Below are 57,152 nucleotides of genomic sequence, written 5' to 3' on the forward strand. Positions count from 1 at the left end.
CCGGGACATCCGGTTGATTTGCATCCGGTAACGGATACACAACTTGTAACAGCCGTCCTGCTCCCGGTTCCCGCAATACTATAGGAGTGCTGAGTGATGTTAGCGTTAGCGGGGCGTTTAGCCCGTGCTGAGTGCTGAGTGATGGAGATGAGGGAGAAATAACTCCTGCCTCCTGCCTCGTGCCCCCTGCTCCCTGCCCCCTGCCCCCTGCCTCCTGCCTGGGTAATTTGCCAAATACTTCTTTAATTGTTTCGAGAGTATTTGCTGTTTGAAAATCTCCAACAATCACTAAGACAGCATTATCGGGACTGTAAAAATTGCGGTAATATTTTTCTACCTGCTCAACTTCAAATTTCTCGACATCAGCTTTGGTGCCACCTACAGGCAACCCATAAGCATGATTGGGAAACACCGCTTGCATGACGGCGCGGTTGAGGCGATATTCTGGACTATTTTCGTAACCCTGCAACTCGGAAATTACTACCCGCTTTTCACTCGCTAATTGCTCTGGTTCAATCTGGGAATTTCGCATTCTGTCTGCTTCCAGCACCAAGAGCGCTTTCAGCTTGTTTCGTTCCACAGTACCGTAATATGCAGTTTGGTCATAGCTGGTGAAAGCATTAGAATCACTACCTAAAGCACTAAACAAACGTCCAAATTGAATCGGACGATTTCGAGTGCCTTTAAACATCATGTGTTCCAATTGGTGAGCAATGCCATTCACGCCCGGTTCTTCGTTGCGTGAGCCAACCTTGTACCACACCTGCACCGTCACCACTGGCGCAGTATGCACTTCCTTTGTCAGGACAGTTAGACCATTCTCCAGCACTGTCTTGCGGACATTTTCTGTCAGTGTTGAGGGCATTATTCTTTTTGCTAGCAAGGTTGACTGATATTTTTCTTTGTTAGATATAACTGGATGTTGGCTATGAGCGGGTCGATCGCTCAACAAAAAAACGGCTACTAGCCATAAACTTAAAAGTAATAAGGGCAAGGGATATTTATAAAATTTGGAAAATCCATACATGTATTTAGTAGATATATCTGTAAATTAAGTTACATAGTTATTTGGGTGAGTGACTACAGTTTAATTTGGCAAAAAAATCTGTTACTTCGGTAACAATGCAGAAAAACAATATATTAGCAACAAAGGTAATAAAAAAGCTAAATTACGGGAGTTTTGCTAAAACCCGAATGAATTCCAGAGGTAAGCCATCGGTATCGGCGATGAAAGCTACTTCGTAAATGCGATCGCCTATTTGCTGTTGTGTCGGTTCTAAAAGCACTTTCAACGGTTGTAATCCTTCAGGTTGACTCTCAGCAGTCAGTAATACACGTTCTTGTAAACTTGTCAACCAGATAGGTAAATCTGGTGTAATCTCAGTTAAATCGAAGGAGAGATGATAATACCCTACATAATGCTCATCAGCAAACGCATCTGGGGCTGGTTTTGGTTCGGGAATTTGGATCAGTTCAATTCTGCCGCCCAATCCTTCCATCCAGCAAGCTAAGGTGTAGCCTGTGGTAAAGCGTTCCGAAATTGTAAACCCTAAAAGTTCGTAGAAAGCGATCGCTCGATGAATATTCGCAGTCCGAATAGAGGCGTGGTGCATAATTTGTCCTTTGTCAGTTGTCATTAGTCATTTGTCAAATGACCAATGACCAATGACCAATGACCATTACTCAAACAACCTGAAATAAGGGTAGCGTACAGGGACACCAGGCTCTTTTTCCAAGTCAAAATTAATCACTTCCCAACAGGCATCATCTGAAGTATCGGGGCTAAACTCCACGGGTAAGCCGTACAAACGCGCAGCAGTAGCTTCTGGTTGTCCAGAACGCCAAGGCGTGCTGCGTTCTAAATAGCCACTCATCAATTCCTGATAGCGTCGAGCAATAATCACTCGTGTTGCTCGAAAGCCTTGGGTATAGAGCTTATCTAATGCTTCGTGAATTTCAAAGCGAATACCATCAGGATGAGTATGTTGTCTATACCATTCATTATTCCATCTCCGCCAATGACGCCCCGATTGCAAATGGATTAACTCTCCATTTTTAGGATTAGCTTCAAACGCGCCATGACGAGAACACAAATAGGTATCTGTTAGTGTCAACGCCGGAATAGTCTGGCGACAATGGGGACACTGTATTTCCGGCCCAAACATCGGGTACTGCAAACCTGGATTCATCATGAAGTGCGTACAAACATAATTTTGTCTTCACCAGCACTAGTGGGTTGGATTATACACTTCGGCTCAACCACTTTGGGTTACTTGCTCACTGCTGCATAGACACGGTGTTGCAGCAGGAACATTGTTCACTAGTGTTTTCCTCAGCGTAGAGGCTTGACGCTGTGATATCCTGGTTGTGCAACCAGCCTCAAAGGTTGGAGTTTCTCCAGTATTCCTGGGTACCATATTAATATTCTATCGTGTCTACCGCTTCTTACTGGACATCTCCTGATTTTTCTCAAGCTGCCTTCATTGCAGCCAATGCTGTTGTTATGGGTTCGGTAAATATAGCAGCAGGAGTGAGCATTTGGTATGGGGCAGTGGTTCGGGGAGATGTAGAACGGATTGAAATTGGCGAATGCACCAATATTCAAGATGGTGCAATTCTACATGGTGATGCTGGTTTTCCAACAATCTTAGAAGATCATGTTACCGTTGGGCATCGCGCTGTAGTACATTCTGCTTACATTGAGCGTGGAAGTTTGATTGGCATTGGCGCAGTGATTTTAGACGGAGTACGAGTAGGCGCTGGTAGCATTATTGGAGCTGGCGCAGTGGTAACTAAAAATGTACCGCCTTTGTCCCTAGTTGTTGGTATTCCTGGTAAAGTGTTACGCCAAGTAACAGACGTTGAAGCCGCAGAACTGATTGAACACGCTAAACGTTACCAAAAATTAGCTTTAGTTCATGCTGGTAAAGGTACTGATATCGGCTTTAAGAAGTCTTAGGCAGTGGGGAGTGGAGAGTGGGGAGTGGGGAGATGAGGGAGAGAAAAGGGACAAGGGAGACAACTAAGCCCAGTGCCCAATGCCCCATAATTTAAACATTCTTTACATATCTAGTTGGAAAAATTGCCCACTTCAGCTAAAAATAAAAATGAGAGCAGTTGACAAAACTTTAATTTCTACATAAGAGAGGGGTTCTAGATATGGATATCGATTTCCGTATAGCGATCGTTTTAGCACCAGTTGCCATTGCTGCCAGCTGGGCAGTGTTTAATATTGGCGCTGCGGCTTTAAGACAAATTCAAGGCTTTTTTGATCGGGAAGCCTAAATTAGGCTTAATATCATCATTCTTTAACCGACTGTTTCTCTTCACAGAGGCAGTCGGTTTTGTTCATATCGATTAATGGGACATGGGGCATTAGGTTTAGTAATCTCCCTTGTCTTCTTGTCTCCCTCATCCCCCTCCCCTTCCTTGGATATCAATTCTGTAATACAACCTCTACAACGCTTTGGTGTCCATCTGGGACTCGATCGCATTGTCAATCTATTGGCAAATCTTGGCAATCCCCATCACCAAGTCCCGGTAATTCATGTTGCTGGCACTAATGGTAAAGGTTCAGTCTGTGCTTATCTTTCCTCAGTACTCACTGAGGCTGGTTATCGTACAGGACGCTACACTTCGCCCCATTTAGTTGATTGGACGGAACGTATTTGTCTGAATGAACAGCCAATTTCCTCTGAGGAATTGAGTCAATTATTAGAAAAAGTCCAAGCGTTGATTTGCCCTGATGACGAATCAGCAACTCAGTTTGAAGTAATTACGGCGGCTGCTTGGTTATATTTTGCCCAGCAACAAGTTGATGTGGCTGTGGTAGAAGTCGGACTAGGAGGACGCTTGGATGCAACCAATGTCTGCTTAGAACCTTTGGTTACGCTCGTTACTTCCATTAGCCGAGAACACTGGCAGCAACTTGGCCCTACCATCGCTGATATTGCTAGAGAAAAAGCAGGTATTCTCAAACCTGGATGTGCTGTTGTGGTTGGGCCATTACCACCAGAGGCAGATAAAGTGGTGCGATCGCGTGCCTTAGAATTACAATGCCCACTTTTTACGCCTCAACCCGCCCGTCAAATCGCTAAAGGATGGGCAGAATATGAAACTATTCAAAATTCAAAATTAATTAAATATCCATTGCCGTTAGCGGGACAAATTCAGTTAACTAATTCAGCTTTGGCTTTAGCCGCTTTAGAAATTCTCCAGCAACAAGGTTGGCAAATTTCTGAAGAAGCCATAATTAATGGCATGGCTAAAACCCAATGGCCAGGGCGAATGCAATGGACTACTTGGAAAAACCATAAATTGTTACTTGATGGCGCTCATAATACCGCCGCCGCCCAAGTTCTCCGCCAGTATATTGATAGCTTAGACACAGTTACTCGTAAGCCAGTCAATTGGGTTATAGGAATGTTTGCCGATAAGGATCATACTGATATTTTTACCGCCTTACTGCGACCAGGCGATCGCCTTTATTTAGTGCCAATACCAGTAGAATCTTGGCTAGGTAGAAGTTCTGCGGATCTAGACTACTTATCAAACCTAGCTTACAGCCTTTGTGCCAAATTAAGCGATCGCCAAATCCATCCAGATTTATTCACAGCACTAGAAGCCGCAACCTCAACCACAGACGATTTAATCGTTGTATGTGGTTCCCTTTATCTAGTAGGCGATTTTTTACAAATGGGGAATAGGGAATAGGGAATCTGATTTTTCACGGTATCTGGAAAACCTCACTTCTAAATCTCTCTCCTAAAAGGAGAGAGACTTTGAATTTTCCCCCTTCCCTTGTAGGGAAGGGGGTTAGGTCAATCGTTAGCTTTTCCACATAACGTGAAAAGTCACATAGGGAATAGGAGGACTACTATAGCGGTTCCCATTCAGATGCGGTAGGCATGCCGTGCCCCTACGGATGTACCCCACGTAAACGAGAACCGCTATAAACCCAATGCCCCATGCCCAATGCCCAATGCCCAAATTTATCTTTGATTCCACTCTTGTGCCGCATCTTCTACAGCTTTATCTACAGTCTTCTCGCCTAACATAGCTGCTTGTAAGTTCTCATAAACTGCCTTTTGCAGTTTGTTGAAATCCTTCAAGGTAGGGGTCAATATTTCTGCCTTTGGCAGTTCTTCAGCACTCATAACTCGCGCTTTTTCTATTGTTGAAGCATTAGCTGGAACATCTTTAAAGTAAGTATCAGACAATGCTTTGATTGTAGAAGGTAGGACATTTGCAGCTTTAGCAAAGGCTAACTGATTTTTGTCATTGGTGACAAATAAAGCAAACTTCACAGCACCATCAGGTTGTTTGCTATCGCGGGGAATAACTATGTTCATCACCGCGACATTTTTCTTGCCTGTGTCACCAGTGAGTTGAGGTGCTATTCCCGAAGCTTGAGCAATTTTTGGAGCATTATTAGCGATCGTTTTCAGGAACTCTGGCCCAGAAGCTAGAAACGCAGTCTCTCCAGATTGGTATAAATCAATCGCGTGGCGATGTCCTTGGGTTAAAGCTTCTTTAGGAAGTAAACCTTTTTTATACAGATCTACCCAATACTGAAACGCTGCCTTCCCTGGTGCTGAATTAAACGCTGCTTTACCATCAGCATCTATTAGGGTTACTCCCATTTGCACGAAAGATTCCAGCACTTCACCGGAATCTTGCGGTACGAAAGTCACAAAAAAGGCATATTTCCCTGTCTTATCTTTAATTTGTTGGGCTGCTTGTGCTAATTCTCCGTATGTTGCAGGTACTTTATTGATACCTGCCTGTTTTAATAAATCAGTGTTATAAATGGTTAACCGTGTGGTGAGATACCAGGGAATCCCAAAACTCTTGCCATTAAGCGTACAAGATTCCCAGATATTCGGCAGATAGGAGGAACGTACATCATTTGGGACTTTCGCATCTAAATCTAACCAGGCATTTCGTCCGGCAAGTTGGGAAGCAAAACCCGGATTGAGGTTAACTACATCAGGTGGCGTTTTTGCGGAGACAGCTGTTAATATTTTGTTCTCCATTGCTGCCCAAGGTATATCAACCCAGTTAACCTTTATACCTGGATTTTGCGATTCAAAATTTGCAATTAAGCTTTTGAAGTAGTCGGTAAATTGAGGTTGGAGTTGCATTGTCCAAAACTCAACAGTTGCCACTCCTGAAGTAGCTTGTTTTGTACTTTTACTAACATTGCCTGTACTGCAACTTACAATCCAAGTGGTTAATAAGCCAAGCAGTACGAAAGCAACAAGTTGTTTAAATTTTCGCAATTGAATCATTTTCCCAGTATTTTTACGCTTGATCAGTGTGAAAAGCTTAGACAGAATTGTCGAGATTATAGGCTAAATAAATTACCTAGCACCAATTCCATTTCTTAGTATCATTTAAATTTTCAATTTAGTAGTCCAGCGGGCACAACTGTGGTAAAAAGTTTCACTAGTCTGTTTGGCAAATCGAAAAAAGGGGTCGGTATTGAACTTGCTCCCGAACGGGTAAATGTAGTTCAACTACGCAAGCAGGGTCAAGGCTTGAAACTAGAAACTTTTATATCGGTAGCAGTTCCAGAAGGCATAGTTACCGATGGTCAAATTACCGACCCTCCAGCAATGGCGCAGTTAATCCAGCAGGCGCTAGCTGAGAGCAAAATCAAAACTTCTCGTGTTGCCACTGGTGTCCCAGGGCGAGATTCCATCGTTCGGATAATACCAGTGCCAACGGAGTTAGATGACAAAGAACTGCGAGAAATGGTGCTAAACCATGAAGCAGGTTTGTATTTACCCTATCCTCGTGAAGAGGCTGATGTAGATTATCAGAAACTTGACTACTTTATAGACGAGGATGGCATTGAAAAAGTACACGTACTCCTAGTTGCCACCCGCAAGGAGATAACGGATACCTATATAAGTACTTTCGAGCAGGCAGGATTACAAATTGATGTTTTAGAAATTAACAGTTTTGCTCTAATTCGGACTATTCGCGAGCAACTGCGACAATTTGGGCCGCAAGAAGCAGCAGTACTAGTTGATATCGAGTTCGACAGTACAGAAATCGCCATCATCGTTAACGGGGTACCGCAATTTTCGCGCACAGTCCCAATCGGGACTTATCAAATGCAAACTGCCTTAGCAAGGGCAATGAGCTTACCCACATCACGAGATATGGAACTGTTACATGGAATGATTATTCCCCAAACTTCCCTAGACGGGGGGAAAACTGGCGTTACTGAACTCGATCCTGGCATGGCTGCCATATTGAGAGTCCTGGGAGAACTAACGGATGAACTGCGCCGTTCCATCGATTTTTACCTCAATCAAAGTGAAAATTTGGAGGTAGCGCAGATTTTATTAGCTGGGCCAGGAGGTGGACTCCAACAGCTAGATGAATTTTTTACCCAACGATTGAGCTTGCCAACGACCCAAATAGATCCAATCGGATCTTTGTCCTTGGAAGTTGACACTGAGAAATATCCACAGGTACAACGCTCTGGCTTGGCGATCGTACTCGGTCTAGGAATGCGGGAGGTGTAACAAAATGTACAGCCTAGATGTTAACTTTCTTAAAGACCGCCCAGCATACCAGAAAAAGCCTGAGAGAAAGGGAGGAATAGGTCTAAATCTGTCTACGGGGAATTTGACACCAGTGTATGTGGGAGTTGCATTAGGTGTCGGTCTGCCAGCTTTATTGGGAGTTGGTTGGTGGTTGTTGCAAGGGAAGATTGTTGAGTTAGAGGGGACGATAGCACAACTAGATCAGGAAAACAAGAGGTTAGATACAGAAATAGGAAATCTTAACAAAATCAAAGCCGAGACGAACGCAGTTAAAGGGGAAACCCAAGCTTTAGTGACTGTATTTGACCAGATTCGTCCTTGGTCAGCAATGCTGCAAGATTTGCGCGATCGCATTCCAGCAGCAGTACAAATTAAGAACATTAGGCAAACCGCACCCATTCCAGCAGCGGAAGGTAAGCCAGCAAGCAATCCCGCTGGGGGACTAGAAATTACTGGATTGGCTCGTTCGTTTAACGATGTCAATGATTTCTTATTGAGTTTACAACAGTCTCGGTTCTTGAAGTCCACAGAAAGCAGAATTGTGACGGCAACGTTGGTAGATGCTCCTTTAACTCCAGGTGTAAGTCAACTTACTAATGGTGTAACAATTAAGCCACCCCAAGTAGTTGAATACACTATTCAATCGAGCATGAGCGATGTTCCAGCTTCGGAATTGATCCGGGAGTTGGAAAAAAAAGGCACAGTGGGGTTAGTGACTCGAATTCGTAGTATGCAACAAACAGGAGTCATTCCAAAATGACGCTGAGTGATGATTTAAATTTTGCCGAACATGGTGGGGAATTCGATCAGGCAACGCCAGCATCCCCCGTACTATTTGGTATTGCCTTCACACCAAAAATTATTGGGATATTGGTGGGGGTAATTGGTTTAGCAGGAGCAGGTTATATCTTGTTAAACCTGCTGATGCCAGCTTGGGAAAGCTATCAGCAGCAGCAAGCCAAAAGCTCCGAGCTACAAGGGCAGATTGAGCAAAAAAAAGCCAATATCAAACAGATTGACAAAGTTAAAGACGAACTAGCACAAGCAAAACAGCAAAAAGTTCAGGTTTTAGGTTTATTTGCTAACGAAAAAACCTTAGATACATTGCTGTTGGATATGAACCGCTTGATTGAGTCTGGCAATACTCCTACTTCTTTTAATGCAGTAAGAGCCAAACTGAAGAAATTTGTCCCTGTTTCTCAAAAACCAGAACCAGTTATTGATGGAACTCTAGGACTACAGGTTAACGGCAAGCTACAACGCAGTAGTATCAATGCCGAAATTACAGGAACTTATGAACAAACACAATCGATAATTCGTAATATTGAGCGGTTACAGCCTTTGTTAATAGTTAAAGATTATCAATCAACTTTGGCTCCAGTCGAATCAAGATCGCCATTAGATAAAACGCCAGTGCAGATAGGCCCAACAGCTATTAATACATCATTCCAGTTACAGGTATTGATGCCACTTAGTCCAGAAGAAGTAGCAGCAGCAGCAGCTAAAACTGCCCCGAAAAAGTAATTAGCCAGCTTGGGCGAATGGAATTTGCCCGCTACTTGCTTCCCTGGAGGGATACAAGTTGGGGAACCCGCAAGGGTGCAGTGGCTTGGCTACACAAACCAAGTCCGCGGAGGCGGACTAAGAAAAAATTGAGGGTTTCAAACCTACAAAAGTGGGTAAAGTCTCGTGTAGACGCGGTTTATAAAGGCCCTTTTAACTGAATAAGGGTGTAACTACCCAAAAATTGTTTGTAAACAAGGTTTTATAAGGTGAGGAATGAACTGTGAAACAGCTTCACGGTAATAGTTTTATATTGGGTACTGCCGCTTTTCTATTTTTGGCAGCTCAACCAGTTTGGGCACAAATTAGTCAAGTTACTAATGTCCAGTTAAATCCAGTTGATGGCGGAATTAGCGTCGCTTTGAAAACTTCTTCTGGGTCGCGCCCCCAAGTTTTCACTACAAAAAGAGGCAAGGCTTTAGTCGCAGATATTATCAATACTCAATTACGATTACCACAAGGTAATAATTTTCGTCAAGATAGCCCAGCACCAGGAATTGCGTCTGTTGAGGTGAATCAGCTTGATGCCAATAGTATTAGGGTGACGGTAACTGGCAGTAATAACGTACCTAGCAGTCAACCCGTGGTGCGATCGCAAAATGGAATTACACTCAGCTTTAGCCCGTCCGCAGGCACTATAGCATCAGCACCAACGCCAACAGCGTCAACATCCACAGCACCACCTGCTACGACTCCAGTCCAATCTGGTCAAAAGCCAGATGTTCTTGTTCCCAACCCGCAAGTTACTATTGACGGACAACCTGCACAAGCTGCTGGGCCAGGTCAACCTCTGAGTCAGGCTCCACCTTTCTTACCCAGAGCCGTCGCCCCACCAGTGGGAGATATTGCTATTTCTGCTACCGATGCTTCTCCTAGCACTATTGACTTAGGAACTCAGGAACGTGTACCCCGTTTAGTATTGCGAGATGCACCGGTGCGTGAGGTTTTGTCATTGCTTGCCCGTGCTGCTAGTTTAAACCTGGCTTACGTGGGAGGTGAGCAAGCTGCTGGAGGTCAACAAGGTGGTGCTGCACCAGCAACCTCTCAAACAATCTCCTTAGATATAGAAAATGAGCCAGTGCAAGATGTGTTTAATTACGTTTTGCGCTTGAGTGGTTTAGAAGCTAACCGCAGTGGTCGCACAGTTTTTGTAGGGACTAAACTACCTAATGCGACCCGTGACATGGTTATGCGTAACCTGCGACTCAATCAGGTAACAGTGGGAGTCGCCCTGAATTTTCTGGTCGGCTTGGGGGCAGAAAGTGCCGTCAGCCGTGAACGACAAGTTACCAGTGTTAATGCCGTGGCTGTGGGTACTGCGGCTGCTCCCATCACTCAAACTCAGACGACGACAGAAACCAAAGTTGAAACTCAACGCGTTGATTTCAAAGACTCTAGCCCATTACTTAGAGGTTTACAGGCATTAGGAGATGAGCGCACTAATTCTCTAACCTTGATTGGCCCTCCCAGGCTGGTTGAGATGGCGATGGCTCAATTAACTCAGCTTGATATCCGTCGTCGTCAAGTGGTAGTTAACGTCAAGATTATCGATGTTAACCTCTTGAATACCCAGGACTACAACACTAGCTTTTCTTTTGGACTCGGCAACAACTACTTCACCAGTGATGGTGGTGCAGCGTCTTTTAATTTCGGTGGTTCCAGACCAGCTACCAGTTCTGAAGTAGCAAACAGTGTGACTCAGACGCCCACTATTACGAATCCAATTACAGGCTCGCCTTTACTTAACCAAAATGGTACGTTCACGGTGCCAAATGGAGGTTCTGGCTTGAGAATTATACAAGATGGTCAAGTTGTACAGGAAATTCCAGGTAATGCGACATTCCTCCAACCTATTTCTCCAGCAAATAGCAATCCAACTACCCCTGGTCTCTCAAATTTCACTCCAGGAACACCAGACACGGTAACGATTACTACTGACCCAGTAACTGGAAGACAAACTAGTACGTATGCACCAGGATCTCGTGCAACATCTACATTTAGTTTGCCGTCTTTGTATCAGTTCCCCAAACGTCTTCTTGCTAGCTTGCAAGCTCAAGTGACAAACGGTAATGCCAAGATTTTGACTGACCCAACCTTAATTGTACAAGAAGGTCAACAAGCTCTTGTCAATCTGACCCAGGAAGTAGTAGGAAACATAACCATCCAAACAACGGATACTTCTGGTGGTTCTAGGACAGAAAGAACAATTGATAAACAAAAAGTTGGCTTAACCTTGAATGTGAAAATTGAGCGGATTGACGATAATGGGTTCGTTTCTCTATCGGTTGCTCCTACTGTCAGCGCTCCTTCAGCTTCACAAGATACAGGAAATGGACAAATTATTCTTGTGTCTGAGCGCTCCCTTACTTCTGGCTTAATTCGCTTACGAGATGGTCAAACGCTCATTCTCTCAGGCATCATTCAAGACCAAGACCGGACAAGTATCTCCAAGATTCCTATTTTGGGTGATCTTCCACTAATTGGTTCACTATTTAGAAAAACAAATAGATCCAACCAGCGCAATGAGGTGATTGTATTGCTCACACCTCAAATCATGGACGACTCTGAGAACTCTTCCTATGGCTATAACTACAATCCCAGCCCAGAAGTGCGGCAAATCCTTGAGCGTCGAGGCTTGAAGCTTCCTAGTAGGTAATAAAGATAATGGGTAAATGAGTCACTTTTGTCAATGGCTCAGATCCCCGACTTCTTTAAGAAGTCGGGGATCTTCTTGTTCCTTGTTCACGAGTAGGATTAAGGTTAGGGAGACCTCCACAAATCCTTTGGATAACTTGTGGCAATGTCACAAATCGTAACCTCCGGCAGATTCTTACAGCTACATTTCCAGATTCTTTAGAATACCTGCGACAAGGTGAAGCAATCGGAGAAATTAGCCCATACGGCCGACTGTCGGGGTGATTCATGAATTGCCCCTACCTGAAAATTAGGGTTGCGGCTATTCTTTGCCTAAGTCTTGTATTTATAGCGCGTGTTTCTTGAACCATAAGATCCCCGACTTCTTTGAGAAGTCGGGGATCTTAGCCTTCGACTTTCATAAAAATTGTTTAATCTCAGCAATAACTCTTCAACATCGGTAATTAATCCCAACAAATGCGAACCATCTCCCACCTCCCCACTCCCATGTTTTCTTGGCGATTGCGGGATTTACTAGGTATTTTTTCCTACTTTTGGGGTGGTTTTTAAGGAAACAAGTACCCTAAAATAACAAAAAATCCTGAAATCTATATAAATTAATGGTTTCATCTATCCACATCAGGCTACAACACCTTAGAATGATTCATTGAAAAGTCGAGCCGATGGGATGTACAGCCGTTTTGAATAAAAATACTCCCAAAGGATGATTTTTGTATTTCCGCGAACAGAGATTTCAGTACAGATGTGTCAAGGTACATCCGTAAAAAATCTCAAGTAAACCTTCAGGAGTTTGACATGAACAAAGGTGAATTAGTTGATGCCGTAGCTGAAAAAGCTAGTGTTACCAAGAAACAAGCTGATGCAGTCTTAACTGCCGCTTTGGAAACGATTATTGAAGCCGTTTCCTCTGGTGATAAGGTAACATTGGTGGGATTTGGCTCATTTGAATCACGGGAACGTAAAGCCCGCGAAGGTCGCAACCCGAAAACAAATGAAAAGATGGAAATTCCAGCAACGAGGGTTCCTGCTTTCTCGGCAGGAAAACTGTTTAGAGAAAAGGTAGCACCCCCAAAAGCATAGGTTCTGTCTTCGGGAACCCTTTTTTAATGCGGCAACCTGCACACGGGGGAAATTTAGCCTGGGCAGCAGCACTGGCTGGTTGTCCCCCTGATGCTATTCTGGATTTTTCTGCTAGCATCAGCCCGTTAGGGCCTCCAAATAGCGCGATCGCTGCTATTAAGTCCCAAATTGGTAATCTTAAGCACTATCCAGACCCAAATTATAGTGAACTGAGACTAGCTCTCAGTCACTTCCATCAAGTGCCGTCTGAGTGGATTCTGCCGGGTAACGGCTCCGCAGAATTACTCACTTTAGTCGGTAGGGAATTAGCTCAATTAGCCGCGACAATTTTAATAACTCCAGCCTTTGGCGATTACTACCGAACCTTGGCAGCGTACAACACTAAAGTGCTGGAGTGTCCTTTGTCATTAGTCACTGGTCATACCCTGCCAGAAGGCGAAGCGCTTAGGTCATTGGTTATTGACAAAGGACAAAGGACAAAGGACAAAGGACTATTGCTGAATAACCCCCACAACCCAACCGGAAAGCTATTTTCGCGGGACTCTATTTTGCCCTACCTGGAGCAATTTGCTTTGGTGGTGGTGGATGAAGCATTTATGGATTTCGTGCCGCCCAATGAGGAACAAAGCCTGATTCCGGTGGTACAGGAATATCCGAATTTAGTAATATTGCGATCGCTGACCAAATTTTACAGTCTCCCAGGACTGCGATTAGGATATGCGATCGCACACCCCGACTGCCTAGCCAAATGGCAGCTATGGCGCGACCCCTGGCCCGTAAACACGCTAGCGGTGGCGGCGGCAATTGCGGCACTCCAAGATACGGAGTTTCAGCAGCAAACCTGGGCATGGCTACCACCTGCACGAAACCAACTGTTTCAGGGTTTGGCTAAAATTCCAGGATTGCAACCCCAAGCAAGTGCTGCTAACTTTTTACTGATTGAGTCGCAAGAATCTACTTCGCACTTACAGCAACAATTACTCAAGTATCACCAGATTTTAATCCGTGATTGCCTTAGCTTTAAAGAACTAGGCGATCGCTTTTTCCGGGTTGCTGTACGTTCTCAGTCCGATAACCAACGCTTACTAACAGCGCTAAAAGAGAGTTAGGAGTTATAAGTTAGGAGTTATAAGTTGAAGAAGGGTTTTAATTCTTAACTTTTAATTCCTAATTTCTAACTCCTAATTCCTAATTCCTAACTCTTAACTCTAAATTCACGTGACCGTTGACTACGATGTTGTAATTATTGGCGGCAGTCTTGCTGGATACTACGCTGCCCTTGCTGCAACCCAACTACGTGCTAAAGTTGCCCTGGTGGAACCCAAAGTAGACTACGGGTTTACTTATCACCATGCTCTTACCGAAATTGCTAAACTGGCGCAGAAGTTAAATGATGCCGCTGGTTTTGGTATTCATGCCACACACACTGATACCTCAGAAGAATGTCACATATCTATGGCATGGCAAGAAGCGATGCTATATGCTCAATGCGTCGCCTCAAATCTCAAAGAACAGCATTCTCCAGCCATCCTAGCCGCGCAGGGAGTCGATGTCATCATTGGCAGTGGTCAATTTGAATCTTCACCGCAACTGGCTTTTGCTATTAACAACCGCCTACTACGCGCCCGTACCTATTTGCTGGCCAGTAGTTCGCGTCCAGAAATGCCAGAAATTGAAGGATTGCAAGCCACTGGCTATCTAACCCTTTCCAATATTTGGCAATCCTTACAGGGAGGGATATTACCCAAAAATTGGGTAATTATTGGCGGAATTCCCCAAAGCATTGAAATCGCTCAAACTTTAGCGCGGTTTGGTTGCAGTGTGACGCTGGTAGTCAAGCATCCCTATGTTCTACCCCATCTTGACCCTGAGATAGCCATCCTGCTTCAGGCGCAGTTGGAAGTCGAGGGTGTGCGCGTCCTCACCGAAAAATCAGTAACTCAGGTGAAGCTAATTGAGAACAAAAAGTGGATTCAAGCAGGAGATAAGGCTATTGAAACCGATGAAATTTTAGTGGCGACTGGACAACAGCCGAATCTTGAATCTCTAAATTTGGCAACAGTAGGTGTGAAATGGCATCGGCGTAGCTTAGTGGTGAATGATAAACTGCAAACCACTAACCACCGCATTTATGCTTGTGGTGATGTAATTGGTGGTTACGACTTTGCCAATATTGCTAATTATGAAGCAAAAATTGCCCTGAAAAATGCACTCTTTTTCTCCAGCTTACGAGTAAATTATCGCTCCATTCCTTGGGCGATATTTTCTGTGCCGATGCTGGCGCAAGTGGGTTTGACAGAGGCACAGGCAAAACACGAATTTCGTCGAGATGAAGTTTTAGTTTTGCGACAGTATTTTAAAACAGTGGCAGCAGCTCAACTTCGGGGCGAAACCACTGGTATGTGTAAATTAATTGTGCTACGCAACGGTGAAATTTTGGGAGCTTCGATATTGGGGGCAAAAGCTGGAGAATTAATTAATTTGATTGCCTTGGCAATGTCAGAAAAAATTAAAGTCAAAGATTTAGCAAATTTATCTCCCGTCTATCCCAGTTTTTCAGTAATTCTGGAACAGACTGCAAGAGAGTGGAATAAGCAAAAGTTAAATAGCAATATTGCTTTGCAAGAGTTTTTAGAAGGCTTCTTCCATTTCCGCCGCAATTGGAATTTATGAGCTATTGGGCATTGGGCATAACACTATATCGACTTTAAAATCTCGTTTTCCAGGTTCTACCTGGAAAAGCCTTTCATTGTGGCTCTACCGCCAATCAGGGAGGCGGAGCCTCGTGATAGCATTCCCAGTTGGAGACTGGGAACGAGGCGAATTACAAATTATTTAAAAATGCCTGCATTACCCACACTACCCCAGCCGCTACTAGAGGTACGCTGAGGTTATCTGTGCCGTGGGGTGAGACTGCCTCTGCTAGGGTGGCGAAAGTAGCAGTTACCACCGCAGTCAACAAAGCCCATCCGAAACCTAGAGGCGTTGCTAGGGGACTCAGCGACGAACCAGGTAGCAGCAACAGCACCAAGAAAATCACTACTGTACTCGCTACAAACATTGCTGCTGAACCTTCCCAGGAACGCACAGAATTTCCCACTTGGTATTTATGCTGGCCGAAGCGTCTACCGATTAATGCTGCTAGTGCATCTCCCCAGGTCATCGCCATTATCCCAGCAACTGCGATCGGGATGCTATCTACTGGCCCGTCTGGTCGCCACAGTAGCCCGAAAAGCAGCGTCACTGAGATAGCGAAATAAACTGTACCAGGTGAGCTATCCTGGGTATCCATTGCGCCAATGATTCGATAGCGGTAAAACAAGTAGTTGAGTCCGATAAAGGTAGCAAAAGGGATAATTCCGATTTCCCAGCGGCTAAACAGTAGCAGGACGCCGAAAGCCCACATCCCTGCACCAATATGGATCACTTTACGGGTCAAATCTGGCTTTACACCAAACAGCCTACGCAGTCCCTCGCCAATGATAAGCAAACCAGTAGCGTAAGTATAAGAAGCTGCCAACCCGATAAAATCATTGTTTGTCATTAGTTATTTTTTCTCCCCCTGCTCCCCTGCTTCTTCACTTAGGTCGGTCGCTATTTCGTTTTAGGTTCTTTTCTACTAACGAAACGCTACCAATACCTTGAAGAATACCACGACCGATTAAACCTAAACCCCGACCAACTATTTGGGTGAGAATGAAGACTATACCGCTACCTACTAAAGCTAATAGTGATTTTAAACGTGGTGCGATCGCATCACTAAATTCTAGTAGTAATGTCACTACTAAAGGAATATTAGAAAGTTTTACTAATTCCTGATTTCGAGGAGCATAAACTGAAGTATTGGCAATACCACGAGGTACAATTACAAATAGCTCATACCGACTTTCAAAAACTGCTTTTGGCTCATTTATATAACTCCTTAACCGATATTTCCACGACAAATCATTTCTAAACCGTTCAATTTCTCTTGTGGAAATCAATTGCCGTCCATAAAAATTTTGCTTAATCTCTTCTACATCTGCTAAAGAATTTAGCAGTGGTTGCACTACCCCATTTGCTACCTGAATCAACAAGTTCTCTAAAATCATTAATGCTTGGGACTTGGCTTCAGCGCTCACTACTGGATAGGAAGCATTATCAATGTTTAATTCTGTTTGAAATAGGAGATACGAATACAACTCGCAAACTAGCGGAATTTTATTGAGAATATCTGTTTGCACAATCTCTGCATTTTGCAGCAATAGATTAACAATTTTTATATTTTGATTATTTATTTGTATTCGAGAAAACTTCCCAAAAAAATCTGTAATTGCTGCTTGCCACAAGTCGTATATTAAGGGATTTTTTACCTCAAATAATTGATTTATCTCTATTTGAGAAGTACGTAGTTCATCCAACTGTTGAGCTAATTTTTGCAGGATTAGATAAAGTAATTCCCGTTTTTTATCTTCACGAAAGATGTCAATTTCTAAAGGTACATCTGTGACATTCCGTAAAGGAAATTGAAGTTTGTTAACACAAGATGCAAACAAGTCCAATTGTAGTGTTCCTGGACTAAGTAAAGGTGACACAGTTTGCCTTTGTTGAATGGCACTATTTAATGAAGGGGTCAAAGGTGGCTGATCGGCAATCGGAATATTTTCCTCTTGCCTTTCTTGTGATGAAACCAACAACCGATTTAACAACCAACGAGCTGCTAGCAGTTCTCGCCGCTGTCCAGCTAGAATTGCTCGATCTAGTACTGGTAGTCCGGGAACTTGTAATTGTGCTGTTACTGTGGCTAGGGTCGCGTCAATGTGAGCAATTCCTGACAAACGGAAATTATTTCGCAGTTTAGAAAAAGGGAGTAGGGAAGGTGGGGCCCCCTCTGAGGATAACGGGTAATGGGGAGTGGAGAGTGGGGAATTAGGAGTTATTATTGCTTCCGCATCCTGAAACCAGTAGGAACCACCATCTGCAACTTCTTGCATGGCCACAACTAACTCAGGAAGTGGTGTGCCTTTAGGGCAGTAGCCATTAATACCAACAGACTTCGCAGCCAATAAAAGTCCTTGTTCTTGAACAGAACTGAGGAGCAAAATTGGTAAGTTGGGATATAAGGCTTTGAGTTGCCTACAGAATTGTAAACCTAGCTGTTGACTGGTGGTAGAGCGGCCATTACCGAATTCCAAAACCACCAAATTTAGCTGATTAGGGTCTGCTTGGGCAATTTCTGCTAAAATTTGCAATGCAGCGGTATCAGTTTCTACCGATGCGATCGATTCCAAGTTAGGAATCGCTTCCAGAGCTACCCTTAATCCCAGACGAAAAATTGGGTCTTGGTCGATTAACAATAATTTTAGAGGGCGATCGCTCATAGTCCACTCAATTACACAAGTATTGTTTTCTACCAATCAGAAAACAGCTTTGATACAAAACTTTGTCTTCCCCATTGTTACCTGTTTTCGCAAACTGATAAATCGATCATAATTGCCTTATGCAGCCTTCACTGTGTAATTAAATGAACCTGAGTATTCGGCACTGGTTGGCAGAACGCCATATCGCAATCAATCAAATCAGAGGGTTTTCAGCGGGGCAATTGGCAGGTATTGCCTACCGTATTGTTCAGGATATGGAAGTCAAAAGCCTTATGCCTTTTGATATCTGTACCTTAGTAGAGGTTTTAGAACTGCCCTTAGGTATTGTTTGGGAAGAAATCAGTGTCATTTCCCAGTTGACAGAAAACCTGTTGCGTAGCCTCAGCCAAAAAAAGCCGTTAAAACGTAATGAAGGCACATGGCTAGCGTTTCAAATAGCCTATCTCCAGGCTTTGCAAGCAATTCTAGAGCAGGAAGCAAACCTGCAAAGACCGTGGCTAGACCGGGCGGGTATACCCATCCAACCACACATCCTGAAAGAGGAGGTGGATAAACTCATCCTCCAAGATTCGCAACTGCAAGGATTGCTGAAAACTCTCAGCCCAGGTAAATTGACTGATACGCAAGCTGAACAAGCACTAGCTTTGGTTGCAGATTCATTACTGGTACAACAAATAAATAGCACTGCTATAGCTTGGTTAGTTGCCAATGGTGCAGAGGAAACTGAAGCGAAACTCTTAATACAGCGTTTGATCAACTCACTCCCTGGTCACTTACTGGTAGTCGTTACCGAAAATGCTGCACCTTTAGCCCAACTACAAAAATTTTTCCATTTGGGGATTTCATTATCTCCCAGTTTGATCGCCCCAGAAGTTGGTTCTCCAGTCGGTGAGAAAATTGATTTGCACCGAGAACATTATCGTGCAAGTTTGATTAAAAATCTAAGTATGCCTTTGCTCATGGAATCCTTTGCTCTTAAGGATATCTATGTGCCACAAAAAGGCTTACCAATAGAGGAAAATATTTCTGAGCAAGATAAAAAAACTGTTAAACCAGTTGATTTAAAGATATGGGCGCAGCAACAGTTAACTGATTTAGAAACGATCGCTGTCATTGAATCGGAACCTGGTTATGGAAAAACTAGTTTTTGCCAACTTTGGGCAGCACAGTTAGCACAGGAATTATACCCTACTTGGATGCCTATAGTAATTAGGCTACGGGATGTAACATCCGGGAAAACTTTAATCGAAACCTTGAATTCTGCCTTTTTTGTTAATCTTTCAACTTGGTTAGAGCAAGAAAATCTCCCTTGTCTGTTGCTGCTAGATGGTCTGGATGAACTACCCCCTTCTGCTCAGGGTATCAGGGCACAAACAATTTTTATTCAGCAATTACTGAACTTTCAATCTCAGCACCGACACAAAATTGTGTTAACGAGTCGGTCAACTACATTACGAGAAATCGTCTCAGAACTACCGCTATTGTTGAGGCGAATTATTATTCAGCCATTGGATGTGGATGAACTCAAACAATGGTTTCAACAGTGGGCAAAAGTTCTATCTTTGCCCATTGCTCAAAATTTCTTTACATTGTTAAAACAGGCAGGGTTATTTACCAGCCAATCAAAGTTAAGAGAATTATCTGTCCTGATCCGTCAACCCCTAATGCTACATTTGTTAGGCATTTTGCACCGCGATGGATTGCTAGATGATGAACTATTGCATAATACCCAAAAGTCTTCTTTATTATGGGAAATTCATCATCGCCTAAGTCGATGGTTGTTAGGCTATCCGCTAATTGGTGGGAGCAAGACGATGCTACTGCGTTCAGGATCGGCTCATATCCATCGGACTCCAGAAGCGATCGCTAATTTACTCGCTAATCGTCATCCCCAAGATTTACTTGAGCAGATGCAAGCGATCGCTCTCCAAATTTTACACTCGCAACGTCATCAAATTAATTTGGCTGGTGAATTTAATCATCTACCAGAGTTTTATTTTAAAATTCGGGATTTAGAAAGTTCTGGCAAAAGTAGTTTAATTGAGTTTTCGCATCTCAAGTTGGGAGAATCTCTTTGTGCAGATGCTATTGCTGCCCAACTTAAATTGCTGACTCAGTGTGAAGATGAGGCTTATGGTACGCTCACTTTTGTGCTTGATTCTCCCAGTAGCGTAGCCCAGCATATTTACAATTTACTAGGTTACGGGATACTTAGCCAAGAAATTGAAGAACTAGCGATGTCTCCGACGGGCTTCGCCTACGCAGGATTGCGTCCGCAGCAAAAGCACAATTTTTCCTTTGAAGTTTTATTTCAACGTCTTTTGTCTTTCTGGCGTCCATACTGTCAAGGACGTTGGTTAGATGAAGGAATAGCCCACAAAGCTGTGACTCATTTTCAAGCACTGCAAAACCCTGTGAATGTTGAACAGGTGAATGCTGCGGTGGGACTGAATGTTTTTTTATTGCTTTGTGCTTGCTACCGAGAAACAAAAGTTCCTTTTTGGCCTTGTGGCAATCCAGCGAATTTGGCAGAATTCCATCCAGAGGCGCTGAGTGTCCTAATTTCTAGGACAATGGTTTTGCATAAAAATGCCTTCGCAACGCGAATCAAGTCTCTGGCTGGACTCAACTTATCGGGAGCCTCTTTGTTGCAAGTGATGTTAACTGGGGTAAATCTTGAGCAAACAAACTTATCTAATGCGGACTTAATGGGGGCGAACCTCGTAGATGCGAACTTGCAACAGGCCAACCTCACAGGTGCGAACTTGCAACAAGCAAACCTCACAGGCGCAAACCTCACAGGTGCAAACCTTACAGGCGCAAATCTTCAACAGGCTAACCTGATGCGGATAAATCTGAATTCAGTTAATCTCACCAACGCCTGTTTATTTGATGCCATCTTCGCTGAGACTGACAAAAAATTGATCGCCGATAATGGTGCTTTGTTCTCCAAAGAGTCGTTTCAAAGACTAAAACATTTGCGATCGCACCAGCCTTTCTTAAACACCGTAAAAATCATGCCAAACACAGATTTTAACTGGAACAAGACCCCTGCGATCGGACTAATTGAAAGCTGCGAAGGCACAATTTTACCAGTAGATTTAGATGATGATGAGTCTGACGATGAGACAGTTTTTGGCAATAATTCTATTGGGGAATAGGGAATAGGGAATAGGGCATTGATTATTTGCTTTCATCCTCCCCTGCCTCCCCTGCCTCCCCTGCCCCCTGCTCCCTGCTCCCTATCCCTCTTGCTGGTTGCGGTAGCCAAAAAAGTTAATACTGTATTCAGTAATCCGCACTCCTGTTTCTTCTTCAATTTTGCGGATAAAATCTTCTGGTAGTTCCACATGAACATCAAGAATTTGATTTGTATCCACACAGTTTATATGACTGTGAGAGTCACTGATATTGCCATACAACCGCCCATCACAGCGTTCAATACACTCAATGATGCCTTGACTTGATAATGCTTCTAAATTTTGATAGACAGAAGTATGACCGATCTCTTTACCTTGTTGGTTCAAGCGATCATAAATCTCTCTTGCCGCAAGGTGTTCATTTGCTTGCCAAAGTAGTTCCAGAATAAAGCGACGCTGACGACTGACGCGCATACCCAGGATTTGACAGCGCTCAAGCGCATCTTCTAGGGAACGAATTGGTCTTGTAGTAATTGTTTGTTTTTGCATATTACAGCTTGTTAACTGTTGGGGGAATGTTCCCCTCTAAATGTTTATTGGTTATTTAATATATGCAATCATATTGCACACCGCTGTTTTACCTGTACTTATGTTTTGGCTTTTGATGCTGCGGAAGTAACAGGTGGCGATAATGATTTTTTTGCTTGTTGACGGCTATTTTTTCAGACCTTAATCTAAAACAAACTCATTACAACTTTAACTTAAAATTGCTGTAAATGTCCACCTTGGGGCAGGCGTTGCCTTACCTAAGTAAGCTAATCCTAATGGCACACCATGTTAATAATGTAGTAATTTTTTAATTAAATGTGAGTAATTATAACAATGATAAAAGTAACATTTAAATTTAATCAAAGTCGGTGAAGTGAGTGGCGTAGGCGTAACCCGCCGCAGGCATCGCTAGCAGTTCATCTCAAGGCTAGTAATTGGATGTATATTTGTTATAACCAGCGAGAATAAAGCAAAAGTATCAAATAAATTTGAGAAGGTCAGACTTGTATATATATCTTGTCTGGGTTGACCAAATTATCAGCAAAAAAGTATCAGTAAATACTAATTAATTTGTGAATAAGACTTAGTGCTGTTAAAGGTCAATGTAGCGTCAATCCCTGAAAGCTGCTACTGTAGATTCTCGATCCTACAGTTGAGTATCAAGAAAGTGGCTGCTGAATCAATGACAATTGCGATCGCACTCAATAATGACTTCATTAACAATCTGGATCTGTCGCCTGCGTCAACGGTGATTGAAAAACTGCTGCAAGATGGGGTCGCATCCCATGAACAGCAGCTACGCTTTGATATCAATTACAATCTTGAACCTGGCGATCCCCGGGAACTCTCAGAAATTCCAGAGGTACGGCTGTGGTTTGTGCGTCTAGATGCCAAATACCCTTGGTTGCCATTTGTACTAGATTGGAAAGCTGGAGAGTTTGCTCGTTATGCCGCCATGCTTGTACCACATCAGTTTAGTTCCCAAGAAGGCATTCAGTACAATCCTGAAGCCTTAGAAATATTTTTGATGCACAAAATCTTTATTTTAGGTGATTGGCTCAAACAGCAAAACATCCCCAGCCTCTCGCGGCTGAAGTCCATGGCCCAAATGCTGGGTTATGAATTAGATGATGCTTTTTTTGAGATATTTTAATCCTGAATAACCGCAAAATCTAGCTGTCACGTCCAGGTTTTGCGGTCATTCAACAAACGCATCACTCGATTGGATATCCAATAGACTGATTGTAGAAATTGGGACAAACTGCTGGTTTAGCCACCCCAAATTTTCTCTAAAACTGCATTTGGTGAAATATCCGCCGTTTTTCCCGTGGGAGACGCGATGGCCAGAAATTTATCGTTTTTCGGCAACAACTGAGCTGGATCGGTGGGCCCAAATAAGGCGATGGTATAAGTTTGGACTGCAACACTTAGTTGTAGTGCCGCATTATCAGTAGACAACATCAAATTTGCCCCGGCTATTATAGCAGTTAACTTGCCAATATCATCTGGGGCAGTCACCTTGATATCTGGAGAAGACCCCAGAAGCGATCGCACAAACTGCTCATCGTCAGTTCCCTTAATCACCACCACAGGCAGATCCGGCTGCTTGTCTTGGAAGCCTTGAATAATTTGATGCCAACTTTCAACAGGGTAGATTTTATCCGGTTCTTTAGCCTGGGATAACTGGCCAGAACCGGCATGAATCAAGATATAGCCTGTTTCATGAACCCCTAAACGTTTTTGTTCCTTTTGTGCCCACTCAATATCTGGTTTTGGCACATTTACTGCCAACTCTGGGACAGGGCTATTTATTTCCAATGGTTGCAGCAAATCGTGATATAATGCCGCCGCATACTGGGATGCTTTAAATGGCACAGCGTGGGTCAGAAAACCCGATCCTTTGCCTTGGTAGCCAATGCGTATAGGAATTCCCGTCAACCAGAGTAAAAGACCCACCAACCAATTTTGCTTAACAGCAATGGCAACATCGTATTCGCGATCGCGAATTGTGCCCACTAAATTACCCCAATCTGCCAGACTGTTACGGTCTTTAAAATCAAAGTTCAGTACCTCGTGAACCGACTTGCTCACTCGGTAGGCAGCCTTTGACCGGGGTTCAACAACGACATCTATCTGAGCGTTAGGGTAATGGCGCTTCAGGTCATCTAGAGTCGGAAAGAAGAGAATTTGGTCGCCAATTCCGCCAGGTACAAGGGCTACTACTCGCATAATATTTATTGACGCTTACTCGCTCCCTATTTTAGGGGAAAATATATAGCTTAAAGATTGAGGAATTCTGTGTATTTACTAATTCCAGCTGCGGGAATCGGAAAAAGAATGGGGAGTAACCGTAATAAACTCCTGCTACTCGTGCGATCGCAACCAATTATTGCTTGGACTTTATTAGCCGCAGAAGCCGCCAGTACAATCAGTTGGATCGGGATTATTTCTCAGTCTACCGATTGGCCGGAGTTCAAAGCAATTATCGCCGATCTGAAGCTGACTAAACCAGTAGAATTCATTCAAGGTGGCTCCACCCGCCAAGAATCTGTTTACAATGGCTTACAATCTCTGCCAGTAGCCGCAGAACAAGTGTTGATTCACGATGGCGCCAGATGCCTCGCCACACCAGATTTATTTAACTCTTGTGCCGAGGCCATTCGCCACTGTCCTGGTTTAATTGCTGGTGTACCCGTTAAAGACACGATCAAAGTTGTCGATGAACAAGGCATAATTCAAGAAACACCCGACAGACGACAACTATGGGCGGCACAAACTCCCCAAGGATTTGATGTCAAGTTGTTGAAACAGTGCCATGCTGAAGGAGTCCGTCAAGGTTGGGAAGTAACAGACGATGCTGCTTTATTTGAAAAGTGCGGCATCGAAGTCAGAATTGTTGAGGGAGAGGAGACAAATTTAAAAGTCACCACTCCACAAGATTTAGCGATCGCAGAATTTATTCTCACAACTAGAGGCTTTTGAGGGAAAGATCAGGAGGAGAGGAAACAACTCTCCGTATAATTTTGATATATTTTGCGTATTAGTATATAATGCCACACACCTATTAATTATCAGGTGTACATTGTTCAATTCTCAATGCCCAATGCCCAATGACTAAATGATTACAGCCACAGCGACGAAGATAGAAGCAATTCTCTATTTAAAGGGTAAACCCTTGTCGCTCGGCGAAATCGCCGAGTATGCCGCGTGCGATCGCGCCACTGTCAAAGAAGGCATAATTGAACTCATGGACAACTATGCCCACCGAGATAGCGCCCTAGAGGTAATAGAAACCCCAGATGGGTACAGTTTGCAACTCCGGTCTGATTTTCATGACTTGGTGCAAACTATGATACCAGTAGAATTGGGTGTAGGTGCATTGCGGACTTTGGCCGCGATCGCTCTCAATAGTCCCATACTCCAGAGCGACTTGATTAACCTGCGCGGTTCAGGGGTATATCAACATGTTCCAGAACTTGTCGAACTTGGTTTCATCCGCAAGCGCCGAGACAGCGATTCTCGCTCCTACTCGCTCCAAGTAACGCCAAAATTTCATCAGTATTTCCAAATCGAACAACTCCCGCAAATACTTTCCAACAGCCAGAAGGAAGAACAACTAGAATTAGAACTAGAACTAGAACTAGAACTAAAGGGAGTAGGGGGATGAGGGAGATGAGAGGGACAAAGGGGAATTATTGAACAAGTCTCTTCCTTGTCTACCCCCCTGTTCCTTATCTCCCTACTCCCTACTCCATGCCCAATGCTCTCTTAACGATCTTAATACCCGTGGTGAATGCGCTACCCTTATACTATGGTTTAGAGTAGAGTTAGCAATTAAGCTAAATAAAACTGCCAATGGTGTTTAATCCTGACTTTTTGAATGACAACTCTGAGGAACACCCTAATCAACTTCTTTCCGACCACTCTGAGGAATACCCTAATCAGTTACTCAAATATCTACAGCATCAGTCTCCTGATGTTTTAGCAAGGATTGCTCAGTCTGCTAGCCCCGAAATTAAACAAATCATCTCGCAAAATGTCCAAGGGCTAGTAGGAATGCTCCCGGCAGAAAATTTCAACGTGCAAATCACAACAGATCGGGAGAACTTAGCTGGGCTTTTAGCGTCGGCCATGATGACGGGGTATTTTCTGCGCCAGATGGAACAAAGAATGCAGTTAGAGCATTTGTCTAATGGTCAATAATCAATAGTCAGTAGTCAAACATTCTGGGACTATTGACTATTGACTATTGACTACTTCCTTTCAGGATAAGCTCCTGATTTTACTTTGAAGGTTTGAATTTTACCGCTGCGGTTGACTTCGAGCGTTAAAATGTCTCCAACTTTGCTAGACTCTACCAGCCTTTGAACTTGGGCTGAGATTTTGACTGGTTTACCGTTAACTTTTTGAATCACGTCTCCAGGAAGCAGTCCTCCACGCTTGGCTGGGGAATCATCTGTGACTCCTTTAATCACAATTCCAGCATCCTGCTGAATGTTCAGTTGATTTTCTTGATTAATCTGCTGTTTTCTGATGGGAGAAAGGTCTGCCATTTCAATACCCAAGAAGGGATGTTCTACATGCCCTTTGGTAAAAAGTTCATTGGCGATGCGGGCGGCGGTTTCAATGGGGATGGCGAAGCCGAGTCCTTGAGCATCAGCGCGAATGGCAGTGTTAATACCAATCACTTCGCCTTGGGCATTTAACAAAGGCCCACCAGAATTACCAGGGTTAATTGCGGCATCAGTTTGGATAAAGCTAACTCGCTTATCTGGGACACCAACTTGAGTGCTGGTGCGATCGGTAGCGCTAATGATGCCGATAGTGACAGTATTATCTAAACCCAGAGGATTGCCAATCGCGATCGCCCATTGTCCCGGCACTAGGTTTTGCGAATTGCCCAGTTTCACTGTCGGCAAATCATTGGCTTTTATTTTCACTACTGCCACATCTGTCACAGAATCAACTCCTACCACCTTCCCCTCTAGACTTCGACCATCCTTGAGGGTAACTTGTACTGTATCTGTATCTGCCACTACATGAGCGTTAGTGAGTAATTCTCCATCTTCGCTCAAAATAAATCCCGATCCTGTACCGCGCTCAATGCGTTCTTGAGGAATTGGTTGCTCATCCTCTCCAAAGAATCGCCGCAAGAGGGGATTTTTTAATGCATCAGAGATAGGATTGGCTACTTTGCGAGTGGCATTTATTCTTACCACAGCCGGGCCAACTTTTTGCACTGCCGTCGCAATAAAATTTACATTATCGCCCCCAGTAGCCCCAATCGCTCCATTCGGTGAATTAGGAACTACGGATTCTGGAGGTGAAGCCATTGTGACATTTTTTAACTGTTGGAACGAGCGATTTTGTGGCAGGAGATAGCGACTGCCAAACAAACCTGCACCACCGCCAATCACCAGTAAAAACACATAAACCGCCAGTTGCTTTAAGGATAACTTCATAATCTTTATGCTCAAGGACAGCAATGCAGTTGCTAATTTCTAAGTGTAGTCAAGCTAACGGCAAGTGGACAGATCAATTTACGAGAAATTGGGGATTGGGGATTGGGCATGATTATTCTCCCTTGTCTTCTTAGTTCCTAGTTCTAGTCCCCAATCCCCTCTGTTCCCATCTAAAATCTAAAGTTAATGCGCTCTTGACGTGTATACATGACTTTACTCTTTCGTCAACTGTTTCTCTGTAGCTTAGTTAGCGCCTTGGGCCTAGTAAGCGTACTGCCATACTCGAACAGTGTTAACGCTGCTGTAGGTGGTTGCCCAACTCCAGCCTTATCTCGCTTCCAACGCCATAAGGTTGTTCGTGGCGAAACTTTGGAGAGCATAGCGCAGCGCTACAATCTCATTCCGACAACTATTATTGGCATGAATCCAGCTTTGCAGAACGGTGCAGCTGCCGCCGTTGGTAGTGTACTTCAAATTCCTCCCTACAATGGGATTGTAGTCGAAGTGCCTCGCGGTGAAACTTGGCGACAAGTGGCGGCACAATACAAAGTTCGTGCTGATAACCTTTTTGAGGTGAATGGCTGCCAACAAAACCCCAGAATCGTGTTTGTTCCGGGGGTAAATTGGTCGCCCAATGGCGTTGTAACTAAGTCTCCTTTACCAAGTGATGCAGGTACACCAAACCGTGCATCGCTGTCTGGATATCCTTTAGCACAAGTGGCAACTGTGGGATTAGCTTACGGCTGGCAAATTAATCCTACGACAGGTGAAGTTTTCTTCCACAGTGGTGTTGACTTATTATCACCAGTTGGTAGTAATGTGCTAGCGATCGCACCTGGAACTGTAGCCTTTGCCAGCGATCAAGGTTCTTATGGCAAATTGGTGATTATTAACCACAGTGGCGGATTTCAAAGCCGCTACGCCCAGCTTGACAGTATCAAAGTTACTGTTGGTCAACAAGTGAAAAAAGGAGACTTACTAGGAACAGTAGGCACTAGTGGAAAACCAACATCCACTCAACCGCATCTCCATTTTGAAGTGCGTTCTAGCTCATCTCTGGGTTGGGTAGCACAAGATCCCAAAGCTTATTTGAAGAAATGAGGGAATGGGAGTAGGGAATAGCGAATAAGGAATGAGGAAGCAGAAGGAAACTACTAAACCCAATGCCCCATGTCCTATGCCCAATTCCCAAATTCGCTAGATTTTACGATATGCATTCCTGCCTCTGCAAACCTTGTAAATGCTACATCTGCCTGTTCTGTGTAGTCCACAACACCAGGGACAACAACGGGGGAAGTGCAATCTTCTAATAAATAGATTTTTTTCGCCAGGGTAACATCTACCTGTTTAATTTCTGTTAATAAATCGTCAATTGTCCAAGCGACACAGTGACTTTTAGCTTGACCACCAATAATTACTGCATCATATTCTAAAAGTTGTTTAATCAGGCGCGTGTTCTTTTGAGCGAGTGGACGTTGTTCAAAATCTTCCAACACTTCTGGACGTAAGATGGAATAATTTTCTGTTAAAGGATTTTCACCTTTAATTTCAAATTGCGTTTGACTCTGACGCGCAATGCCGTGGAAAAATATCGCTTCTTCTACCGATGAAACTAGAGCATGACCGATACCGCCCAACATAGAATGATAAGGCCAAACAGTGAGGGGATATTTCCCATCTTGACTGAGTTTCTTAAGGTAATGGTAAGCGTGTTTTTCTAATAATTCATAATCCCCATTAGTAACACTGTTAGCAACTGCTGGGTTAACTTTCCAGATACCTTGTTCAACATCTGCTGGTGTGATGCTAGTCGCTGCTGGAGTGGGATGTTCTCCAGCAACGTTCACCCAAAAGATCGGATGGAATATTTGCGTTGCTGTGTGAGTATCTAGAGTTGGTACAATTTTCGTGATTATTCCCAAGTTTCGATAGATAAACTCAGATAATCTGACGTTATCATCCACCGCTGCATTCCCGGATTTTCCACCTACAAATAATTCAAAGCCGGGAATGCAGAAGGTATTTTGGACATCAATTAACAGTAAGCAAATGCTGGTTTTATCTAAAGATGCAGGTTTGATATCGTGTTGTTTTGCCCAGATTTCAGCTTCCACAGCACGTTCTTGGTAAGGTACCCGCCAGACTTCGCCGACTTTTTCAGGGTTAAAGTACGGGGGAATTGGTAGTTGGGGTGTTATTTGGGTGTTCATAATTACAGCCGCTTTTATTCTGTAATAACATCTATGATTTCAATCCCCAAATTTTCTCAAGTCTAGTGTTGCCTTAGTAAACATCATCATGAGAACCCAAGGTCAACAAAGAAATTACTAATTCCCCTGAATCGGGATGAGGAACAAACTCAACTCGAATAAATCTTGCACTCCATAGCAGCTGCATCAATCATCTAACTCCGCCATTAAATCAGCAACAGTTCCACTACGTACTTCCCCTTTAGCATAAGCTTCACGAGCTTCTGCAACAGCCTTTAATAAGTCATCCCGTCGCTGTTGCTTGAGGCGCTTTTGGATAATATCTACAAGAATAGCCTGAGCTTCTGGATCTAATGCTTCTACTGCTTCTATGGCTTTCTGGAATATAGATGTTTTTTCTAGCATGGGAGTTAAAGCATTTAGTGATAAGTCTAATTTAGCTGGTGGTAGGGGCGATCGCTTTACTTAATAGTATATTTGTATTATGAAAACATAAATTTAGCGATCGCACTCAAGCTACTCACTTAAAAATCTTTTTAAGTAATATATCTTTACAAATGAGCAAAATTCTTCAAATGCTCTTAATTTCTTTGCCTGTATTATTTTCCATTTTTTTCTATACTAATCGTCCAAAAAAGCGCTAGCTGTGGCAATCTGGGAAACAGAGATTTATTAAATCTGATATTTGAGCAACAGCAAATTTACCTAATCAGGTTATGCAAACTCTGCCCACAGTAAACACTTCAAGCATCACATCACCTCAAGCCACCTTTGATACAACTATCAAGCGGCGTAAAACCCGCCCTGTAAAGGTGGGAAATGTCACCATTGGCGGCGGCTACCCCGTTGTAGTGCAGTCAATGATTAACGAAGACACCCTTGATATTGATGGTTCCGTGGCTGGTATTCGTCGTCTGCATGAAATTGGCTGCGAAATTGTCCGCGTCACCGTGCCAAGCATGGCTCATGCTAAAGCTTTAGGGGAAATTAAACAAAAATTAATTAAAACTTACCAAGACGTGCCAGTAGTGGCTGATGTCCATCACAATGGGCTGAAAATCGCCGTAGAAGTTGCCAAGCACATAGAGAAAGTACGGATTAATCCGGGTTTGTATGTGTTTGAAAAGCCAAACATCAATCGAACTGAATATACCAAAAGCGAATTTGACGAAATTGGCGATAAAATTCGCGAAACCTTAGAACCTCTGGTAGTTTCTTTGCGCGATCAAGGTAAATCGATGCGAATTGGGGTAAATCACGGTTCTCTTGCTGAGAGGATGCTATTTACTTACGGTGACACCCCCGAAGGAATGGTGGAATCTGCTATAGAATTCATCCGCATCTGTGAATCTTTGGATTTCCGCAACTTGGTAGTTTCCATGAAAGCCTCACGAGTCCCGGTGATGATAGCCGCCTATCGCCTCATCGCCAAACGCATGGATGAACTGGGTATGGACTACCCGCTACATTTAGGCGTTACGGAAGCCGGTGATGGCGAATACGGGCGAATTAAATCCACAGCAGGTATTGCCACGTTACTTGCTGATGGCATTGGCGATACAATCCGCGTCTCACTTACAGAAGCACCAGAAAAAGAAATTCCCGTCTGCTATAGCATTCTCCAAGCTTTGGGATTGCGAAAAACGATGGTGGAATACGTCGCTTGTCCTTCCTGTGGACGCACTTTGTTTAATCTAGAGGAAGTGCTGCACAAAGTCCGGGAAGCCACAAAACACTTAACTGGGCTAGACATTGCAGTTATGGGTTGTATTGTCAATGGCCCAGGAGAAATGGCAGATGCTGACTATGGTTATGTTGGCAAAACACCTGGTTATATTTCTTTGTATCGTGGTCGAGAAGAAATTAAAAAAGTCCCAGAAGATAAAGGTGTAGAGGAATTAATTAACCTCATTAAGGCAGATGAACGCTGGATAGAACCTTAAAGTGGCTATGGGGAAGGGGCAGGGGAAGCAGGGGGAGATAAGGAGAATAACCAATCCCCAATGCCCCATACCCAAAAACTTTGTATCTTTTAACCACCAAGGTCGCCTGATTGTCAAGTATTTTGTTTAAATTAAGAATACATACTCGGTCTGTACAGTGGTAGCCTGTGTTAGATTGAGCATACTGACTATAAATTTTCCCTCTGACGCAGCTGTCATTATGGTGATTACAAAAAGTAGGCTTGTTTTGGGTGCTACGGCAGTGACACTCTCCACGATCGCTGTTACTAGCCTTGGCATTCACTCGCGAGGTCAGGCTTTATTTAAAGCAAGTCCTAAAGAATTAGTAGATGAAGTTTGGCAAATTGTTCAGCGCCAATATGTAGACGGTACTTTTAATCAGGTAGATTGGCAGGCTGTTCGTAAGGAATACTTGAGCAAGTCCTACAGTAATCCGCAGGATGCGTATAAATCCATTCGGGAAATGCTGAAAAAGCTAGAAGACCCCTACACCCGGTTTATGGACCCAGAAGAATTCAAGAATATGCAAGTTGATACCTCTGGAGAATTGACAGGAATTGGGATCACGATTAGTCAGGATGAAAAAACCAAGCAATTGGTTGTAATTGCGCCAATCGAAGATACACCAGCCTTTAAAGCTGGTGTTTTAGCAAAAGATATCATTCTCAAAATTGACGGCAAAGATACTAAGGGGATGGATACTAATCAAGCAGTATCCTTGATTAGAGGTGAAGCGGGATCGCAAGTCAGCTTGACCATTCAGCGCGACGGTCAGACAAAACAGTTTGACATCAAACGGGCGCGAATTGAAATCCATCCAGTTAAGTTTTCTGAAAAGAAAACCCCAGCCGGAAATCTTGGTTACATCCGCTTGAACCAGTTCAGCGCCAATGCTGGTAAAGAAATGCAAACCGCTATCAAAGATTTAGAAAGCAAAAAGGTAGCTGGATATATTCTCGATCTGCGTGGTAATCCAGGCGGCTTACTCTTTTCCAGCGTGGATATTGCCCAGATGTGGATAGATAAAGGTAAGATTGTGTCTACCGTTGAACGCCAAGGAGAGGCAGAAAAGGAAGAGGCAAACGGACGAGCCTTGACCACTAAACCATTGGTGGTGCTGGTAGATAAAGGTTCAGCTAGTGCCAGTGAGATCCTTTCAGGGGCTTTGCAGGATAATAAGCGTGCTACTTTGGTCGGGACTCAAACCTTTGGTAAGGGACTAGTGCAATCGGTGCGTCCCCTAGAAGATGGTTCAGGATTAGCGGTGACAATTGCTCATTACTATACCCCCAATGGTACAGATATCAATCACAAAGGCATTTCGCCAGATGTGAAGGTGGATTTGACCAAAAAGCAGATGGAGGAATTGTGGCTCCATGAACGTGACAAACTTGCTACTCTAGCAGATCCCCAATTCGCTAAAGCGGTGGAAGTGATAGGTAAAAAAATTGCTGCTAAGGGTACACCGACAGCAGAAAAATGAAGAGTTAGGAATAAAGTTAGGAGTGAATAGTGAGGGATTAGGAATAAAGACCGTCACTGTCAACTTTTAACTCCTAACTTAAACTGGTTGGCACTTTCCAGCCCTAATAAGTCCAACCCGGCGAGCGATCGCTTCTTCTTGCGAACTAAAAGGCCCCCACTGTTCTATAATTTCTAGATTATCGTCGCCAATTTGGTCGCTGGGGATAATTTCACAGTTTCCAGCAGAGCGCTTGACAATATACCAAGTTGGTGATTCGTTCATAATTTTAAATAAAATCTTGTTTTTATAGTCAGAATTTTACGGTATACAGAAAATATCTTCGCAATTACTATTATTAATCGAGGTGGACAAAATTTTTGTAATCACCTCGATTTCTCGCATAAATTTACTTTGAACTAATACTTCCGCTCTTTTGGCTCAAACATAGTAATCGCCACAGGTCGATATTGAATCTCAATTCCTGCTGGTGAATAGTAAGCCATTGTGTGTTTGAGAAAGTTAGCATCATCTCGCTGGGAATAATCTTCGCGGAAATGAGCGCCACGACTTTCTTGGCGATTCAGCGCTGATGCCAAAATAGTCTGTCCTACTACCATCAAACTTCGCAATTCTAAAGCTTCTACGAGTTCCGTATTCCAGCAACTACCTTTGTCATCTAAATAAATTTGAGGGTATTTTTGTTGTATTTCTTCTAATTTCTGCAAACCTTCAGTCATTAATGCCTCAGTGCGGAAAACACCGCAGTACTCAGTCATACAATCCTGAAAAGCTTCACGGACTTGGTTAATCCGGTACTGTCCTGGTTGTTCTAGCAAAGCTTGAATTTGTTGCTGGGCTTCTGTTACATACCGTTGCTCATCTACAGAGGGTAACTTACGTTTTTGCACAAATTTGGCGATCGCAGCTCCAGTTCTCTTACCATAAACTACACATTCTAGTAGTGAATTACTCCCCAAGCGATTGGCACCATGTACGGAAACACAAGATGTTTCACCCGCAGCAAAGAAAGCATCAACAAAACCATCGCCACTACTACGAACTTGACCATCGGTATTAACTGGTATACCACCCATACAATAGTGAATTGTTGGGCGGACTGGCATCGGTTGAGTTACCGCGTCAACACCTACTAGGCGATGGGCTTCTTCCCAACAGAAGGGAACGCGACTCATAATTTTTTCTTTGCCCAGATGGCGTAGATCCAGATAGACAAAGGGGCCACCAGCACTGCCATCGAGATGAATACCACGTCCAGCGCGAATTTCGTAAGCGATCGCTCGTGAGGTAATATCGCGAGGAGCTAGTTCCATGCGACTGGGTGCATAGTTAGCCATAAAGCGATCGCCTTCAGAGTTTATGAGATACGCCCCTTCACCCCGTACCGCTTCTGAAATCAGTACCCCTACCGGATATAAACCAGTGGGATGAAATTGGACAAATTCCATATCTTCCAGGGGCAAACCTGCGATCGCAGTCATTGCCAAACCATCACCCGAAGAAGCGTAATCATTAGAGGTGGTATTATAAACGCGACCATAACCCCCTGTGGCAAACATCACTGCCTTGGCTCGCACCACCTCGATATGTCCATCCAAAAGATGAAACATTACCACACCCTTCGCCTCATTTTCTTCTAAAATGAGACGCATCACGTACCACTCTTCATAAACTTGCACCCCATAACGCCGCAAATTGTTAACCAATTCGTGCAAAATCGCATGGCCGGTTTTGTCAGCCGCGTAACAAGTGCGGTTGTGGGAATGTCCACCAAAAGCTCGTTGGGCAATGCGCCCATCAGGTAAGCGAGAGAACAAGACGCCCATGTGTTCCAAGTCAATCACCACACCTGGTGCTTCTTGGGTGAGAATTGCTACAGCATCTTGGTCTGCCAAGTAATCAGAACCCTTGACAGTATCAAAAGCATGTGCTTCCCAACTATCTTCGGAATCAACATTTTTCAGCGATGCAGCCATACCACCTTGAGCCGCAACCGAATGAGAACGAATTGGATGGGTTTTGGCAACCACAGCAATATTTAAACTAGGGTCAGTGCGGGCAATTTCTACAGCAGCGCGACATCCCGCCAATCCACCTCCGACAATAATCACATCGTGTTCCAGCATAATTAGCCCTCTGATTGCAAACCACTGCTGTTCTATTGTAGAGACGTGATTAATCAGCTAGTGGGTTGTAACAGTAGCATCTCTACAAAAAAATTCCCTGCCTCTAGACAGGGACTTATAATAAATTTTGAAATTAGGAGTGAAAAGTTAAAAACAAAGAGTTATGGCACTGATGGAGTGACTCATAACCCATAACTCATAACTCCTAACTCTTTAGCTAGTTGCTTGTACAGGTTGTTGCTGAGACACATTACCTGGTATGGGTTCCATTTTGGTTCCTGGCCCTACAGGACTGACTTCAATATGATTTAACAAGGTAGTGACAAACGCAAACAACAAGAAAGGTAGCGATAGCAGAACAACGAGACCCGCTGTTGCTAAAGCGTACACAGGTCGCTTGGCACCCATCAACGCCAAGGCTGATGCCAAACTTAGGGTAATTGTAATTAACCAAACAATTATCTGACCGTAGATATCACCGAAAGTTAGGGTACAGACAAACCGATACTTTTGAATATTATTTCCGCTCATCACATTTGCCTCAAGTCTCTCCTAATAGGTTCTACGTTAGAACCATGTTTGCCTTGTAGACAATTTCTAAATATTTTTGCAAGCTTTGTAATATCACTTCATAATTAAGACACTTTTGAGGGCAAGGCAGCTATCCTGGAGCAAAACCTCTTCCCTTCATGAGAGAGGTCATAATCCCGATTGCCTCCTGAGGTCATAATCCCGATTGCCTCCTCAACAAATAGTCTCTTTACATAAAGCCAAGATAATTTTTGTCATCTGTCAAATTCAGGATATTCACAATATATAAGAATCCTATTTTATTTGTGAAAATTGCAACCCACATAATCCCCAACTTCTTAAAGAAGTTGAGGATCTTGCTTCTCACAAATGATTCAAAATTACTATAGTATTTAATTTTTTGCTAGTAAATATTAACTAGAGAAATCAAGTCAAGTCAAAATGTAAAAACCGATTTTTTGGTGTTAAATTTTGAGTATTGCCCGAATTTGTTGACTTAAATCAACAAAAACCTTTATTTTTCGTGGCAACATTGTTTTAGGAGTGAATGTGAATACTATTTTTCTTCGTAAAAGTGTTTTTTGGTTGCCAAGTATAGCTGCTCTTGCAGTTCTGAGTAGTGGCTTGTCTGCAAGTGCCCAGACAGTAGACAAGGTGAGCAGTCAGCCATTAACCGACCCTTCCGCAACCGTAGCGTCTGCCAACGAGTTTAGTCCAGAACTAGACACTGCAAGCCAAAATTTCTCTACAGAAACAACTGAAACATTTACAGTAACAAATTTAACTAAGGTACAGCAGTTACCCAACACTGCAATACAGGAAAATGCCAGTGTAACACCCATACCCATTCCAGGTACAGTGGCAACCTCATCTGCGACGCTCACTTCGGAGTTTGTACAACCAACTTCTCAAACTACTTCACAACCTACTTCTCAACCATCTGCTCCCAGAGTGGCGCAATCAGATATTGATTTAGGTAGAACTACCCGTGGCGGTAGCAGCTATGTTGGCGTCGCTGCTAACATTGGTTTGAGTGGTGGAGACTCATCCTTGGGTGACGGTAACTTCGCAGTAGTCAGCAAAATCGGACTGACAAATTCTATATCAGTGCGACCATCAGCCGTATTTGGGGACAACACCACAGTTTTAGTTCCTATCACCTACGATTTTACTTTCAAGTCAGCAGATGCTTTTAGTGAGCCTTTGCCCATCGCACCTTACGTCGGAGTCGGTGCAGCTTACAAAACTGGTGATGATTCTAAATTTGCCTTTTTGGCATCTGCTGGCGTTGATGTGCCTTTAACTCCTCAATTTACGGCAACAGCTGCTATAAATGCGGGATTTTTCGATCAAACTGATATCGGCTTGTTGTTAGGAGTTGGTTACAACTTCAGTGGGCTTTAAAAGTTAGAAGTTAGGGAGTTATTAATTTAATCTTAATAACTCCTAATTCTTAACTTTCTATTTGGGAGTAACTTTGTCAATTACCTTGATTTGCCCATCGTCTCCTACCGTCCAGACATCGTAAACACCAACGACATCGCCGTTAGCATCAACATCTACGTTGCCACTGGCTCCTTGGTAGTTAATCTTCTTACCATCTTTAAGTAACTTCAGCCCCTCGCAGACATCAGTAACTTCTGTCCCAGGCCCATCAGCAACTTCACGGATTTTGCTGGCTATGCCAACGCCTGTGTTTTCTTTAGCAGCTTGCGCCGCCAATGTCAATAAAGCAGCGGCATCCCAAGCTTGAGGAGCGTATTCCCCTGGTGCACCACCCTTTTTATCCTTCCACAGCTTGTTGAAAGCTTCTAGTGCTTTACCATCGGAACCAGGTACTGTACCGATCGCTCCACTTAAAATATATTTACCATCACTACCTTTGCCAACTTGTTCTGGAAAAGTAGGTGATTTCACCCCATCTGTAAGCAAAATCTGTACTCCCTTGGCTACACCTTGCTGATAGGCGGCTTTCAGGAAAAGACTGCCAGTTTCCGCGTAGAGTACAGCCAGAACTGCATCTGGCTTACCAGCAAAAGCAGCAGCCGCTTCTGTATCAAATGTCTGAGCTTTCGGGTCATAGCGGACAGGCTTATCTTTATTAACGATGGTTCCACCCAATTTTTCAAAGGTTTGCACAAATGCTTTTTCAAAGCCAACGCCATAATCGTTATTAATTACGACTGTTGAAACTCGCTTGAAACCTTTTTTTCTGGCAAGTTGGGCTAAGGCTAATGCTTGATAAGTATCTGGGGGAGCTGTACGCGCCCAAAAGCCTTTGAAATCGCCTTTTTGAGCCTTTTCAGTAAAGACTGGACTGGTACTACCAGGGGAAACCAGCATAACTTTATTCGGCGTAGCAATGGAGACTGCTGCACTAGAAACACTACTGGCAAAGGAACCAACTACACCTGCGACTTTATCTAAAGTTGCTAGTTTGGTCATACCGGCAGCACCCGCTTTGGGGTCGGTTTGGTCGTCTACTTGCACCAAGGTCACTGGTTCGCCATTTACCCCATCGCAAGCGTTGACCGTATCAACTAGTAAAGGGACGGAACCTAGCATCTGCTGTCCTACAGAAGCCAAGTCGCCTGTTGTGGGTAGCAGGGAACCAATTTTTAGCCCTTTAGCAGTGCTTGTCGTAGTTGAGTTTGCTGCTGGGGTAGCGGTACTTCCGTTGGTAGCTGTCCCATTGGGGGTACTAGTATCAGCACAAGCCCCAACTAGGAACCCAGTTGCTATGGTGGCTATACTGAAAGCTAAGGCGGCGCTAATTTTTCTCATAAATTACTTTCACTCCTCAGATATTTAGGAGCCTAAAAATAAGATTTAAACTAGATTTGTCAGTTCGCTAAATCTTAATCAAGACTCCAAAGGATAAATCATATCATCCATCTTTGGGAGTAGAAGTATTTTCGCCGACATTAGTATTTATTTTTGTACACAGAATATACTCCGTGTATCAAAGACTGGAAAACGGAGAGGGAGGGATTCGAACCCTCGGTACGGAGTTGCCTGCCGTACAACAGATTAGCAATCTGCCGCTTTCGACCACTCAGCCACCTCTCCTGACTCACGAATATTAATGTTAGCAGATTTGTTAGGGATAGTCAATAGTCATTTGTAATTGGGCATTAGTCATTAGTCATTAGTCATTGGTTATTTACAAAACACTAAAGACTAATGACTAATTTTTTAAAGAACTTGCGATCGCATCCAAGCCACGGGTAAAGAGCGTAACTTTTGCCACTGGGGCACATAGGCGCGTCGAGTGAAGGCATTATAATCGTTACGTTCAATTACGCTTAAAATTCCACTGTAATGCATCAGAGCCGCCCACACAGGCCAACGACCATCAGAAGATAAGTAGGAAATTCCTTTTTCTGCTTTCCGATAAAATTGTCGGGCTCGATCAATTTGAAAGCGCATCAAAGAACGCCAGCGTTCATCTACTACACCCTCGAACAATTCTTGTTCGGTGTAGTTGAATCTTGCCAAATCTTCTAGAGGAATATAGATCCTTCCTCTTCGGGCATCCTCGCCCACATCACGCAAGATGTTGGTGAGTTGCTTGGCAATTCCTAAGGCAATTTCCTCTTCGATGGGAATATATAACTGTTGTTCACAGTTCCACGGAGCTATATTTCTGGTAGTATCCAATCCCATGACTGCTGTTGACATCAAGCCGACAGTGCCAGCAACACGGTAACAGTAGAGGTATAACTCCTCGAAGGTTTCATAACGACTGCGATATAAGTCCATGCGCTGACCGGCAATCATGTCCCGAAAGGGCTGAATGTCCATCGGGAAACGTTGAATGGTATCTACCAAAGCTACATCGAAGTTATCCAATGGGTGTCCAGCAAACATCGATTCGAGCTGCTGCTCCCATAGGTCTAGGGTTTCTGGCGTGGTGATAGCAGATGCGGGCCCATCCACCAGTTCATCTAAACGGCGACACCAAGCATAAATTGCCCAAATAGCAGGACGTTTTTCTTTGCTCAGGAGCAAAGTACTGAGGTAAAAAGTCGTGGAATACTTGGCTATGAGGTGACGACAAAGTTCGTAGGACTCGTCCAGAGAGACCAGCGTTTTCATGCGCGGTGGGGATTCAGGCAGTTGCAGCATTCGTTGCGGGCGGTCGGGTGAGCGTTTGCAGGTTTGAGGAATTTGCTACCGGGAGGGCCTCAGAAATCGCCTGCGCTGTCAGCTTACCAGAAAGTACGGCACCTTCCATACTGGCTAAGTAGCGTTGCATGGTGTAATCCCCGCTGAGATAGAAGTTAGCAATGGGGGTTGTTTGCGAAGGACGGTACTGTTGACGACCAGGGGTCGCTTTGTAAACTGAACGGGGCGTTTTCACCACATGAGATTTCAGCAATGTTGCTGGATTGTCTCCCCCAAAGTGGTTGGGGAAGAGTTTTTCTAACTCGGCGATAGTTGCAGCCACAATCTCCTCATCGGATTTGGCAATCCAATCTTTTGCCGGGGCTAGAACTAATTCCAGCATCGAGCGATCAGGGTTGGCGTATTCACGGCAGGTATTGCTCATATCAGCATAAACGCTTAGGAGGGGCGATCGCGAGAATAGCAAGTGATCAATTTGCGTAAGTTTACGATCAAACCACAAATGCACGTTAATCACAGGCACGCCTTCCAAGCCTTCTAGCTTTTGGAAAAACTCCATTTCTTTCCAAGATGCTGGCAAAATCACCTTCAGAGGGTCAACCGGCATGGCAGACACATACAAATCCGCTGTGAAAACTTCATCCTCTTCGCCATTCAATCCCCGAATTAAATATCCTTTCACGCTACCATCGGCGTTTAGCAAAATCTCTTTTAAAGGGGCATTCAAGCGGACTTCTCCACCGCGTTCGGTGATGTAATCTACTATCGGCTGACACAATCGTTCTGTAGGCGAACCATCCAGAAAGGCCATTTTCGAGCCATTTTTTTCCTGGAGGAAACGATTGAGGGCAGTTAAAAGAATGGTTGCCGAAATTTCATCTGGGTCGATGAAGTTCAGCGACTTGGCCATGGCAATAAAAACTTCTTTATTGACCCGTTCTGGAATATTGTGTTTACGCAGCCAATCTGTCCAAGAATATTTGTCCATTTCTTCAACGTACTTTTGCCCCTGAATCATGACCGGCAATAATCCGATGCCAAAGCGGATTTTTTCTGGCCATGTCAGCATGTCGTTGTTTCGCAGAATTGCCACTATACCATTAATTGGTGCCGGCAAATCTGGGAAATCAAAGCGGCTGTAAGTACCTGGTGCATTTGGTTGGTTGAAGATCATTGTGTGTTCTTTCCACTGCAACCGATCTTCAATGTCCAGTTCTTTGAATAACTGCAACATATTGGGATATGCGCCAAAAAAGATGTGCAGACCTGTTTCGTACCAGTCTCCATCAGCATCTTTCCATGCAGCCACTTTACCGCCCAGAACGTCTCGACGTTCCAAGACAATGGGTGTGTGACCTGCGTCCGTAAGATATTTCGCGCAGGAAAGTCCTGCTAGTCCCGCTCCCGCGATCGCTACTCGCATGTAACCCTACTGCTCTTCAATATTTCTTAACCGTTTTATCGTTTTCATTATACGTTGCAATCCGTTACATTTGGCATTTATTGTGCGATCGCTTTCCCAAAAAACTTTTGCCCAAGGGAATTTTACCTACGCGCACCTACCTAAGCAAATTGCCAATAAAATTATTGGCAATGGATTTGCGACGAGTATTTAATCTATATTTACATGATTTATATGCAGAATATTTAGGGAAACAAAAGTATTTCCTTTGATTGGAAATAAAGTAATCGTAAATGATATCTTAAAGTAGTTGATTTATTTGTTAATTCGTGTATTTGCTCTCTGGAAATATCTAGGGCATTGCTTAAAAACTGCTAGTTGATTTCCGGTATATAATAGCAATCCTAAACATGTTACGAACAAAATAGAACCCCGACTTCTTCAAAAAATCGGGGTTCTGAGCCTCTTGGTGGAAAGCAAATCAAATAAGATTGCTATAATTCCCTTAAGTAAATACATATAATATAATGTAAAAATCGAGACTAATTATATTTCTATTTAAGTCTTCTAGGTTGAACAACCCAGTTGTTTACCGCACAAATTATAGGTAAAAGATTATGAGTGGATCGCAGGAGCTAAGGCGCTTTGGACATCACCTGATTCTAGGTATTTCTGGCACTACATTAAGCGATGATGATAAACGGGCACTCAATGAATTAAAACCGATTGGGGTAATATTTTTCGCTAAGAACTTTCGGGATGGCACTCCTTATCAAGTTTGGCTGGAAAGCTTCAAGGATTTGAACAACCAGATCCGAGAATATACTGAACGTGATTCCATGTTCATGACTCTGGATCATGAAGGAGGTCGTGTAATTCGTACACCACTACCAATTACCCGCTTTCCTCATGCCTTGTTGCTGCGATCGCACGCTTATGAAGTAGCAAAAGCCACAGCGGTAGAACTAAAATCACTGGGTATTAACTTATCTTGGGCACCTATCGCCGATATTTTTTCCCATCCCGACAACCCGGTGATTGGGCCTCGCGCCTTTGGTAACACTCCCGAAACTGCTACTCAAGGTGCGCGTGATTACTACCTTGGACTTCGAGATTCAGGAATGTTGGGATGCGCCAAACACTTCCCCGGACATGGAGACACCAGTAAGGACTCTCACATTGAACTACCAATACTGAATTTAACTCTAGAAGACCTGCGACTTCGAGAACTTATACCTTTCAAAGCCTTAATCGAAGTCCAGATTCCTTTGATTATGACTGTCCATATCTTATTTCCCAGAATAGATGCTGATGTGCCAGCAACCCTTTCCCAGGCTATCCTCAAAACCATACTTAGAGAGGAACTTGGCTTTGAGGGAGTAGTTGTATCTGACGATTTGGATATGAAAGCGATCTCAGATATGTTTATGAAAGCTGGTACTGTAGCGCGGTCATTTAATGCAGGCTGCGATTTGTTTATTGTGTCGCGTAATATTAATTCATCATCTATTGAAAGAACTTATCGGATTGCTGAAGATTTTGCTGATTCGCTCAGTAACGGTAGCTTAGATGAAGTAGTGGTAGAAGCAGCCAGAGAAAGAATTGAGAAACTACTAGCAGTAACACCGCAATATCCCATACATACTTTGGATAAAGACGTATTATTGCAACATGCTCAACTAGCGATCGCTAGTTCGTATTCATAATAACGTGCATTCCAGTTGCATATTAGCAATTGCCAAAAGGCTAACTAAGATTGCATTTCTTAATTTTGAATTTTAAATTTTAAATTTTTAATTGTTTAGTGGGTGGTATAGAGGTCGAACCTATTTCTGCGGGTTAAAAGCCCGCTGCACAGCCGGTATGCCAACCACCCTAGTTAATTTGAAAAAGAAATGAGTAAGTGCGATCGTATACTTATATCGCAAACGTTTTTAACACCAACACTCGATATCAATCCACCAGGGAGGTACTGCCCCTCCTATTTCTGTGTTATCAGCACAGCGCCTCGCTTTTCGGCTTCAGGTGGAAAAAGAGGAAGATGGAGGAATCGAACCCCTACAGTTGCCCATACCCTGGTTTTCAAGACCAGTTGCCGTCCATTCAGCAGCATCTTCCATTGAGGGGTATCTGACGGGGCTTGAACCCGCTATGACTGGTTCCACAAACCAGCGCCTCGACCACTTTGGCTTCAGATACCAAAAGTGGATACTGGTCGGATTTGAACCGACATCTTTCTGCTTGCAAGGCAGACGCTTTCCCAGTTAAGCTACAGACCCATTAAACAAATTCGCAATAGGAATTGAACCTGCAACCTACTGATTACAAGTCAGTTGCTCTGCCAATTGAGCTACACCAGCACTGTTTTGGTGACGGGGGCAGGAGTTGAACCTACCGATGTTCAGGTTATGAGCCTAACGAGCCACCGTTGCTCTATCCCCGCATATTCACCAATACCCCTGACTGGATTTGAACCTGCAAAAAACTAGATCCTCGGTCTAGTGCGTCTTCCGTTTCGCCACGAGAGCTTAGTACCCCTGACAGGATTTGAACCTGCAAAATCTGGACTCTGATTCCAGCACGTATGCCAGTTCCGTCACAGGGGTATATCGGGATGGCAGGATTTGAACCTGCGACTCCATGCTCCCAAAGCATGGCTTCTGGCCGCTGAATTACATCCCGTTGGTACTCCTGGTGGGAGTCGAACCCACAACCAAACAGATTTTAAGTCTGCCACCTCTTCCAATTGGGCTACAGGAGCAAATTTTGGTACTCTTGGTGGGAATCGAACCCACAACATACCGTTTTTGAGACGGCAGCCTCTTCCAGTTGGGCTACAAGAGCAAGTTTGGCAGCCCCACCAGGACTCGAACCTGGAATCTTCGCCTTCAAAGGGCGCTATGTTGCCAATTACACCACAGGGCTTTATTGCCAGGGCAGGGTTTGAACCTGCAACCTCATCGTTCAGAGCGATGCGACTTACCAATTCGTCCACCCGGCATTAAACAATTCGTAATTCGTAGTTCGTAATTATGTTTTGTGACGAGGATTTAAATCCCGGCTAATATAAAAGCCGTTTATTTTATAAAAACGTGGGTATCAACCCTATTTAATTACGAATTATGAATGGCTGCCTCAGTAGGACTCGAACCTACAACCGCGCGGTTAACAGCCGCTTGCTCTACCATTGAGCTATGAGGCAACGAAGCCCCCCAGGTCGGAATCGAACCGACGACCTCCTGTTCTTGTCTTTCAGACACGCTTCGCGAACAGACAGGCGCTAACTACCAACTGAGCTACCGGGGGATAAGAAGGAGAGATGGGTTTTACCCAGTGGACTGGTTTAATTCAACTCGAATTAGCCACTCCATCATCTCTCCCATGTAACGAGAGTGGAGGGATTTGAACCCTCACGTCTTCAGTTTCGTAGACTGAGATGTTATCCAGTTACACCACACTCTCAAAACGGAGAGAACAGGATTTGAACCTGCGACGGGTATTAGCTACCCGCTTCCTCTTAGCAGGAGGACGCTTTTAGCCACTCAGCCACCTCTCCAAAGTGGGTCGAGCAGGATTTGAACCTGCGCGCAAAAAAGAACAGTTTTACAGACTGTCGCCTTCAACCAGACTCGGCCACCGACCCATAATCATTCCCTCGACGAGAATTGAACTCGCATCTGTGCTTTGAAAGAGCACTGACTTAACCATTCGTCCACGAGGGCATAATTGACCGAATTTTAGATTTTGGATTAAATTTATTAATCTAAAAAATCCAAAATTGTCTGACGCAGGGGCTAGGATTTGAACCTAGAACATCGGATTTGGAGTCACGAGGTGTTACCGTTACACCATCCCTGCATTTGGTGGCAGCAGCGGGATTTGCACCCGCATATACCAGGGTATGAACCTGGGGCTTTGCTAATTAAGCTACGCTGCGATCGCACCAGAGGCTGAGGTGAGATTTGAACTCACGATATCGGTTTTGCAGACCGACGCCTTCGACCACTTGACTACTCAGCCATTTGGGAGTCCCGATGAGATTCGCACTCGCAATCTTCAGCTTGAGGAGGCAGCGCGTTGCGGAGGTTCCCTCCGTTGTAGCGACTGCCGTAGGCTGACGGCTTAAACTATTGGCCTACAGGACTACAACCAGGGTGACGGGACTTGAACCCGCAACATTTCCGCAGACAACGGAACGCTCTAGCCAATTGAGCTACACCCCGATTTTTTGAATCTGTGCTTAAACTTTGAGGTTTTTAGGCACAGATTTTGTTGGTGAACTTGCCCATTTCTTATTTAGTTTTCAAGGTTCAGAAAATTGACTTTTTACTGTTAGGAAAACAACCGAAACTCTAGGTAGCAAGCCTGTTGTGTATTACGGATGTATTCAGTGGTTTTGATGAGTGCAAACTTAGAACTTTTTTCGTTTATTGCCTCTACCGCCGATGGTTTGCAAGTAAAAGCAGCTTTGTTGACTGGGGACTTTGGTTTATTCCAACGCCTGTCCTTTAGTTGTATATAGAACATAAATTTGACTCTTGAGAAGCTTTGTCTTTCGCCTCACTACAAGTATACTACAAAATACTACAAAAGGTGTCAAGGGGTTTTAGAAAGTTTTTTTAAAATTGTCTATAAAAGCTTCTGCGCTTAGATTTGAGCTTGCTAAACCCTCTGAAAAGTCAAACTACAGCTTATGATTGGTTGATCTTTAAAAGCCTGACGTGACAGACAATTACCTCAAGCGACAACAGATAATTAGTATTGTCGCGATCGCCTCTAGTATTACAGCTTGTAGTATTGCTCCAGGCACTTCCCCACAATCGGGGTTGAACCAGCCAGTAAGCAAAATCCGTACTGCACAAGTTCAAGATCCAGCAAAGGGCCAAATTAATGCCCAGCTACCGCCATCAGCCAAAGTAGAAAACCCTACTTTTACAGTCCCAGCTAAATTTCAGGGAAAAACAGTTTATAAGGTGCAACCCAGCAACAACGAAAAGGTTATTGCTTTAAGCATTGATGATGGACCTTGGCCAAAGACAACCCTAGAAATGCTGGACATCCTAAAACAAAATGATGTTAAAGCCACATTCTTTTGGGTAGGACAAGCTTTACAAGCAAATCCCGACCTAGCCAAGCGTGAAGTAGCCGAGGGACACGCCATTGGCAACCATACTTGGCATCATTGGTATCGGCGAATGGATGAAGCCACAGCTAAGAGTGAAATCGATCGCACAGCTGATCTGATATACAAAACTACAGGAGTCAAAACGTCTCTGTTTCGGCCTCCTGGAGGCTTTTTAAATAACGGACTAGCCGCTTACGCCAAAAGCCAGAAAGATGCTGTCATTATGTGGTCGCTAACTTCCGCTGATACCGATCCTCACGCCAAACCCCAGGCATTTGTAAATAATGTCCTGAAAGGCGCAAAACCTGGTTTCATTGTTTTAATGCATGATGGTGGTGGCGATCGCCACAGAACTGTAGAAGCTTTGCCACAAATCATCAGTGGACTCAAACAGCAAGGCTACCGATTTGTGACAATTCCTGAACTACTAGAAATGGCGCAATAAAGGGTGAGAAATTCTCCTCACCCGACTATTTCATTTATTCACTCATCACAGAAGCACAAGATTGAGCTTCCTGCCAAAGTTTGTGCAAAAAGAACTCAGCGCGATCGCTCATAGTAGTGACAAACACACCAATGGCATCCTTAGAACTAGCTGATAGCCAAGAACCCCGCAGGGTGACTTCCATATACTCGGCATCGCAGGCACAGAGGGCAATGATTTCTCTGTCATCTCTTTTTACCTCAGCCCTGAGTACTTCTACTCCTGGCAAATCAACAGGAAGCAAAAAGGAAGCGGTAGTGGGTTCAATGCAAAAACTTTGCCCAACTCGCAGGGCTAAAATCACTCGCTGCGCTACCCATTCTTCTAGCGACAGAGTGACACATTCCAAATCAAAACTGCTTTCGGTGTAAGTTAATTTCAGCATTCCTTATGCTCTCCTGTTATTCCAGGCTTCCTTGCATATCTATCCAAAACTGTTCAGCAAAAGAGATCGCGGGGTGCATTGGCGGTTTTGGTTTGGTACGCAGTTGCATACCAGTTTCAAACAGGGTGCGATCGCCTTTACGGGAGTTACATCTTTCACAAGCTGCGACTACGTTATCCCAAGTGTGAGAACCGCCTTTAGAACGCGGCATCACATGATCTAGCGTTAAATGTTTGCCGCTGCCGCAATATTGGCAACTGTGATGATCTCGTCGCAATACTTCCCGCCGATTCACTGGCGGAACTTTCCACATCCGCTCATTAGAAGTGATTGTCAAGCGAATGTGTTTTGGCACATCAATTACCAAACTGGGTGAGTGAACTTGCCAGCCGCCTTCTGTGGTAAAACCCAGCGGTTGCGCCTTATTGGTCACTAACAGCACAATCGCCCGTTTGATATTGACCCGACACAGTGGTAAGTAATTTTGAGAAAACACCACCACAGATTGCTCTAACACTTGCATTGCGATCGCGCCGCGCCTGGAAGATATCGTCACAGCTTCACTCCTTATAAAAAAACCCCCGCTTCTTGTTTTGGTGAAGCGGGGGTTAGAATTGACCGGAAAATTCCCTGGTCTCATATCGGTACAGGATTTCTTTGTCTGTACCCCCCGCTTTGTTCATCTAGTTGTGGTTTTGCAATTAGTGCACTAATGCTGAGATATTTATAATCATCATTACCTTCTGTGATTTGCCCATGATTTCGGCTACCATCGCCCATAAATAGATACTCCACTTCCATAGCAGCTGATTCCCAATTGGTTCGGCAATTGGTAGCGCACAAAATTGAAGTAGAGATGGGGTAAATGGATTTCACAGAAAATTTCACCTATTGAACATTCCTTTAAACATACTACACTTGTATTACTATCCTGTCTATACCTTTAAGGAGAAAAAGTGATGCATACGATCGCCCGCACCCCAACTACCGATATGGAAGTTACCAGCATCCGCCTAGAGCGGGAACTCAAAGATAAACTCAAAGAAATAGCTGGGAATCAGGGATATCAAGCTCTGATCCGAGATATCCTTTGGAATTATGTCCAGCAAAAATCAGGTGAGTGGAAGCCTCGATTTTCACGAGCCGACATTCGAGCTAGCATAGCTGCCACAGCTCAGCAGGAAGAACGCTGTGTACTGACAGGTCAATTAATTCAACCCCAACAACCGATGTTGCTAGGACTGACGAGGAATGGCGATATGGTTCCTCTAAGTGTCGAGAGCTTGGCTGGATAGTCTTATATTCAGATAAATGCAGCCCAGTTATTATTACTAATAATTGGGCTGCATTCAAAATTGAGCTTATTTTACTGAGAGTTACGGAGATAAAAAAGTAGCTTGTTAAACCTACTAGTATTTTAGAACCTGTAATAAAAATTTATAAAGTCAGTTAAGTAATTTTACGCGATCTAAAGGGCAATTTTGCTGGAATTCCAGAGAAATTACGGTTTATGTATACTTACAGACAGGATAAGGTTAGTAAATTATTTCCACATAGAGCTGTTAAAAATAAGCTAGCTGAAACATTTATAGGATATCTTAAGTATTCTATTACTTATGTACCTCTGTAGCAATTTGCTTGATACAGTGGAAACTTGGCCATCTGAGATAGAAAAGGGCTATAACAGGTGAGAGAAAGTATTCATACAATATCTGTCAATTATCAAGGTGTAGCAACACAACTAACGGTGAAGAATATGCCAAGAAGTTGGGTGCAAAAACAATGGGGTTATTATCCAAGGGCGTGCCAAGAATGAAAAAGCCTTTATCACCGCCGCCAGATTACGTAGATGACATAGATCGACTACAACCTTACCAAGTCAAGCTGATGCAGCATCAGGAAGAACCTGCCCGCGAGTTGGTACAAAAGATTAACCAAATCATTGCCAATAGCTCGGCGTCGGCATTGATGCTTCAAGATATTGCCCATTTGCTAGGAGTTGCTTTTCAAGTAGATTGCTGCTGCTTGGTTTCAGTTACGGGTGAGACATCCGATGAAGCGACTACTACTAATTGGTGCGCTGATGAGTATCTAGGGTTGCCACACCCCGAAGAGATGTTTTCGATGGAACAGTTGCTTATGCACTCGCCAGTGCTGCAATGTGCTGCCCAACCATTGACTATTGAAGACATTTCCATCATTCAGAACAGTCTGGTAATTGGGTGTCAATATTTGCCACTACCGATAAAAGCGGTTTTGGCAATTCCCACCCGCTTTGGTGGCAATAATAATGGAGTGATTAATCTGATTAAATTCCAACCCTATGAATGGAGTGAATCAGAAAAACAATTGCTCAAAGAGGTGGAGTCGGCTTGCGCGATCGCTTTTTCTGGAGTGGCACAAGCTCAACAAATAGCTCATCAAGAGCAGTACCTGCAAAAAAGCGAGCAGCATCAAAGCTTGATCAAGCAATTAACTATATTGAGTCGCAGTAACTTGGAGCTTAATCAAATGCTCCAGTTAGTTATCGCCTCTACTGCCGAATCTCTACAGGCAGATCGGGGTTTACTTATACTGCTGAAATATACAGATCCACTATTTAGGACTCCAGCTAAAAAACAAATTCCCAAAGCGAAAGCTACCGTAATTGGTGAATGGGCTAGAGAAACACAAAGTTCCCGCACTAGCAAACCAGACACTTTAGCTCAGTCTTTCTTGCTTTCAGACTGTGGTTTATGCCAGCGTATCTTCATAGATTCTGGGAAAGCAGTAATCTTCGATGACTATACAGACCAAAACGATACCTTGACAGCGGCTGCATTATTTGCAATAGAAAAATTGCCTGCGGTACTTTTAGTGCCATTAGAGAGTCAAGGTAAAATCTTAGGATTCTTGGTGCTACAGCAATCTGTGATTCGCAGTTGGCAACCAGCAGAATTAAATCTTGTGGAAATGGTTTGTGCTCAAGTGAGTAATGCCATAATTCAGTCACAGACATTACGCCAAGTGCAAACTTTGGTAGATGAACGGACAGCGAAACTCCAGAGTAGTCTGGAACTCCAAGCGAAATTGCATGAAAGAACTCGGCAGTATGTTGAGCAACTGCGAAAACTTAACGAACTCAAAGATGAATTTTTGAGTAACATGAGCGATCGCTTGCGTTATCCTCTGACAAATATGCTGATGTCAATTCGTAACTTGCGTTTGCCAGGAATAGCACCAGAGCGTCAAGTTAGATACCTGGATATCCTAGAGCAGGAATGTACAAAGGAAATCAACTTGATTAATGACTTGTTGACACTCCAGAAACTAGAGTCGCCTCATGAAGCCCCGCAATTAGAATCTATAGATTTAAATACTAGAATCCAGGATATAGCAGCATCTTTTGAGAAAAAACTCGCAGAGAAGGGATTAAGGATTTCTGTAGATTTACCAGAAGAATCGCTAAAACTGCAAACGGAACTGGAGAGTTTTGACCGCATCCTGCAAGAATTGTTAACGAATGCCTGTAAATACTCAGAGCAGGATACCGTTGTTCACCTTAAAGCTGCTCACCGAGTCGATCAACAAATTGATCAAGTTATCATGAAGGTGACGAATACAGGACGTGCCATCTCCGAAGAAGAAGCAACCTACATCTTTGACAAGTTTCGTCGTGGGAAAGGGCGTTGGACTCCAGGGACTGGCTTGGGACTTGCTCTAGTCAAGTCTTTAGTGCAGCATTTGAATGGAGCGATCGCAGTTGAAAGTGTCCAAATCTCGGATTCTGAACAGAGCGAAATTTGCTTTACCCTGACTCTGCCCCAATTTTCTGACGAAAGCAAACCATAATTCTGAAAGTGACTAAAAAACAGAACACAACAGAGAACCTTGATTTCCAGTCTCCCACTGATGACACCAACCTAGAAGGGGATCTGCTTGCGAAGGTAGAAGTTCAAATTGAGAAAATAGCAGAGCGACAGCGGCAAATCACTGCTAAAGTCCAAATTCCCCACCCAGTGGAGCAAATCTGGAAGGTTCTGACAAATTATGAAGCCTTACCAGACTTCCTCCCCAACCTCGCCAAGAGTTGTTTGATTGAGCATCCTGATGGTGGAATTCGACTGGAGCAAGTAGGCTCCCAACGCTTACTGAATTTCAACTTTTGTGCGCGGGTAGTTCTGGATTTGGAAGAAAGTTTCCCCAAAGCAATTAATTTCCGCATGGTAGAGGGAGATTTTAAAGGCTTTTCTGGTAGCTGGTGTTTAGAGCCTTATTCCTTCGGTGAGTATATAGGAACAAATCTGTGCTACACAATTCAAGTTTGGCCTAAACTCACTATGCCAGTGGGAATCATTGAAAATCGTCTGAGCAAAGATTTGCGGTTAAATCTTTTGGCTATTCACCAACGTGTAGAAGAACTAGCCAGCAAAGAACCGTATGCATAACAATAATAAACCATCATTCAGGTGTATTTCTGAATGATGGTTTTTATTGCTACATTTCAAACAAAAAAGCTTTTGCTTTTTATTGTTTTTAAGTACCCCCAGGGGAATTCGAATCCCCGTTACCTCCGTGAAAGGGAGGTGTCCTAGGCCTCTAGACGATGGGGGCATCGGACTCAGACCTTTTATAAGTTAACCAATTTCCTTGCCGTTGTCAACAGGTTTTGCCAAAAAAAGTTTGTGGCAGCTAAACTGGGTGGAAGCAAAATCTTAAAGAGGATACAAAAATATGGAGACAGAGAAAAAAGTCCGTAGATGCTTCTGTGGTCAGCCGCAGGGTGCGTCAGCGTTGAGCGCTGGGAATTTTGGGGTATATACATATCTAAAAAACGCTGAAGACATCAAGGAACAAAGGGTATGATGTTGTACCCTGTAGAGTTAATATCTACGGTTTTTTACAAGAGATTTTGAAATAAATCGCTCAAAATCTACAACATGGAAGCATCTTTTGAAATCACCATACAGATGGCGATCGCTGTCTTTGCAGGCATTAGCGCCCAAGTGCTGGCTGCATACCTCCGTGTACCCAGCATCGTCTTGTTATTACTGTTGGGCATTTTGTTTGGCTCCGATGGTATAGGGCTATTGCATCCCCATTCGCTAGGCACTGGACTAGAAGTTATAGTCGCCCTCGCAACGGCAATCATTTTGTTTGAAGGCGGACTTAACTTGGATCTGCGTGAATTAGGTAGAGTTTCAGTCAGCCTACAATTGCTCGTCACTCAAGGAACGCTAATCACCCTGCTTGGCGGGAGTATGGCTGCTCACTGGCTGGGTGAATTTCCCTGGAACATAGCTTTTCTCTATGCTTCCATAGTTGTGGTGACAGGCCCCACCGTCGTTGGCCCTTTGCTTAAACAAATCAATGTAGATCGGCAAGTGGCAACACTTTTGGAAGGAGAAGGGGTTTTGATTGATCCTGTAGGGGCTATCCTCGCCTTCGTTGTTCTCGATACGATTTTGAACGGCGATGCTGACCCCATCAATGCGATCGTCGGTTTACTCATCCGCCTGGGTGTTGGTGCGGCAATTGGTGGTGCTGGCGGTTATCTGATGAGTTTGATTTTCAAACGTGCCAGTTTTCTGTCATTCGAGCTAAAAAACTTAGTGGTATTGGCGATACTTTGGAGCCTGTTTACCTTATCGCAAATGATCCGCAGTGAATCGGGAGTAATGACAACAGTAGTTGCAGGGGCAGTCTTTGCTAACTCCTCAGTCCCGGAAGAACGTCTGTTACGCAGCTTTAAGGGTCAGCTGACAATTCTCAGCGTCTCGGTGCTATTTATCTTATTAGCTGCTGACCTGTCCATTGCTAGTGTGTTTGCTTTGGGTTGGGGTAGTTTATTCACTGTTTTGGTACTAATGTTTGTCGTTCGCCCGATTAATATCCTCTTATGTACCTGGAACAGTGACCTAAACTGGCGACAGAAACTGTTTTTAAGCTGGGTTGCTCCGAGAGGAATTGTTGCTGCTTCTGTAGCTTCTTTTTTTGCGATTTCGCTGACACAACGCGGTATTAACGGTGGTGATTCCATCAAAGCTCTAGTATTTCTCACAATTATCATGACTGTTGTCTGTCAGGGGCTAACTGCTGGCTGGATTGCTAAATGGCTGCAAATTACCTCTAAGGACGTGACTGGGGCCGTGATTGTGGGTTGTAATCCCTTGAGTCTTTTGATTGCCCGCTTCTTTCAAGAACGGGGAGAAAACGTGGTGATGATTGATACTGACCCCGAATGTCTTGTGCAAGCTGAGGCGCAAAATCTGCGGGTTATTGCCAGCAGTGCGCTGGATGCTGCTGTTTTAGAAGAGGCAGGACTTGCCTCTATGGGTACTTTTTTGGCTATGACAAGTAATGGCGAGGTGAATTTTGTTTTGGCTCAACGAGCCGCTGAGGAATTTAAACCCCCGCGTGTCTTAGCTGTTTTCCCTCGCGATCCGCAAGCGAGTACCTCGGCTAGTAATAAAGTTAATCAAGCTTTTATTCCAGACTTAGCGATTAAAACTTGGAATGAATATTTGAATGATGGGCGAGTCAAGTTGGGAACAACTACGCTCAATGAGTCGGAATTTTCTACTCAATGCGATCGCATCCAAGAAAAGATTCGGACTGGGGTGTTGATACCGCTATTGGTAGAACGAGAAGAACGCTTACAGGTAATGCCAGCTAACCAAGATTGGGAAATTGGCGATCGCATTATTTATCTGTTGCATGACCCCAGACCTAGCCTTTTAAAACGTTTATCTGGTGTCACCCAATCCACTCCCCTCTCTTTAGAGAAGTTACCAGAGGTTGAAGACCTATCCCTCGCCCAATTATCTCAACTTTCTACTAGTGAGGCTCCTGGAGGGTGAGGGGGATGGGGGACTAGAGACTGGGGGGAGAATAAAAACTCAGCACTCAGCACTCCTAACTCAGCACTCAGCTTGCCATTCCTGCCAGAGTAAAGCAGACAAATGTACTACGGCAAAAATTAGCGTCGCTACCGAAATCAGATAACTGTGTATTGTGTAAAGGTGTTCGACGGTAACTGTGTTAATGGCTCCACCGCCAGTCAGGATCTCGCGCAGTTGCCCACCAATCAAAGGAATTGCTTCGATGGTTCCTAGCTCAATGCTAAAACGCCAGTATCCTTCCTGAGTCCAATCTAAAATCATCGCTGTCCAATCCAGCCCGATCGCACTTAGAGTGAACAAAATCACACTAATCCAAGCAGCCAGCCAACTCTTGCGAAATTGCCGACCTAAGAACATCACCACAATTTGAATTAGGGCGATCGCAATTACCGCGTTACCAGCAATATCATGCGCTCTCAGAAACAACCAGCCGTATGGCAGTTGTGTATTAATCATCTTTAAGGAGTTATAAGCTCCGCCTGCTGTCGGTTCATAGTAAAAAGCAAGCAGAACTCCGGTAGATAGATAAATTAAACACAGAGTCAGAATCACGATTGATAATATCGTCGCTATTCGTCGCAAAATCTTATCGAACTGGGTGCTTTGCATGGCTCACCCCTCCTGTTCTTAACTAGGTATTTATTCTTTTCTCATTTTAACTAAGAAATATTAATAGATGTTGCACTTCTCAAATAAAAATAAATTTTTATAATATTTCCGATCGGAAACTAGCCTGCCTCAGACTTAAGTCTGAAGCTCAGAGTTTTTGTCTACTTAAGTTGACAAAAACTATTTAGGTAAATTCCATTGATGAATTTACCGCAGCCGCTGGTTTCGACTTCGCTTAACCAACTTCATAATCGAGAGTTGAGCGGAGTCGAAACTCGTCAGCATTGGTATTTTCTTCGCTAGAAATCACCTTAATAGCGATCTATAACAGTGTATTTTTATTAATATATACCATCTATATTTCAGTGATTAAGAGTACCATTTCCAGACAAAACTGGTATGTTGTCTAATATGTGTGAGAGGGGTTCATCTCCTTTTGCTTGTGTTGAATTCTCTGCACATGGTTGATTTTTTGGCGAACTTAAAACAGAGATATCTTGAACTCCTACATTTACTAAAGCAAGTACGGATTGAGCATTAGCTTTAGCAGGTAAACTTATACATGGTTTGTTGAGAGTTCCTTGAACCAATCCGAGTTGAGGAGATATACTGCCTTCTCTAGTTTTTTGGACATCTGCGGTTGTTTGAGCATAAGCAGGAATACTTATCAAGAAAAAGAGGACGCTAAGTACAACCATTAGCCTTGCAACTGTTTTGATTAAATCTTTCATAAGTCCTCTCATGTATTTGGAAAGTAAAAAAGAAGTTTTGTTGTCTACCAATATCTGATTTGTTCTATGTATTATTATGCATTAAGTTAAAGATTTTAAACCTCACATAATGTTAGAAGACTTGTGTATACACCGTAGCCTTTTTAAAGGGGCGAAGGTTTGAGGTTTTCAGTCCGTAAATCCTGTGGTCTAAAGACGACTTTAGTTCTTAGCTTAGTAATTCATTGCTAAACAATTGTTGGAAATAACGAAAGATATTAGATTAAATCAAATATTGCACCCAAGCTTTTAAGGGTTCTGGTGAGCCATACCAAATTCCAGGACTTCTAGGAGAATGTCTCACACCTTCAATTACCAGATTCTTTGCGCCTTCCAAATGAGCAGCTTCAATCGGTGTGATCCCATCTCCCCAAGTGTTGCCTTTACCACAGGTTAATTGGTAACTACTGTAAGCTAACCAACTACCTGGCCGCCTTTCTCCAAAGATAGTTTTGCCAGCCACACAAACGTAACGAACGTTTTTGTAAAAAGCTCCTGGGTAGTTATTGGTAACAAAATCTAGATTGAAACGTGTCCAGCGTTCTTGGCTAATATGGGGTGTACCCAAGGTGATGAGAGTCGCAACCAGGGGATGCGCTTGCCAGAGAAGTGGTTTGACATCACCTCGTAGCAAATAGGGCTTTTCTCCCATGTAAATGCGGGATATCCAACCTCCGGCTGAGTGACCAATTAAGTTAATTTGAGTAGCATTATATTGCTGCAATGTATGCTGAATCGTGCGATCAAGTTGTTGCAGAATCGGCGTTACGGGTCTTCCTCCCAGAGTGGGTAGCCAGTCACGCCGTCGCAGCGGGACTGTAACCGTGGGAAAATCTAATTGTTGTAAGGATTGTTCTAGTTGGCGGTAAGCGATCGCGCTTTCTAGATATCCAGGCAAAATAACTGTCGGTAACGGCATTTTAAATTTTGGATGCAATATTATTGAGGATTTGAACTTTTTTGAGGAAGAAGTAGTGATGATTCAGGAGCTAGAATTGCGATCGGCTGACTGAACTCCTTTGATAAAAACCCAAATAGCTTTGATGGGTTTTAGGTCTGGAATGTCAATAAAATTGTACAATTTGCAACAGTTTTCGGGGCTGCTGATGTGGTAGTATTTTTACATAGGGGCTAATCTCGAAGAAGCAAGTGTGCCATCTGTTACAGAAGCGTAGTTGACTGGAAAAAAGTAAGAAAAACAAGGCAACTTAAGCAGATGTTGTGATGCGCTCAGACTTGTGGGTTCACTTAAACTTTATAAATATCCCAAATATAAATTTTAATCGTGTGCATCATAAGAGTAAAAAATCAAACATAGTAGTTTTTCAAATATCTCTTTAGCAAGCTCGAATTGGAAAATATGATACACCGTCATTGATTAATTAAAAACTTGAATAAATGGCAATTTTGGCGTTTTGATTGCCAGCACAGGAAGTTATTATTTCCTTAGAGGGACGCATCTATTGCAAGAAATTGCAATATAGTCGAAAAGAGAAAATCGCTAGTCAACTGCAACTGAGCCGAGTGAACGATAACAGCCATGTCTTACGTCTCCCTGCTGAAAAATATACCAGATATCTTAAGCCAACCAATCGGGATAGCAGCGATAGCTTCCCTTGGCATCCACGGTGCGATCGCCATGATTGTGCCATTGATGCCGATGGAGTCTAACAAGCCCAAAGAAAC

At 43.7% G+C, this 57,152-nt stretch carries 50 protein-coding genes and 25 tRNA genes (2 of these 75 cut by a window edge); 27 read left to right on the top strand and 48 right to left on the bottom strand.

What is annotated here, in order from left to right; genetic code table 11:
- From HWQ44_RS20500 to HWQ44_RS20510, 3 genes are all read right to left on the bottom strand, one after another.
- Positions 1-1,027, bottom strand: the start of a protein-coding gene (locus HWQ44_RS20500; RefSeq protein ID WP_292722352.1) for a pitrilysin family protein. It extends 1,862 nt beyond the left edge of the window; only the first 1,027 of its 2,889 coding nucleotides appear in the window; it begins with the start codon at positions 1,025-1,027; its stop codon lies beyond the left edge, outside the window.
- A 142-nt stretch (positions 1,028-1,169) separates the two neighbouring features.
- The gene (locus HWQ44_RS20505) at positions 1,170-1,613 is read right to left on the bottom strand and encodes a VOC family protein (RefSeq protein WP_292722477.1); all 444 of its coding nucleotides are present in this window, start codon (positions 1,611-1,613) and stop codon (positions 1,170-1,172) included.
- 66 nt (positions 1,614-1,679) lie between these two features.
- On the bottom strand, positions 1,680-2,192 hold the full coding sequence (locus tag HWQ44_RS20510) for a TIGR02652 family protein (RefSeq protein ID WP_292722354.1): 513 nt from the start codon (positions 2,190-2,192) through the stop codon (positions 1,680-1,682).
- A 239-nt stretch (positions 2,193-2,431) separates the two neighbouring features.
- On the opposite strand from HWQ44_RS20510, the gene HWQ44_RS20515 reads away from it, so the two are divergent.
- From HWQ44_RS20515 to HWQ44_RS20525, 3 genes are all read left to right on the top strand, one after another.
- Positions 2,432-2,959: a gamma carbonic anhydrase family protein gene (locus HWQ44_RS20515; protein ID WP_292722357.1), complete on the top strand. Its 528-nt coding sequence runs from the start codon at positions 2,432-2,434 to the stop codon at positions 2,957-2,959.
- 200 nt (positions 2,960-3,159) lie between these two features.
- The gene (locus HWQ44_RS20520) at positions 3,160-3,285 is read left to right on the top strand and encodes a photosystem II protein Y (protein WP_292722359.1); all 126 of its coding nucleotides are present in this window, start codon (positions 3,160-3,162) and stop codon (positions 3,283-3,285) included.
- Between the two features lie 144 nt (positions 3,286-3,429).
- A complete protein-coding gene (locus HWQ44_RS20525; RefSeq protein WP_292722362.1) occupies positions 3,430-4,713 on the top strand; it encodes a folylpolyglutamate synthase/dihydrofolate synthase family protein in 1,284 nt (427 codons plus the stop codon).
- Positions 4,714-4,991: 278 nt separating this feature from the next.
- Here HWQ44_RS20525 and HWQ44_RS20530 read toward each other — a convergent pair whose 3' ends face one another.
- Positions 4,992-6,290, bottom strand: coding sequence for a sugar ABC transporter substrate-binding protein (locus HWQ44_RS20530; protein WP_292722364.1), 1,299 nt, complete (start codon positions 6,288-6,290; stop codon positions 4,992-4,994).
- 141 nt (positions 6,291-6,431) lie between these two features.
- Here HWQ44_RS20530 and HWQ44_RS20535 point away from each other — a divergent pair, with 141 nt between their 5' ends.
- The 7 genes from HWQ44_RS20535 (at position 6,432) to HWQ44_RS20565 (ending at position 15,530) form a co-directional block, all read left to right on the top strand.
- On the top strand, positions 6,432-7,538 hold the full coding sequence (locus tag HWQ44_RS20535; protein WP_292722366.1) for a type IV pilus assembly protein PilM: 1,107 nt from the start codon (positions 6,432-6,434) through the stop codon (positions 7,536-7,538).
- 4 nt (positions 7,539-7,542) lie between these two features.
- Positions 7,543-8,319: a PilN domain-containing protein gene (locus HWQ44_RS20540; protein WP_292722367.1), complete on the top strand. Its 777-nt coding sequence runs from the start codon at positions 7,543-7,545 to the stop codon at positions 8,317-8,319.
- Positions 8,316-9,083 (top strand): pilus assembly protein PilO, encoded by a 768-nt coding sequence (locus HWQ44_RS20545; RefSeq protein ID WP_292722369.1) that lies wholly within the window; start codon positions 8,316-8,318, stop codon positions 9,081-9,083. The genes HWQ44_RS20540 and HWQ44_RS20545 overlap by 4 nt, the downstream gene beginning before the upstream one ends.
- A 262-nt stretch (positions 9,084-9,345) precedes the next feature.
- Entirely contained in the window at positions 9,346-11,778 is a 2,433-nt protein-coding gene (locus HWQ44_RS20550) for an AMIN domain-containing protein (protein WP_292722371.1), read from the top strand.
- Positions 11,779-12,572: 794 nt separating this feature from the next.
- Complete coding sequence (locus tag HWQ44_RS20555) at positions 12,573-12,857, top strand: HU family DNA-binding protein (protein WP_010998076.1); 285 nt, start codon at positions 12,573-12,575, stop codon at positions 12,855-12,857.
- Positions 12,858-12,883: 26 nt separating this feature from the next.
- A complete protein-coding gene (gene cobD / locus HWQ44_RS20560) occupies positions 12,884-13,966 on the top strand; it encodes a threonine-phosphate decarboxylase CobD (protein ID WP_292722373.1) in 1,083 nt (360 codons plus the stop codon).
- 109 nt (positions 13,967-14,075) lie between these two features.
- The gene (locus tag HWQ44_RS20565) at positions 14,076-15,530 is read left to right on the top strand and encodes an NAD(P)/FAD-dependent oxidoreductase (RefSeq protein ID WP_292722376.1); all 1,455 of its coding nucleotides are present in this window, start codon (positions 14,076-14,078) and stop codon (positions 15,528-15,530) included.
- 151 nt (positions 15,531-15,681) lie between these two features.
- Here the strand turns inward: HWQ44_RS20565 and HWQ44_RS20570 are convergent, their stop codons facing one another.
- Positions 15,682-16,401 carry a phosphatidate cytidylyltransferase gene (locus HWQ44_RS20570; protein WP_292722379.1) on the bottom strand — a complete coding sequence of 240 codons (720 nt, stop codon included), beginning with the start codon at positions 16,399-16,401 and terminating at the stop codon, positions 15,682-15,684.
- A gap of 34 nt (positions 16,402-16,435) precedes the next feature.
- Complete coding sequence (locus tag HWQ44_RS20575) at positions 16,436-18,217, bottom strand: DUF3685 domain-containing protein (protein WP_292722480.1); 1,782 nt, start codon at positions 18,215-18,217, stop codon at positions 16,436-16,438.
- Between the two features lie 143 nt (positions 18,218-18,360).
- On the opposite strand from HWQ44_RS20575, the gene HWQ44_RS20580 reads away from it, so the two are divergent.
- Positions 18,361-21,378 (top strand): pentapeptide repeat-containing protein, encoded by a 3,018-nt coding sequence (locus HWQ44_RS20580; protein WP_292722381.1) that lies wholly within the window; start codon positions 18,361-18,363, stop codon positions 21,376-21,378.
- An 81-nt stretch (positions 21,379-21,459) separates the two neighbouring features.
- On the opposite strand, the gene HWQ44_RS20585 is transcribed toward HWQ44_RS20580, so the two are convergent.
- Positions 21,460-21,906 (bottom strand): Fur family transcriptional regulator, encoded by a 447-nt coding sequence (locus tag HWQ44_RS20585; RefSeq protein ID WP_292722383.1) that lies wholly within the window; start codon positions 21,904-21,906, stop codon positions 21,460-21,462.
- Positions 21,907-22,588: 682 nt separating this feature from the next.
- Between HWQ44_RS20585 and HWQ44_RS20590 the strand changes: the two genes are divergently transcribed.
- Positions 22,589-23,059 (top strand): CRR6 family NdhI maturation factor, encoded by a 471-nt coding sequence (locus HWQ44_RS20590; protein ID WP_292722483.1) that lies wholly within the window; start codon positions 22,589-22,591, stop codon positions 23,057-23,059.
- A 116-nt stretch (positions 23,060-23,175) separates the two neighbouring features.
- On the opposite strand, the gene HWQ44_RS20595 is transcribed toward HWQ44_RS20590, so the two are convergent.
- Positions 23,176-24,135 (bottom strand): glycosyltransferase family 9 protein, encoded by a 960-nt coding sequence (locus HWQ44_RS20595; RefSeq protein ID WP_292722386.1) that lies wholly within the window; start codon positions 24,133-24,135, stop codon positions 23,176-23,178.
- Positions 24,136-24,204: 69 nt separating this feature from the next.
- Between HWQ44_RS20595 and ispD the strand changes: the two genes are divergently transcribed.
- The 3 genes from ispD to HWQ44_RS20610 all read left to right on the top strand — a co-directional run bounded on the left by ispD (position 24,205) and on the right by HWQ44_RS20610 (position 26,109).
- Positions 24,205-24,888: a 2-C-methyl-D-erythritol 4-phosphate cytidylyltransferase gene (gene ispD, locus HWQ44_RS20600; RefSeq protein ID WP_292722389.1), complete on the top strand. Its 684-nt coding sequence runs from the start codon at positions 24,205-24,207 to the stop codon at positions 24,886-24,888.
- A gap of 136 nt (positions 24,889-25,024) precedes the next feature.
- Positions 25,025-25,573 carry an SMC-Scp complex subunit ScpB gene (gene scpB, locus HWQ44_RS20605; protein ID WP_292722392.1) on the top strand — a complete coding sequence of 183 codons (549 nt, stop codon included), beginning with the start codon at positions 25,025-25,027 and terminating at the stop codon, positions 25,571-25,573.
- A gap of 188 nt (positions 25,574-25,761) precedes the next feature.
- Positions 25,762-26,109, top strand: a complete 348-nt coding sequence (locus tag HWQ44_RS20610) for a DUF760 domain-containing protein (protein WP_104908394.1) — start codon at positions 25,762-25,764, stop codon at positions 26,107-26,109.
- Positions 26,110-26,159: 50 nt separating this feature from the next.
- Here the strand turns inward: HWQ44_RS20610 and HWQ44_RS20615 are convergent, their stop codons facing one another.
- Positions 26,160-27,368, bottom strand: coding sequence for an HhoA/HhoB/HtrA family serine endopeptidase (locus HWQ44_RS20615; RefSeq protein WP_292722396.1), 1,209 nt, complete (start codon positions 27,366-27,368; stop codon positions 26,160-26,162).
- 207 nt (positions 27,369-27,575) lie between these two features.
- Here HWQ44_RS20615 and HWQ44_RS20620 point away from each other — a divergent pair, with 207 nt between their 5' ends.
- Positions 27,576-28,469, top strand: coding sequence for a M23 family metallopeptidase (locus HWQ44_RS20620; RefSeq protein WP_292722398.1), 894 nt, complete (start codon positions 27,576-27,578; stop codon positions 28,467-28,469).
- Between the two features lie 74 nt (positions 28,470-28,543).
- On the opposite strand, the gene HWQ44_RS20625 is transcribed toward HWQ44_RS20620, so the two are convergent.
- Positions 28,544-29,578: an isochorismatase gene (locus tag HWQ44_RS20625; RefSeq protein ID WP_292722400.1), complete on the bottom strand. Its 1,035-nt coding sequence runs from the start codon at positions 29,576-29,578 to the stop codon at positions 28,544-28,546.
- Between the two features lie 186 nt (positions 29,579-29,764).
- Positions 29,765-29,983: a hypothetical protein gene (locus HWQ44_RS20630; protein ID WP_292722403.1), complete on the bottom strand. Its 219-nt coding sequence runs from the start codon at positions 29,981-29,983 to the stop codon at positions 29,765-29,767.
- A gap of 311 nt (positions 29,984-30,294) precedes the next feature.
- Here HWQ44_RS20630 and ispG point away from each other — a divergent pair, with 311 nt between their 5' ends.
- Both ispG and ctpC read left to right on the top strand, forming a co-directional pair.
- Positions 30,295-31,521, top strand: a complete 1,227-nt coding sequence (gene ispG, locus HWQ44_RS20635) for a (E)-4-hydroxy-3-methylbut-2-enyl-diphosphate synthase (RefSeq protein WP_292722405.1) — start codon at positions 30,295-30,297, stop codon at positions 31,519-31,521.
- A 220-nt stretch (positions 31,522-31,741) separates the two neighbouring features.
- Positions 31,742-33,025 (top strand): carboxyl-terminal processing protease CtpC, encoded by a 1,284-nt coding sequence (gene ctpC, locus HWQ44_RS20640; RefSeq protein ID WP_292722407.1) that lies wholly within the window; start codon positions 31,742-31,744, stop codon positions 33,023-33,025.
- Positions 33,026-33,103: 78 nt separating this feature from the next.
- On the opposite strand, the gene HWQ44_RS20645 is transcribed toward ctpC, so the two are convergent.
- The 3 genes from HWQ44_RS20645 to HWQ44_RS20655 form a co-directional block, all read right to left on the bottom strand.
- Positions 33,104-33,289 (bottom strand): DDE transposase family protein, encoded by a 186-nt coding sequence (locus tag HWQ44_RS20645; protein ID WP_292722409.1) that lies wholly within the window; start codon positions 33,287-33,289, stop codon positions 33,104-33,106.
- Between the two features lie 134 nt (positions 33,290-33,423).
- Positions 33,424-35,151, bottom strand: coding sequence for a succinate dehydrogenase/fumarate reductase flavoprotein subunit (locus tag HWQ44_RS20650; protein WP_292722411.1), 1,728 nt, complete (start codon positions 35,149-35,151; stop codon positions 33,424-33,426).
- 213 nt (positions 35,152-35,364) lie between these two features.
- Complete coding sequence (locus HWQ44_RS20655) at positions 35,365-35,682, bottom strand: hypothetical protein (RefSeq protein ID WP_265276097.1); 318 nt, start codon at positions 35,680-35,682, stop codon at positions 35,365-35,367.
- A 549-nt stretch (positions 35,683-36,231) separates the two neighbouring features.
- Between HWQ44_RS20655 and HWQ44_RS20660 the strand changes: the two genes are divergently transcribed.
- A complete protein-coding gene (locus HWQ44_RS20660; protein WP_292722414.1) occupies positions 36,232-37,086 on the top strand; it encodes a hypothetical protein in 855 nt (284 codons plus the stop codon).
- A gap of 57 nt (positions 37,087-37,143) precedes the next feature.
- On the opposite strand, the gene HWQ44_RS20665 is transcribed toward HWQ44_RS20660, so the two are convergent.
- The 4 genes from HWQ44_RS20665 to pds all read right to left on the bottom strand — a co-directional run bounded on the left by HWQ44_RS20665 (position 37,144) and on the right by pds (position 41,233).
- Entirely contained in the window at positions 37,144-38,466 is a 1,323-nt protein-coding gene (locus tag HWQ44_RS20665) for an ABC transporter substrate-binding protein (RefSeq protein WP_292722417.1), read from the bottom strand.
- Positions 38,467-38,659: 193 nt separating this feature from the next.
- Positions 38,660-38,751: transfer RNA gene (locus HWQ44_RS20670), tRNA-Ser, on the bottom strand.
- A gap of 126 nt (positions 38,752-38,877) precedes the next feature.
- Positions 38,878-39,810 (bottom strand): 15-cis-phytoene synthase CrtB, encoded by a 933-nt coding sequence (gene crtB, locus HWQ44_RS20675; RefSeq protein WP_292722419.1) that lies wholly within the window; start codon positions 39,808-39,810, stop codon positions 38,878-38,880.
- Complete coding sequence (pds, locus tag HWQ44_RS20680; protein WP_292722421.1) at positions 39,794-41,233, bottom strand: 15-cis-phytoene desaturase; 1,440 nt, start codon at positions 41,231-41,233, stop codon at positions 39,794-39,796. Before pds ends, crtB begins: the two co-directional genes overlap by 17 nt.
- A gap of 596 nt (positions 41,234-41,829) precedes the next feature.
- Here pds and nagZ point away from each other — a divergent pair.
- Complete coding sequence (nagZ, locus tag HWQ44_RS20685; protein WP_292722425.1) at positions 41,830-42,918, top strand: beta-N-acetylhexosaminidase; 1,089 nt, start codon at positions 41,830-41,832, stop codon at positions 42,916-42,918.
- A 99-nt stretch (positions 42,919-43,017) separates the two neighbouring features.
- Here the strand turns inward: nagZ and HWQ44_RS20690 are convergent.
- The 23 genes from HWQ44_RS20690 to HWQ44_RS20800 all read right to left on the bottom strand — a co-directional run bounded on the left by HWQ44_RS20690 (position 43,018) and on the right by HWQ44_RS20800 (position 45,435).
- Positions 43,018-43,088, bottom strand: a tRNA-Lys gene (locus HWQ44_RS20690).
- Positions 43,089-43,247: 159 nt separating this feature from the next.
- A tRNA-Ser gene (locus HWQ44_RS20695) sits at positions 43,248-43,330 on the bottom strand.
- A gap of 7 nt (positions 43,331-43,337) precedes the next feature.
- A tRNA-His gene (locus HWQ44_RS20700) sits at positions 43,338-43,411 on the bottom strand.
- A 6-nt stretch (positions 43,412-43,417) separates the two neighbouring features.
- Positions 43,418-43,491, bottom strand: a tRNA-Ala gene (locus HWQ44_RS20705).
- A gap of 88 nt (positions 43,492-43,579) precedes the next feature.
- Positions 43,580-43,656, bottom strand: a tRNA-Met gene (locus HWQ44_RS20710).
- A 10-nt stretch (positions 43,657-43,666) separates the two neighbouring features.
- Positions 43,667-43,741 (bottom strand) — tRNA-Leu (locus HWQ44_RS20715).
- Positions 43,742-43,744: 3 nt separating this feature from the next.
- Positions 43,745-43,818: transfer RNA gene (locus HWQ44_RS20720), tRNA-Leu, on the bottom strand.
- A gap of 3 nt (positions 43,819-43,821) precedes the next feature.
- Positions 43,822-43,894 (bottom strand) — tRNA-Pro (locus tag HWQ44_RS20725).
- Position 43,895: 1 nt separating this feature from the next.
- Positions 43,896-43,973 (bottom strand) — tRNA-Leu (locus HWQ44_RS20730).
- Positions 43,974-43,979: 6 nt separating this feature from the next.
- Positions 43,980-44,056, bottom strand: a tRNA-Leu gene (locus HWQ44_RS20735).
- A 5-nt stretch (positions 44,057-44,061) separates the two neighbouring features.
- Positions 44,062-44,137: transfer RNA gene (locus tag HWQ44_RS20740), tRNA-Gln, on the bottom strand.
- 3 nt (positions 44,138-44,140) lie between these two features.
- Positions 44,141-44,213 (bottom strand) — tRNA-Gln (locus tag HWQ44_RS20745).
- A 126-nt stretch (positions 44,214-44,339) separates the two neighbouring features.
- Positions 44,340-44,414: transfer RNA gene (locus tag HWQ44_RS20750), tRNA-Asn, on the bottom strand.
- Between the two features lie 6 nt (positions 44,415-44,420).
- Positions 44,421-44,518 (bottom strand) — tRNA-OTHER (locus tag HWQ44_RS20755).
- A gap of 81 nt (positions 44,519-44,599) precedes the next feature.
- Positions 44,600-44,674: transfer RNA gene (locus HWQ44_RS20760), tRNA-Arg, on the bottom strand.
- A 4-nt stretch (positions 44,675-44,678) separates the two neighbouring features.
- A tRNA-Ser gene (locus tag HWQ44_RS20765) sits at positions 44,679-44,768 on the bottom strand.
- 4 nt (positions 44,769-44,772) lie between these two features.
- A tRNA-Tyr gene (locus HWQ44_RS20770) sits at positions 44,773-44,855 on the bottom strand.
- A 7-nt stretch (positions 44,856-44,862) separates the two neighbouring features.
- A tRNA-Glu gene (locus HWQ44_RS20775) sits at positions 44,863-44,933 on the bottom strand.
- 65 nt (positions 44,934-44,998) lie between these two features.
- Positions 44,999-45,070 (bottom strand) — tRNA-Trp (locus tag HWQ44_RS20780).
- A 3-nt stretch (positions 45,071-45,073) separates the two neighbouring features.
- A tRNA-Met gene (locus tag HWQ44_RS20785) sits at positions 45,074-45,149 on the bottom strand.
- A 10-nt stretch (positions 45,150-45,159) separates the two neighbouring features.
- Positions 45,160-45,232, bottom strand: a tRNA-Cys gene (locus HWQ44_RS20790).
- A 3-nt stretch (positions 45,233-45,235) separates the two neighbouring features.
- Positions 45,236-45,357, bottom strand: a tRNA-OTHER gene (locus tag HWQ44_RS20795).
- 4 nt (positions 45,358-45,361) lie between these two features.
- Positions 45,362-45,435 (bottom strand) — tRNA-Asp (locus tag HWQ44_RS20800).
- 176 nt (positions 45,436-45,611) lie between these two features.
- On the opposite strand from HWQ44_RS20800, the gene HWQ44_RS20805 reads away from it, so the two are divergent.
- Both HWQ44_RS20805 and HWQ44_RS20810 read left to right on the top strand, forming a co-directional pair.
- Complete coding sequence (locus HWQ44_RS20805) at positions 45,612-45,734, top strand: hypothetical protein (RefSeq protein ID WP_292722427.1); 123 nt, start codon at positions 45,612-45,614, stop codon at positions 45,732-45,734.
- Between the two features lie 199 nt (positions 45,735-45,933).
- Positions 45,934-46,782 (top strand): polysaccharide deacetylase family protein, encoded by an 849-nt coding sequence (locus tag HWQ44_RS20810; RefSeq protein WP_292722430.1) that lies wholly within the window; start codon positions 45,934-45,936, stop codon positions 46,780-46,782.
- Between the two features lie 34 nt (positions 46,783-46,816).
- Here the strand turns inward: HWQ44_RS20810 and HWQ44_RS20815 are convergent, their stop codons facing one another.
- The 3 genes from HWQ44_RS20815 to HWQ44_RS20825 all read right to left on the bottom strand — a co-directional run bounded on the left by HWQ44_RS20815 (position 46,817) and on the right by HWQ44_RS20825 (position 48,094).
- A complete protein-coding gene (locus tag HWQ44_RS20815; protein WP_292722432.1) occupies positions 46,817-47,206 on the bottom strand; it encodes an alr0857 family protein in 390 nt (129 codons plus the stop codon).
- 16 nt (positions 47,207-47,222) lie between these two features.
- On the bottom strand, positions 47,223-47,729 hold the full coding sequence (locus HWQ44_RS20820; RefSeq protein WP_292722486.1) for an HNH endonuclease: 507 nt from the start codon (positions 47,727-47,729) through the stop codon (positions 47,223-47,225).
- A 113-nt stretch (positions 47,730-47,842) separates the two neighbouring features.
- Positions 47,843-48,094, bottom strand: a complete 252-nt coding sequence (locus tag HWQ44_RS20825) for a hypothetical protein (protein WP_292722435.1) — start codon at positions 48,092-48,094, stop codon at positions 47,843-47,845.
- A 71-nt stretch (positions 48,095-48,165) separates the two neighbouring features.
- Between HWQ44_RS20825 and HWQ44_RS20830 the strand changes: the two genes are divergently transcribed.
- The 3 genes from HWQ44_RS20830 to HWQ44_RS20840 all read left to right on the top strand — a co-directional run bounded on the left by HWQ44_RS20830 (position 48,166) and on the right by HWQ44_RS20840 (position 51,633).
- Entirely contained in the window at positions 48,166-48,501 is a 336-nt protein-coding gene (locus tag HWQ44_RS20830) for a hypothetical protein (protein ID WP_069070862.1), read from the top strand.
- Between the two features lie 517 nt (positions 48,502-49,018).
- Entirely contained in the window at positions 49,019-51,037 is a 2,019-nt protein-coding gene (locus HWQ44_RS20835) for a GAF domain-containing protein (RefSeq protein WP_292722442.1), read from the top strand.
- Positions 51,038-51,045: 8 nt separating this feature from the next.
- On the top strand, positions 51,046-51,633 hold the full coding sequence (locus HWQ44_RS20840; protein ID WP_292722445.1) for an SRPBCC family protein: 588 nt from the start codon (positions 51,046-51,048) through the stop codon (positions 51,631-51,633).
- A gap of 93 nt (positions 51,634-51,726) precedes the next feature.
- On the opposite strand, the gene HWQ44_RS20845 is transcribed toward HWQ44_RS20840, so the two are convergent.
- Positions 51,727-51,799 (bottom strand) — tRNA-Glu (locus HWQ44_RS20845).
- Positions 51,800-52,125: 326 nt separating this feature from the next.
- On the opposite strand from HWQ44_RS20845, the gene HWQ44_RS20850 reads away from it, so the two are divergent.
- Positions 52,126-54,045, top strand: coding sequence for a cation:proton antiporter (locus HWQ44_RS20850; protein ID WP_292722448.1), 1,920 nt, complete (start codon positions 52,126-52,128; stop codon positions 54,043-54,045).
- Between the two features lie 60 nt (positions 54,046-54,105).
- Here HWQ44_RS20850 and HWQ44_RS20855 read toward each other — a convergent pair whose 3' ends face one another.
- The 3 genes from HWQ44_RS20855 to HWQ44_RS20865 all read right to left on the bottom strand — a co-directional run bounded on the left by HWQ44_RS20855 (position 54,106) and on the right by HWQ44_RS20865 (position 56,385).
- The gene (locus HWQ44_RS20855; protein ID WP_292722451.1) at positions 54,106-54,696 is read right to left on the bottom strand and encodes a cytochrome b N-terminal domain-containing protein; all 591 of its coding nucleotides are present in this window, start codon (positions 54,694-54,696) and stop codon (positions 54,106-54,108) included.
- A gap of 362 nt (positions 54,697-55,058) precedes the next feature.
- Positions 55,059-55,427 (bottom strand): rodlin, encoded by a 369-nt coding sequence (locus HWQ44_RS20860; RefSeq protein WP_292722453.1) that lies wholly within the window; start codon positions 55,425-55,427, stop codon positions 55,059-55,061.
- A gap of 262 nt (positions 55,428-55,689) precedes the next feature.
- Positions 55,690-56,385 (bottom strand): triacylglycerol lipase, encoded by a 696-nt coding sequence (locus tag HWQ44_RS20865; protein ID WP_292722456.1) that lies wholly within the window; start codon positions 56,383-56,385, stop codon positions 55,690-55,692.
- Positions 56,386-57,006: 621 nt separating this feature from the next.
- On the opposite strand from HWQ44_RS20865, the gene HWQ44_RS20870 reads away from it, so the two are divergent.
- On the top strand, positions 57,007-57,152 hold the 5' end (the start) of the coding sequence (locus HWQ44_RS20870; protein WP_292722458.1) for a hypothetical protein. 1,447 nt of this gene lie beyond the right edge of the window; 146 of the gene's 1,593 nt are visible here — the first part of the coding sequence; its start codon is at positions 57,007-57,009; its stop codon lies beyond the right edge, outside the window.

Origin of the sequence: Nostoc sp. JL34 (assembly GCF_017114945.1) — a bacterium.
In the GTDB taxonomy this organism is placed as follows: domain Bacteria; phylum Cyanobacteriota; class Cyanobacteriia; order Cyanobacteriales; family Nostocaceae; genus Nostoc.

Bases quoted from the DNA above. Each gene is read 5' to 3' on its own strand.
- HWQ44_RS20860 (WP_292722453.1), bottom strand. From the start codon at position 55,427: ATGAAAGATTTAATCAAAACAGTTGCAAGGCTAATGGTTGTACTTAGC.
- HWQ44_RS20655 (WP_265276097.1), bottom strand. From the start codon at position 35,682: ATGAGCGGAAATAATATTCAAAAGTATCGGTTTGTCTGTACCCTAACT.
- HWQ44_RS20820 (WP_292722486.1), bottom strand. From the start codon at position 47,729: ATGCAAGTGTTAGAGCAATCTGTGGTGGTGTTTTCTCAAAATTACTTA.
- scpB (WP_292722392.1), top strand. From the start codon at position 25,025: ATGATTACAGCCACAGCGACGAAGATAGAAGCAATTCTCTATTTAAAG.
- HWQ44_RS20545 (WP_292722369.1), top strand. From the start codon at position 8,316: ATGACGCTGAGTGATGATTTAAATTTTGCCGAACATGGTGGGGAATTC.
- HWQ44_RS20850 (WP_292722448.1), top strand. From the start codon at position 52,126: ATGGAAGCATCTTTTGAAATCACCATACAGATGGCGATCGCTGTCTTT.
- HWQ44_RS20815 (WP_292722432.1), bottom strand. From the start codon at position 47,206: ATGCTGAAATTAACTTACACCGAAAGCAGTTTTGATTTGGAATGTGTC.
- crtB (WP_292722419.1), bottom strand. From the start codon at position 39,810: ATGCTGCAACTGCCTGAATCCCCACCGCGCATGAAAACGCTGGTCTCT.
- HWQ44_RS20505 (WP_292722477.1), bottom strand. From the start codon at position 1,613: ATGCACCACGCCTCTATTCGGACTGCGAATATTCATCGAGCGATCGCT.
- HWQ44_RS20530 (WP_292722364.1), bottom strand. From the start codon at position 6,290: ATGATTCAATTGCGAAAATTTAAACAACTTGTTGCTTTCGTACTGCTT.
- HWQ44_RS20625 (WP_292722400.1), bottom strand. From the start codon at position 29,578: ATGAACACCCAAATAACACCCCAACTACCAATTCCCCCGTACTTTAAC.
- HWQ44_RS20590 (WP_292722483.1), top strand. From the start codon at position 22,589: ATGACAATTGCGATCGCACTCAATAATGACTTCATTAACAATCTGGAT.
- HWQ44_RS20580 (WP_292722381.1), top strand. From the start codon at position 18,361: ATGAACCTGAGTATTCGGCACTGGTTGGCAGAACGCCATATCGCAATC.
- ctpC (WP_292722407.1), top strand. From the start codon at position 31,742: ATGGTGATTACAAAAAGTAGGCTTGTTTTGGGTGCTACGGCAGTGACA.
- cobD (WP_292722373.1), top strand. From the start codon at position 12,884: ATGCGGCAACCTGCACACGGGGGAAATTTAGCCTGGGCAGCAGCACTG.
- HWQ44_RS20540 (WP_292722367.1), top strand. From the start codon at position 7,543: ATGTACAGCCTAGATGTTAACTTTCTTAAAGACCGCCCAGCATACCAG.
- HWQ44_RS20630 (WP_292722403.1), bottom strand. From the start codon at position 29,983: ATGCTAGAAAAAACATCTATATTCCAGAAAGCCATAGAAGCAGTAGAA.
- pds (WP_292722421.1), bottom strand. From the start codon at position 41,233: ATGCGAGTAGCGATCGCGGGAGCGGGACTAGCAGGACTTTCCTGCGCG.
- HWQ44_RS20555 (WP_010998076.1), top strand. From the start codon at position 12,573: ATGAACAAAGGTGAATTAGTTGATGCCGTAGCTGAAAAAGCTAGTGTT.
- HWQ44_RS20595 (WP_292722386.1), bottom strand. From the start codon at position 24,135: ATGCGAGTAGTAGCCCTTGTACCTGGCGGAATTGGCGACCAAATTCTC.
- HWQ44_RS20645 (WP_292722409.1), bottom strand. From the start codon at position 33,289: ATGAACGAATCACCAACTTGGTATATTGTCAAGCGCTCTGCTGGAAAC.
- HWQ44_RS20615 (WP_292722396.1), bottom strand. From the start codon at position 27,368: ATGAAGTTATCCTTAAAGCAACTGGCGGTTTATGTGTTTTTACTGGTG.
- HWQ44_RS20575 (WP_292722480.1), bottom strand. From the start codon at position 18,217: ATGAGCGATCGCCCTCTAAAATTATTGTTAATCGACCAAGACCCAATT.
- HWQ44_RS20510 (WP_292722354.1), bottom strand. From the start codon at position 2,192: ATGATGAATCCAGGTTTGCAGTACCCGATGTTTGGGCCGGAAATACAG.
- HWQ44_RS20665 (WP_292722417.1), bottom strand. From the start codon at position 38,466: ATGAGAAAAATTAGCGCCGCCTTAGCTTTCAGTATAGCCACCATAGCA.
- HWQ44_RS20835 (WP_292722442.1), top strand. From the start codon at position 49,019: ATGAAAAAGCCTTTATCACCGCCGCCAGATTACGTAGATGACATAGAT.
- HWQ44_RS20855 (WP_292722451.1), bottom strand. From the start codon at position 54,696: ATGCAAAGCACCCAGTTCGATAAGATTTTGCGACGAATAGCGACGATA.
- HWQ44_RS20805 (WP_292722427.1), top strand. From the start codon at position 45,612: ATGAGTGCAAACTTAGAACTTTTTTCGTTTATTGCCTCTACCGCCGAT.
- HWQ44_RS20570 (WP_292722379.1), bottom strand. From the start codon at position 16,401: ATGACAAACAATGATTTTATCGGGTTGGCAGCTTCTTATACTTACGCT.
- HWQ44_RS20830 (WP_069070862.1), top strand. From the start codon at position 48,166: ATGCATACGATCGCCCGCACCCCAACTACCGATATGGAAGTTACCAGC.
- HWQ44_RS20585 (WP_292722383.1), bottom strand. From the start codon at position 21,906: ATGCAAAAACAAACAATTACTACAAGACCAATTCGTTCCCTAGAAGAT.
- HWQ44_RS20610 (WP_104908394.1), top strand. From the start codon at position 25,762: ATGGTGTTTAATCCTGACTTTTTGAATGACAACTCTGAGGAACACCCT.
- HWQ44_RS20620 (WP_292722398.1), top strand. From the start codon at position 27,576: ATGACTTTACTCTTTCGTCAACTGTTTCTCTGTAGCTTAGTTAGCGCC.
- ispG (WP_292722405.1), top strand. From the start codon at position 30,295: ATGCAAACTCTGCCCACAGTAAACACTTCAAGCATCACATCACCTCAA.
- nagZ (WP_292722425.1), top strand. From the start codon at position 41,830: ATGAGTGGATCGCAGGAGCTAAGGCGCTTTGGACATCACCTGATTCTA.
- HWQ44_RS20520 (WP_292722359.1), top strand. From the start codon at position 3,160: ATGGATATCGATTTCCGTATAGCGATCGTTTTAGCACCAGTTGCCATT.
- HWQ44_RS20865 (WP_292722456.1), bottom strand. From the start codon at position 56,385: ATGCCGTTACCGACAGTTATTTTGCCTGGATATCTAGAAAGCGCGATC.
- HWQ44_RS20650 (WP_292722411.1), bottom strand. From the start codon at position 35,151: ATGCTGGAACACGATGTGATTATTGTCGGAGGTGGATTGGCGGGATGT.